The following is a 56,039-nucleotide window of genomic DNA, read 5'->3' as shown; positions in this document are numbered from 1 at the left end:
GGTGCGGTCGCCAGCCCCGCGTTCCCAGAGGAGCCAGTTGTCCAGTTCCACCCGCCGCGACCGGCAGCCGCGCCTGCGGCGCCTCGCGGCCTGCGCCGCCTTCGTCCTGTCCGCGAGCGGCCTCGCCACCGCCCTGCCCGCCGCCGTCCCCGCAGACTCCGGGGGCGCCGCCGCGCACGCGGCCACCACGCTCAAGCCCCGCACCGACGTCGATCGCGACGGGCAGAACGACCTGCTGTTCCGGTACCCGTCGGGCGCCGGGACGATGTGGTCCACCAAGAACCTCTCGGTCATGGACTACACCTACTACGGCTACCCGGCCTCCCAGCCGAAGGACGTCATCGGCCTGGGCAACGTCCGCGGCGACTCCCGGCCCGAGTTCCTCCAGCTGACCGCCGACGGCCGCCTCTCGCTGCACACGGCCACCGCCACCGCCACCCTCGCGCCCAGCTGGACCGGCACCGGCTGGCAGGCGTACGACCGCGTGGTCGCGGCGGACGACCTGAACCGCGACGGCCGCCCCGACCTCATCGCCCGCACCCCCTCCGGCGACGTCTTCCTCTACCGCAGCAACGGCAGCGCCACTGGCAACCCGTTCTCCGCCCGAGCGAAGGTCGCCTCCGGGTGGTGGGGCTACGACCAGGTGATCGGCGCCGGCGACCTGGACCGGGACGGGGTCGGCGACGTGCTGGCCCGGGACCGCTCCGGCATCCTCTGGTACTACAAGGGCACCGGCAGCGCGACCGCCCCGTTCAAGGGCCGCGTCAAGGTCGGCAGCGGCTGGAACACGTTCAGCAAGATCATCGCTCAGGGCGACCAGGACGGGGACGGCCGGGCCGACCTGATGACCCTGAAGCCGAGCGGCGACGTGTACTACTACCTGTCCAAGGGCGGCGGCGCCTTCTGGCCCCGCAGCACCTGGGGCAACGGCTGGTGGTGGATGGCCCGGGCCGTCAACGAGGGCGGCAACCCCGTCTACGGCAAGAACGGCATCACCGGTGTGAACGCCGCCGGCGAGCTGCACTTCCACGAGAACCGCTCCAACGGCCTCTACCCGTCGTACGAGACCAGCGGCACCTTCCCGGCGGGCAGGAAGCTCGTCGTGGCCACCGGCATCGACGGCAGCGGCCAGGCCGCCGTGCTCGCCTTCGGCGGCGGGCAGTTGCTCAATGTGAAGAAGAACGCCCCGGTCTCCGGCGACTTCACCACCACGAACCTGGTCACCGGCCCCGGCGACCTGACCGGCGACGGCCGCGGCGACCTGCTCACCCGGGACTCCGCGGGCACCCTCTGGCTGCGCGCCGGGCAGGGCAACGGCACCGGCTTCGCGGCCCCGGTCCGCGTCGGCACCGGCTGGGGCGCGTACAAGGCGCTCGTCGGCAGCGGCGACGTCAACGGCGACAGCCGGACCGACCTGATCGCCCAGGGCACCGACGGGAACCTGTACGTCTTCCCGGGCAACGGCACCGCCACCACGCCCTTCAAGGCGCGGCAGCTGATCGGCAGCGGCTGGAACACCTACAACGCCATCGCCGGCTCCGGCGACCAGAACGGCGACGGCCGGGCCGACATCATCGCCCGCGACGGCGCGGGGAAGGTGTACGTCTACTACGGCACCGGCGGCTCCGGTACGGCAACGTTCGCCGCGCGCAAGGCCGTGGAGGGCGACGGCCCGGACGGCCAGGTCGGCGCCAACCACAACTGGAACGTCTACCCGCAGATCGGCTGAGGCACGTACAACGCCCGAGGGCGGCACCCCCATGGGGGTGCCGCCCTCGGCGTACTGCTCGGGATCTACCGATCGGCCCTCAGGTCGATCAGAAGTCCATGTCACCGCCCGGCATGCCGCCCGGAGCGGCCGCGGCCTTCTCCGGCTTGTCGGCGATGACGGCCTCGGTGGTCAGGAACAGACCGGCGATGGAGGCGGCGTTCTGCAGCGCGGAACGGGTCACCTTCGCGGGGTCGATGATGCCCTCGGCGATCATGTCGACGTACTCGCCGGAGGCGGCGTTCAGACCGTGGCCGACGGCCAGGTTGCGCACCTTCTCCACCACGACGCCACCCTCGAGGCCGGCGTTGACGGCGATCTGCTTCAGCGGGGCCTCGAGCGCCAGCTTGACGGCGGCGGCGCCGACGGCCTCGTCGCCCTCGAGCTCCAGCTTCTCGAAGACCTGGGAGGCCTGCAGCAGGGCCACGCCACCACCGGCGACGATGCCCTCCTCGACGGCGGCCTTCGCGTTGCGGACGGCGTCCTCGATGCGGTGCTTGCGCTCCTTGAGCTCGACCTCGGTCGCGGCACCGGCCTTGATGACCGCCACGCCACCGGCGAGCTTCGCCAGGCGCTCCTGCAGCTTCTCGCGGTCGTAGTCCGAGTCGGAGTTCTCGATCTCGGCGCGGATCTGGTTGACACGACCCTGGACCTGGTCGCTGTCACCGGCACCGTCGACGATCGTGGTCTCGTCCTTGGTGATGACGACCTTGCGGGCGCGGCCGAGCAGGTCGAGACCGGCGTTCTCGAGCTTGAGGCCGACCTCCTCGGAGATGACCGTGCCACCGGTGAGGATGGCGATGTCGCCCAGCATGGCCTTGCGGCGGTCGCCGAAGCCCGGGGCCTTGACCGCGACGGAGCGGAAGGTGCCGCGGATCTTGTTGACGACCAGGGTCGACAGGGCCTCGCCCTCGACGTCCTCGGCGATGATCAGCAGCGGCTTGCCGGACTGCATGACCTTCTCCAGCAGCGGAAGGAGGTCCTTCACGTTGCTGACCTTGGAGTTGACGATCAGGATGTACGGGTCCTCGAGCGAGGCCTCCATACGCTCCATGTCGGTGGCGAAGTACGCCGAGATGTAGCCCTTGTCGAAGCGCATGCCCTCGGTGAGCTCGAGCTCCAGACCGAAGGTCTGGGACTCCTCGACCGTGATGACGCCTTCCTTGCCGACCTTGTCCATCGCCTCGGCGATGAGCTCGCCGATCTGGGTGTCGGCGGCGGAGATGGAGGCGGTGGAGGCGATCTGCTCCTTCGTCTCGACCTCCTTCGCCTGGTCGAGCAGGGCGCCGGAGACGGCCTCGACGGCCTTCTCGATGCCGCGCTTCAGGCCGATCGGGTTGGCGCCGGCGGCCACGTTGCGCAGGCCCTCGCGGACGAGCGCCTGGGCGAGGACGGTCGCGGTGGTCGTACCGTCACCGGCGACGTCGTCCGTCTTCTTGGCGACTTCCTTGACCAGCTCGGCGCCGATCTTCTCGTACGGGTCCTCGAGCTCGATCTCCTTGGCGATGGAGACACCATCGTTGGTGATCGTGGGGGCACCCCACTTCTTCTCAAGGACGACGTTGCGACCCTTGGGGCCAAGGGTGACCTTGACGGCGTCGGCGAGCTGGTTCATCCCGCGCTCGAGACCGCGCCGGGCCTCCTCGTCGAACGCAATGATCTTGGCCATGTGAAGTGGTCCTCCCGGACTGGGGTGGATTGCTCCGGGACCGCGTCTGGCGCCCGCGACGGACGGCCTGCGTGCCTGGCAGTTCCTTCCCGCCAGGCCTGCGGGCCTCACCGACCCGATCCTCGTCTTTATCACTCTCACCCGGAGAGTGCTAACGCCAATGATTAGCACTCGGCACCCTCGAGTGCAAGCGGCTCTCGCGAAGCGGGCCACCCCTGACGCACCGTCGGCCGCCCCTCCCGCGCCCCGCCGCCGCGCTCCGGCCGCCCCGTCCCGCCGACTCGCCCGCGCGCGCCGCGGGGGCCCGGACGCGCGCGAGGGGCCCGCCTCCCTCACGGGATGCGGGCCCCTCGGCCGTATGCGTCGTGCGGTCGCTCGCGCGCGGCTTAGGCCAGCTTGACCATGTCCGCCTGCGGACCCTTCTGGCCCTGCGAGATCTCGAACTCGACTCGCTGACCTTCTTCAAGGGTGCGGTACCCGTCCATCTGGATCGCGCTGTAGTGGACGAAGACGTCCGCACCACCGTCGACCGCGATGAAGCCGTAGCCCTTCTCCGCGTTGAACCACTTGACGGTGCCCTGAGCCATGCCTAACTCCCCTATTACTGGCCCTTGCGCGGATCCGCACTTCGCGGACCCGGGTCAGACCTTGCGCCGTAACGCGCCGACCGCGGCTGAATGTATCTGCATGGACGCTGTCTGCAACAGGTCATTCCGACGAGAATTCAGGACACCCTGATATCGGCAAATAGCCCCAGGAGTCACGGCATCGGGGGGCAATTCGGGCCGGATGAAACACGCCAACAGCCCATATCGCACACGCAGGTTGACCCGATGTCGACCATCGCGGCGCCCGCTCATATGCGTATGGCATGAACGGCGAGGGGGGCTACCCCAACCCTACCGCGCGCAACCAACCAGAATCGCCCCCTCCGCTTTTTGCGGAGGGGGCGATTCTATGGACTGCACGTGCAGCATTTATCGACTGGCCACGGACATTCGACGGACTTTCGATTAACAGAAGGGTTCGACTTCGAGGGTCTCAGCAGCCGCCGGCGACGGCCGGGATGATCGAGATGCCCGCGCCGTCCGGCGTCGGAGCCTCCAGACCGCCCTCGAAGCGCACGTCGTCGTCGTTCACGTACACGTTCACGAAGCGGCGCAGCTTGCCCTGGTCGTCCAGCACGCGGGCGGCGATGCCCGGGTGGGCCTGCTCCAGGGAGCCGATGACCTCGGCGAGGGTCGCGCCCTCGGCGGGCACCTCGGCCTGGCCGCCGGTGTAGGTGCGGAGGATGGTGGGGATGCGGACGTTGACGCTCATGCGCTTGTCGCCTTCCGGGAGGTACGGGGGTGCAGGGGTGGTCAGGAGGCCAGGCCGGCGGCGCGGAACGCGTCCAGGCTCGGGCGGATGGTCGCGGTCTGGCCGGTGCCGGAGACCGCTTCCAGGGTCTTGAGGCCGTCGCCGGTGTTGAGGACGACCGTGGTCAGGGTCGGGTCCAGTACACCGTTGTCGATCAGCTTCTTCGTGACACCGACGGTCACGCCACCCGCCGTCTCGGCGAAGATGCCCTCCGTCCGGGCGAGCAGCCCGATGGCGTCCACGACCTGCTCGTCGTTCACGTCCTCCACGTAGCCGCCGGTGCGGCGGGCGATGTCGAGCACGTACGGGCCGTCGGCGGGGTTGCCGATCGCGAGGGACTTGGCGATGGTGTTCGGCTTCTGCGGGCGGACCACCTCGTGCCCGGCCTTGAAGGCGGTGGAGACCGGGGAGCAGCCCTCGGCCTGGGCGCCGAAGATCTTGTACGGCTTGTCCTCGACCAGGCCGAGCTTGATGAGCTCCTGCAGACCCTTGTCGATCTTGGTGAGCTGGGAGCCGGAGGCGATCGGGACGACGATCTGGTCGGGCAGCTGCCAGCCGAGCTGCTCGCAGATCTCGTACGCCAGGGTCTTCGAGCCCTCGCCGTAGTACGGGCGCAGGTTGACGTTCACGAAGCCCCAGCCCTCGCCCAGCGGGTCGCCGATGAGCTCGGAGCAGAAGCGGTTGACGTCGTCGTAGTTGCCCTCGATGCCGACCAGGTCGCCGCCGTAGACGGCGGCCATGACGACCTTGCCCTGCTCCAGGTCGTGCGGGATGAACACGCAGGAGCGGAAGCCGGCCCGGGCGGCCGCGGCGCCCACGGCGCCGGCGAGGTTGCCGGTGGAGGAGCAGGACAGGGTGGTGAAGCCGAAGGCGCGGGCGGCCTCGACGGCGATCGCGACGACGCGGTCCTTGAAGGAGTGCGTCGGGTTGCCGGAGTCGTCCTTGACGTACAGCTTGCCGGTGATGCCCAGCGCGGCGGCCAGGTTCTGCGCGTCGACCAGCTTGGTGAAGCCGGGGTTCAGGCTCGGCTTGTCGGCCACGTCGGCGGGGACGGGCAGCAGCGGGGCGTAGCGCCAGATGTTGTTCGGACCGGACTCGATGGCCTTGCGCAGGGTCTCCGGGTCGCCGACGGGCAGCTCGTAGGCCACCTCGAGAGGACCGAAACACTCGACACAGGCGAAAATGGGACCGAGGTCGAAGCGCGTCCCGCATTCGCGACAGGAGAGCGCGGTGGCGGGACCGAGGTCGACCTGGGCGGGGGTAGCAGACTGTGCAGCCATGATGGCGAGGCCCTTTCTCCTCATCTTCCCCATGGCGGACGTCGCCATGAGACGGAATTGGCACCTTCCCTAGCCGGGAGCCTCGCGGCGCGACGGTGCGCACGAGACCGGCTGGAGGGTTGCCGGGGCTTCAACGGGCCGTGTCCCTCTGCCCCTCTGGATGAGCGGTATTCGATTGTCAACGCGGCATTCGACCCCCGACATGCGATGGTCATCCGCGTTGTTCAAGACTGTAACCGAAGGGCCGGGAGGCGGAAGGTTCCGTCCGAACGGCGAGATGGCGATCACCCGACGGGGATCGCCGAAGGCATCGACGAGCGAGGGGATCCGCGTGCTGGAAGAGGTGGAGCGCTGGCTCGCCGGTCGGTCCTGGTCGGCGGCCGACCGCACGCTCGACCAGCTGGTGGCGGCCAAACGGGCGACGGGCAGCACGGTCAGCGTGGTGCTGCCCGCCCTCGACGAGGAGGCCACGGTCGGGGACATCGTCGAGACGATCCGGCGCGAACTGGTCGAGGGCGTGCCGCTCGTGGACGAGCTGGTCGTCGTCGACTCGGGCTCGACCGACCGTACGGCCGAGGTGGCGGCCAAGGCGGGTGCGCGCGTGGTGCACCGGGACGCGATCCTGCCCCGGATACCCGCCCTGCCGGGCAAGGGCGAGGTGCTGTGGCGGTCGCTGCTGGTGACCTCCGGCGACATCGTGTGCTTCGTGGACGCGGACCTGCGCGACTTCTCGGCGGACTTCGTGTCCGGGATCGTCGGGCCGCTGCTGACCGAGCCCGAGGTGCAGTTCGTCAAGGCGATGTACGACCGTCCGCTCGGCAGCGCCGACCTCGACTCGGTCGCCGCGGGCCGGACCGGTCAGGGCGGGCGGGTGACCGAGCTGGTGGCCCGGCCACTGCTCAACCTGCACTGGCCGCAGCTGGCCGGCTTCGTGCAGCCGCTGGGCGGCGAGTACGCGGTGCGCCGCTCGCTGCTGGAGCGGCTGCCGTTCCCGGTGGGGTACGGGGTGGAGCTGGGACTGCTGGTGGACGCGCTGCACACGGTGGGGCTGGACGCGCTGGCCCAGGTGGACGTCGGCGTACGGGTGCACCGGCACCAGGACGGGCAGGCCCTGGGGCGGATGGCGGCGGCGATCTACCGGACCGCGCAGCTGCGGCTCTCCCGCGGGCACCTCGTACGGCCGGTGCTGACGCAGTTCGAGCGGGGCGAGTCCGGCTTCGAGCCGCGGACCTACGCCGTGGACACCGAGGAGCGCCCCCCGATGGTCGAAATCGAGGAGTACACACGTTTGAGCGGGCGCGAGGCGGGCTAGGTTCGCGGCATGGCTTCCGAGGCATCCAAGGACCATTCCGCACCCCCGCGCGTGCTCGTCGCGGCGAACCGCGGCCCCCTCTCGTACGCCCTCGCCGAGGACGGCACGCTCAGTGCCCGCCGCGGCGGGGGCGGCCTGGTCTCCGGCCTGTCGGCCGCGCTCGCCGAGCACCCCGGATCGCTGTGGGTGTGCGCGGCGCTGGGGCCGGGCGACCGGGAGGCGGTGCGGCGCGGGGTGTCCGAGCCCGGGGTCCGGATGCTGGAGATCGACCCGGCCGTCTACGACGACGCGTACAACGGGATCGCGAACTCGGTCCTGTGGTTCACCCACCACGGCCTGTACGACGTCCCGCGCGAGCCCGTCTTCGACGCGGAGTTCCGGCGCCGCTGGGCGTCGTACCGCGAGTACAACCGGGCCTTCGCGGACGTGCTGGCGGCGCGGGCGGCGCCCGGCGCGGCCGTGCTGATCCAGGACTACCACCTCTCCCTGGCCCCGGGCCTGCTCCGGCAGGCCCGCCCCGACCTGCGGATCGGGCACTTCACGCACACCCCGTGGGCCTCGGCCGACCAGCTGGCCATGCTGCCGGACGACGTCCGCGAGGAGCTGGTGTGGGGGATGCTCGGGGCGGACGAGCTGGGGTTCCACACGTGGGCGTGGGCGTCGGCGTTCATGTCCGGCGCCCAGCTCGACGGCCCCGGTGGGGTGGCCGACCCCGTCTGCCCCACCGGTGACCCCTGGCGGGGCGTCGCGCACCGCCGGGGCGGCGGTCCGCGGCGCCGCACGCGCGTGATGGCGCGCCCGCTGGGCGTGGACGGCGACGAGCTGCGGGCGCTGGCGCACCGGCCGGAGGTGGACGGGAAGCTGGCCGCGCTGCGCGCCGAGGTGGGGGACCGGAAGACGATCGTCCGGGTGGACCGCACCGAGCTGTCGAAGAACATCGTGCGCGGCCTGCTGGCCTACCGGGAGCTGCTGCGGAAGCGTCCGGAGTGGCGCGGCCGGGTGGTGCACCTGGCCTCCGCCTACCCCTCCCGCCAGGACCTGGCGGTCTACCGGGAGTACACGGCGGCGGTCGCCACGCTCGCCGCGGACATCAACGACGAGTTCGGCACGGCGGACTGGGTGCCGGTGCTGGTCTCGGTGCAGGACGACTTCCCGCGCTCTCTGGCGGCGTACCGGCTGGCCGACGTCGCCCTGATCAACCCGCTGCGGGACGGCATGAACCTGGTCGCCAAGGAGATCCCGGTGGTCTCGGAGCGCGGCTGCGCGCTGGTGCTGTCGACGGGCGCGGGCGCGTACGGGGAGCTCCGCGAGGACGCGCTGACGGTGAACCCGTACGACGTCTCGGCGACGGCCGCGGCCCTGCACGAGGCGCTGTCGATGGGCGACGCGGAGCGGGCGGACCGTACGAAGCGGCTGGCCGCGGCGGCGGTGGCACTGCCGCCGGCCCGCTGGTTCGCCGACCAGCTGGACGCGCTGCTCACCGACGCGCCCGGGTCCGAGGGCCCGTAGCGCCTCGCAGCCACAGTCGTGGTGTGTGGGGGAGCCTCTTGAGGCGTCGTGGCAGGCTGGTCCGGAGGCAGGCCCGGGCCTGGGGTGGCCGAAGGCCAGGGCCGGAGGCCCCTTGCCCCAGGGGTGGGCCTGCCGCAGGGCCTGCAGGCCACGACGGGTCAAGAGGCGAGGGGCCCCACGCACCACGCCCCCGGACCTACCCGACCGCCGCGGCCAACCCCGCCAGGAACTCGACCACCGCCGCCGGCCCGTCGAGCACCAGGTCCGCCCGCTCGGCGAGCTCGACGACCTCCGCGCTGCCGCTGCACACCAGCAGTCCCGGCCGCCCCTCCGACCGCAGCTTCTCGACGGCCGAGAACGCCGCGAGGTCTCCCAGGTCGTCGCCGGCGTAGAGGACCGACCTGGCTCCGGTCTCGGCCAGGTACTCGGCGAGTGCGACGCCCTTGTCCATGCCCGGCGGGCGCAGCTCCAGCACGGCGCGGCCGGGCTCGACGATGAGGCCGTGCCGGGCGGCCAGCTCGGCCAGCGGCTCGCGCAGGGACTCGAACGCGCGCTGGGGGTCGGCGGCCCGGCGCGTGTGCACCGCCACGGACCGGCCCTTCTCCTCGATCCAGGTGCCGTGCCAGGCCCCGATCCCGTCAAGGAAACCGGGCAGCTCGGCGCGTACGCCGGCCACGCCGGGGTGCGGCGCGGGGGCCTGGACGGTGCCGGAGACGGCGTCCCAGCGTTCGGCGCCGTAGTGACCGAGGACGGTCAGGCGCTCCAGGCCGGGTACGCCCGCGAAGCCGCCGTAGCGGACGGCCACGCCCGCCGGGCGGCCGGTGATCACGGCCACGGAGCCGACGTGCGGGGCGAGGGCGGCGAGGGCGGGCACGGCACCGGGGTGGGCGCGGGCCAGGTCGGGGTCGGGGACGATCTCGGCGAGGGTGCCGTCGAAGTCGAGGGCGACGACGGTTCCGGCCGGGTCTCGCAGCAGCGCGTCGAGCGCGTCGCGGCCGGCGGTCGTGGTGGGCTTCGGCAGGTCGTGCGGTGGGCTCCCCATGGGTCCGACCCTACCGGCGCCGGGCGCCGGGCGGGGCGGTTCCGGCCGCCTCCGTGGTCGCGACGGTGCGGGCCGGGGCCGCGGCGGAGGCGGGCCCGGCGCCGCTGCGTCAGCGGCGGGCCGTGCGGCGGGCGGCGCGGATGCGGCGGAGGCGGTTGACCGTGGCGGGGGCGTGTTCCAGGGCCCTGGGGTCGTCGAGGAGGGCGTTGAGCAGCTGGTAGTAGCGGACCGGCGACATGCCGAGGCCCTCGCGTATCGCGCGCTCCTTGGCACCCGGGCCGGGCCAGCTGCGCCCCTCGTACGCGAGCACGGCGGCCTCCCGCTCCGAGAGCGTGCCGCCCGCCGCGCCGTGGTCCGTCATACCTGCACACTATCGCCGCGCACCGACACCGCCCGGCCGGGGCCGGGCGGTCTCCTCGGGCCGGTCCGGCCGGGCGGCGGGGCCGCCCACCCGGTGGCCGCTAGCGGGTCTGGTCGGCCTGGCGGGCGGCCGAGGCGATGGCCTCCAGCGTCTTGGCCGGGCCCTTGGCGTCGGCCAGGGACTTGCCGACGGTCGTCTTGATGTTCTCGCTGACGCCGGCCCAGGACTTCTTGCCGACGGGGTAGAGCCGGGCGTTCGGCAGCGCGGCCAGGAAGGTCTTCAACCGGGCCTGGGCCGGTGCGGTGCTCGCGCTCATCGCGCGGTAGCCGCTGGTGGTGACGGGCAGCAGGCCGTAGGTGTTCGTGAAGCGGGTCACGTTCTTCGCGTCGTAGACGAAGTCGAGGAACTGGCCGGTCTCCTTGCGGTGGCCGTTCTTGAAGGCCATCACCCAGTCGGCGACGCCCATGGCCGGCTTGTCGCGCCCGTCGGCCGTCGGCAGCGGGACCATGCCGAAGTCGACGCCCTTGTCCGCGGCCTCCTTCATGAGCTTGGGGTGGCCGTTGACCATGCCGACCTCGCCGCGGGCGAAGGCGTCGAAGGCGTCCTGGCGGTTGAGCTTCCACGGCGCGACCGGCCCCGTGAGGCCGGGCTCGTAGAGGTGCTCGCGCAGCCAGTCGAAGGTCTTGACGTTCTCGGCGGAGTCGATCGCGTACGCCTCGTCGCTGTCGGTGTAGCCGCCGCCACCGGCCAGCAGCCACTGCATGGTCTCGGCCTGGGCCTCCTCGCGGCCCAGCGGCAGCGCGAACGGGGTCTTGGCGGTGCCCTTGAGCTTCTTGGCGTCGGCCTCGAGGTCGTCCCAGCTCCTGGGCTCGTCCGCGATGCCGGCCTTCTTGAAGAGCTTCTTGTTGTAGAAGAGCAGGCGCGTGGAGGAGACGAACGGCATGCCGTACTGGACGCGCTTGACCTTGCCCGCGTCCGCGAGGGGTCCGAGGAAGTCGGCCTGGGTGGCCACCGACAGCAGCTCGTCGGCGGTGTAGAGCTTGCCGTCGGCGGCGTAGTCGGCGTACGCGCCGATCTGCGCGACGTCGGGGGCCTCGCCCTTCTCGACCATCTCCGCGACCTTGGCGTCGACCTCCTCCCAGGAGTAGACGCTCACCTCGACCTTGATGCCGGGGTGGTCGGCGGTGAAGGCGGCCGCGAGGTCATTCCAGTACCCGATGGAGGAGTTCGCGTCACCGTCGCCGTAGTCGGCCGCCACGACCTTGAGGGTGACGTCGTTGTCACTGGCGAGGCCCCCGCAGCCGGCGAGCGTCGCGGTAAGGCAGAGAGCGGTGCCGGCGGCCGCCAGGGCCCGGCTCAGGCGCGTCGTCAAGGGAGTCCTCAGTCTCACGAATCCGTCGTTCCACTTGTCCTGTACCCGTAAGGTCTACACCACTCCTCACGCCGCCTTCACACGAGGGCCACCCCAAGGCCCCCTATTTGTATGGCCGGTCAACAATCCCTCCTCAGTGGACTAGACCTTTCCTCTCCCCCACGCGAGACTGTCCCTGTGAAACCCGTGAAACACGTCATCGCCCTCGATGTGGGCGGCACCGGGATGAAGGCCGCCCTCGTCGGGGCGGACGGCACGCTGCTGCACGAGGCACGGCGCGCCACCGGCCGCGAGCGCGGCCCCGAGGCCGTCGTCGAGTCGATCCTGGACTTCGCCGCGGAGCTCGGCGCCCTCGGCCGCCGGCAGTACGGGCGCCCCGCCGAGGCCGCCGGCGTCGCCGTGCCGGGCATCGTCGACGCCGAGCGCGGCGTCGCCGTGTACGCGGCGAACCTCGGCTGGCGCGACGTACCGATGCGGGAGCTGCTCAGCGCCCGCCTCGACGGGATCCCGGTGGCCCTGGGCCACGACGTGCGCACCGGCGGCCTGGCCGAGGGCCGCATCGGTGCCGGCCGCGGTGCGGACCGGTTCCTGTTCGTCCCGCTCGGTACGGGCATCGCGGGCGCCATCGGCATCGCCGGCCGGATCGAGGCCGGCGCCCACGGGTACGCCGGCGAGATCGGCCACGTCGTCGTCCGCCCGGGCGGCCCGCAGTGCGGCTGCGGCCAGCGCGGCTGCCTGGAGACCCTGGCCTCCGCCTCGGCGGTCAGCCGCGCCTGGGCGGCCGCCAGCGGCGACCCGGAGGCGGACGCGGCGGACTGCGCCAAGGCCGTGGCCTCGGGTGACGCGCGGGCCGCGGCCGTCTGGGACGGGGCCGTGGGCGCCCTCGCCGACGGCCTGGTCACCGCCCTCACCCTGCTGGACCCGCGCACGCTCATCATCGGTGGCGGGCTCGCCGAGGCGGGGGAAACCTTGTTCACACCGCTGCGGACGGCCGTGAAGGAACGCGTGACGTTCCAGCGGCTGCCCGACATCGTGCCGGCGGCCCTCGGGGACACCGCCGGCTGCCTGGGCGCGGGTCTGCTCGCCTGGGACCTACTCGCCACGGAGGTATCCGCCTGATGGGCGCAAGCGCAGTCAGCACCGTTCTCTCCGGCGCCAGGGTGGTGCTGCCCACGGGGACCGTCGAGAACGGCCGCGTGATCGTGGCGGGCGACCGCATCGCGGGCAGCGCCCCCCAGGACGCGCCGGTGGTCGACCTGTCCGGCCACTGGGTGGTGCCCGGCTTCGTCGACATGCACAACCACGGCGGCGGCGGCGCCTCCTTCACCTCCGGCACGCCCGAGGAGGTGCTGCGCGGCGTCCGCACGCACCGCGAGCACGGCACCACCACCCTGGTCGCCTCGACCGTCACCGGCGAGCTGGACGAACTGGCCCGACGGGCCGCGCTGCTGGCGGAGCTGGTGCAGCAGGGCGACCTGGCGGGCGTCCACTTCGAGGGGCCGTTCATCTCCCCGTGCCGCAAGGGCGCGCACAAGGAGGACCTGCTGCGCGACCCCGACCCCGCCGAGGTGCGCAAGCTGATCGACGCCGCGCACGGCACGGCGCGGATGGTCACCCTGGCCACCGAGCTGCCCGGCGGCCTGGAGTCGGTACGGCTGCTCGCCGAGCACGGGGTGATCGCCGCGATCGGGCACACCGACGCCTCGTACGAGCAGACGGTCGAGGCCATCGACGCGGGCGCGACCGTGGCCACGCACCTGTTCAACGCCATGCCGACGCTGAACCACCGCACCCCGGGCCCGATCGCGGCCCTGCTGGAGGACGAGCGGATCACCGTCGAGCTGATCAACGACGGCACCCACCTGCACCCCGCCACCGTCGAGCTGGCCTTCCACCACAAGGGGCCCGAGCGGGTCGCACTGATCACCGACGCCATGGACGCGGCCGGCTTCGGCGACGGCACCTACCACCTGGGCCCGTTGGAGGTCGAGGTCAAGGAGGGCGTGGCCCGGCTGGTCGAGGGCGGCTCCATCGCGGGCTCGACCCTGACGCTGGACACCGCCTTCAAGCGGTCCGTCACCATCGACCGGCTGCCGGTGGAGTCCGTGGTCCAGGCGATCTCCGCCAACCCGGCTCGGCTGCTGGGCCTGTACGACCGGGTGGGCTCGCTGGAGCCGGGCAAGTACGCCGACCTCGTCGTGCTCGACGCGGAGTTCGGGCTCAAGGGCGTCATGCGACGCGGCGAGTGGGTGGTGGACCCGCGCGCCTGACGGCCGCACGGCGGACCGGCCGGGCGCGCAGGACCGAACTGCGCAGCCCGGCCGGCCGCTCGGCCAGGCCCGGTGGACCGCTCGGCCGGGCGCGGTACCGGGCCACGGACCTGCGCCGGGGTACTGGGCGCCGGCACCCTCCGTAAGGCATGATCCCGCCCCTGGGGGCTGTCTCTTGGGGGTGCACCGATGATCCTTACCGTCACGCTGAACGCGGCGCTCGACGTCACGTACCACGTTCCGCGGCTGCATCCGCACGCCTCGCACCGGGTCACGGACGTGGCCGAGCGGCCGGGCGGCAAGGGCGTCAACGTGGCCCGGGTGCTGGCCGCGCTCGGCCACGAGGTCACGGCCACCGGCTTCCTGGGCGGACGTACCGGGGCGCTGGTGCGCGAGGGGCTGGCCAGCGGGACGCCGGCCGTCACCGACGCGTTCGTCCCCTGCGCCGGCACCACCCGGCGCACGCTCGCCGTGGTCGACGAAACCACCGGGGACACCACCCAGTTCAACGAGGCCGGGCCGGTGGTCTCGGCCGCCGAGTGGGCCGCCTTCCTCGAGCGCTACGCCGAGCTGGCGGCCACCGCCCGCGCGGTGGCGCTGTGCGGCAGCCTGCCGCCGGGCGTGCCGGTGGGCGCGTACGCGCAGTTGGTGCGGGCCGCCCGGGCGGCCGGGACGCCGGTCCTGCTGGACACCAGCGGGGAGGCCCTGCGGCGCGGGGTGGCGGCCCGCCCGGAGCTCATCAAGCCGAACGCGGCCGAGCTCGCGGAGCTGACCGGGTCCTGCGACCCGCTGCCCGCCACCCGCGACGCCCGCCGCCGGGGCGCCCACGCGGTGGTGACCTCCCTCGGCCCGGCCGGCCTGCTCGCGGTCACCCCGCAGGGCACCTGGCAGGCCGCCCCGCCGTACGCCGTCGCCGGCAACCCCACCGGCGCCGGGGACTCCGCGGTCGCGGGCCTCCTGTCGGCCCTCGCCGAGGACCTCGACTGGCCGAACCGCCTCACGCGCGCCGTCGCCCTCTCCGCCGCCACCGTCCGCTCCCGCACCGCCGGCGAGTTCGACCCGTCGACGTACGAATCCCTGCTCCCCGACGTCAGGGTGACGGTCGGTTAGCAGGGATCCGGGAGGACGGCCCGCCGGGCGGGCCGGGTGCCGCTAGCTGGTGGCGATCCAGAGCTGGTCGATGAGCGCGTCGCAGGAGTTGCCCTGCTCGCAGGAGACCTTGACGGTGTTGGTCCCCTTGTTCAGCTCGATGTTCGAGTAGGTGTTGGTCCAGCCCTTCTCGTAGTCGCCGGCCGGACCCTTCGCCCAGTTCTTCATGTTGATCGCGCGGATCTGGGCCTGGCCGTTGATCGTCAGCGTGGCGTTGGCGTCCGTCCCCGGAACGGCGTACGTCATGTGCAGCACGTACTTGCCGGCCTCCTTGACGTCGACCGTCCACGTCACCGACGCGCCGGTCGCGTTGAAGCCGCCGACGTACTGGCCGTTCTTGCCCTTGGCGCCGGGGACCGTGTTCTGGACGGTGGCGCCGCCCGCGAGGGCGAGGCCCTTGCCGGAGGCGGCGTCGGCCTTCGGCAGCTCGCCGGAGCCCGAGTCGGAGTCGGAGTCCGAGTCGGAGCCGCCGTCCTTGCCGGGGGTCGCCGGGGCCTGGGTGACCTTGTCGCTGGGGGCGTTCGCGTCGGTGCCCTTGTCCTTGTCCTTGTTGCCCGTGATGATCGCCACACTGATGCCGATGACGACGGCGCCGACCACCGCGACGGCGCCGATCAGCAGACCGCGCCGGCTGGAGCCGCCGCCGTGCCCGCCGTGCGGGGCCTGGTGCTGCGGGGGCTGCTGGCCGTACGACTGCTGCGGCGGCACGCCGTAGCCGGACTGGAGCGTCTCCGGGGCCGGGTAGTGGGGCTGGTGCGGCTGCTGCTGCGGCACCGGCCGCTGGCCGCCGTACTGGCGCTCGCCGACCGTGCGGACCTGGTTGTACGAGGTGCGCGGCACGCCGGGCTGCTGGCCGCCCGGGCCGGGGTAGCCGTAACCGCCGCCCTGGGCGGGTGGTGCTGCGCCGTTGGCTTTGCCGTCCGCGTAGAGGTAACCGAACGGGTCGTCGTCATCGGCAGCAGGGGCGCCGTTGTTCGGGCCGTTGTTCGCGGGCGTCATCGCGGGTCCACATCCTTTCGACCCGTGGGAGCCTACCTCGAACAGGCGCTCTCCCGGGCGGCTCCCGGTGTCCCGACCGTCCTTCACGGGCCCGATTCGGGACGGTGGAAGCCTTCGTTCCACCCCGTTGGGACAGACCTGTGACACATGTCAAGCCCCTGCGGGCAGCACGGCCGTCCGATCTGCCCCGCCGTCAGCCCGCCCTGCGGTGGGCCTTGGACCGCGACCTCTTCTCGATGTACATGCGTTGGTCCGCCGAACGCAGCACCTCGTCGGCCGACATCCCGCAGCTGGCCCAGCCGATGCCGAAGCTCGCGCCGACCCGGACCGCCCGCCCGTCCACCCGGATCGGCGGGATGATCGCGTTGCGCAGCCGCACCGCGAGATCGGCCGCGTCCGCCGCGCCCAGCCCGTCGGCGAGGACCACGAACTCGTCACCGCCCAGCCGGGCGACCGTGTCGCCGTCGCGCACGCCCGTGGTCAGGCGGCGGGCCACCTCGATGAGCACCGCGTCACCCGTGTGGTGGCCGAACCGGTCGTTGATCGACTTGAAGCCGTCGAGGTCGCAGAAGAGGACCGCGAGCCCCTTGGTCCCGTCGTCGATGTCGGTGGCCGGGGCCACGGTGTGCACGTGGTGGTCGTACGGGCCCGGGTCGGCGTTGGCGGACAGGTCGAAGGGGTCGGCGTAGGCGTCTCCCTGGAAGCCGTGCTCGCCGGCCCCCGGGAACCCGTGGTCGGCCGCCGGGAAGCCGTGCTCGCCGGTCAGGGCCTCCTCCGGGCGGCCGTCGTAGGCGGCGTCCAGGGCCTCCACCGCGCTCGCCCGCACCGACTGGGGCCGCCGGCACAGCCGGGCCGAGAGCCGGGCCCGCAGCTCGGCGCTGTTGGGCAGGCCGGTCAGGGAGTCGTGGCTGGCCCGGTGGGCGAGCTGGAGCTCGTGCCGCTTGCGCTCCTCGATGTCCTCGACGTGGGTGAGGAGGAAGCGCGGCCCGTCAGCGGCGTCCGCGACCACCGAGTTGCGCAGGCTGACCCACACGTACGTGCCGTCCCGGCGGCCCAGCCGCAGCTCGGCGCGGCCGCCCTCGGCGGAGGTGCGCAGCAGGGTGCCGATGTCCTCGGGGTGGACGAGGTCGGAGAAGGAGTAGCGGCGCAGTACGGAGGCCGGGCGGCCGAGCAGCCGGCACAGGGCGTCGTTGGTGCGCAGCAGCCGGCCGTGCTGGTCGCCGCCCATCTCGGCGATGGCCATGCCGCTGGGGGCGTACTCGAAGGCCTGCCGGAACGACTCCTCGCTGGCCCGCAGCGCCTGCTGTTCGCGCTCCAGCCGGACCAGGGCCCGTTGCATGTTCGCGCGCAGTCGTGCGTTGCTGATCGCAATGCCCGCCTGGAAGGCGTACATCTGCAGTGCCTCGCGGCCCCAGGCGCCGGGGCGGCGGCCGTTGCGCGGTCTGTCCACCGAAATGACACCCAGAAGTTCCCCGCCGGACGCATACATGGGGGCGTAGAGCCGGTCCTCGGGGTGCCACTCGTCCTCGAAGCGCGGATCGGGTCCGTCGGTGTGCCACTGGGGCACGTCGTCCTCGATGAGGACCCAGCCCTCGGTGTGCGGGATGAACCGCAGGCCGTCCCAGGCCTCGCCCATGGACAGGCGGCGCTCCCAGGAGGCGCGGGAGCCGACGCGGCCGGTGATCAGGGCCTCGGCAGAGGCGTCACCCGCGAAGGCGGCGACGACGAGGTCGCCGTCGGGGCGTACGAGATTGACGCAGGCGAGCTCGTAGCCGAGGCCCACGACAATGCCGTCCACGACCGTCTGCAGAGTGTCGGCCAGGCTCCTGGCCGTGTTCAGCTCGGCCACCACCTGGTGCAGCTGCCGCAGGGTCGCAAGACGGACGTACGGCTCCGACTCGGTCTCCATCGCTCGCTCTCCCCGAGACCTCGACAGCAACTCCAGGTTCGTCATCGTCGTTTCGTTGCGGTGTCCCATCCACTGAATCACAGTGAGCTGTTCCGCCGGTACACAGGGTCAACAAATCTTGCCCTCTGTGACTCAAGTCACATGAGATGAAGAGTGCTCCAGGGTAAGGGGCGCCGGAGCGTCGACCGCTCCCCCTCGTTCCCGGCGGCAAACGATACGCCGCCGGACCTAGGACGGACGTCCGGACGCCTCCGACCGGGGCCCGATGTGGCGGGCGGGGGCCGACACTAGCGTCTGTGGCGTGCTGAAGACGAGACCCGAGACCCCCGCCGCCCCGGTCGGCCCGCCGACCCCCGCCACCCCTCATGCTGAAGGGGTGAGCGATGAGGAGTTCCGCGCCGCGATGTCCCGGCTGGCCGCGGGCGTGGTGCTGGTCACGGCCCAGGAGCCGCCGCTGGCGGAGGGCGGTCCGCGCGGCGAGGACGTCGGCATGACCGCCACCGCCTTCATGTCCGTCTCCCTGGACCCGCCGCTGGTCCTGGTGAGCCTGCGCGAGGGCTCACGGATGGACGACCTGCTGGACGAGCAGCCCCTGTGGGGGGTGTCGCTGCTCTCCGAGGCCCAGCGGCACGTGGCCGGGCGGTTCGCGATGAAGGGGCGGATCAGCGACCGGCTGCTGTTCGCCGACCTGCCGTACGCGCGGGGCGAGCTGTGCGGGGCACCGCTGATGGGCGGCGCACTGGCCACGCTCGAGTGCCGTACGGAGTCACGGGTGCCGGCCGGCGACCACACCCTGGTGATCGGCCGGGTGCTGCGGGCGCAGGTGCCCCCCGTCGAGGGCGGCCCGCTGACGTACTTCCGGGGCCGCTACCGGCAGCTGGGGAACTGACGCCCCGCACCGGGCGCGCCCCACCGAGGGGGCGCTACCAATCGCGGCCGCTGCGGCCGCGCTTCGTCTCGGAGCGGGCCTTCTTCTCGCGCAGCCGACGCTCGTTGATGCCGCGGGGGATCTTCGTGGCACGGCGCGGCTTGGGCGGCGGGGCGGTCGCCTCCGCCAGCAGCGAGGCGAGCCGGACCAGGGCCATCTCGCGGTTGCGCCACTGCGAGCGGTGCTCGGAGGCGCGTACGGCGACGACGCCGCCGGTGAGGCGGGAGGCCAGGCGCTCCAGCGCCCGCCGCTTCCAGACCTCCGGCAGCGCCTCGGTGGCGGCGAGGTCGAACAGCACCTCGGCGGCCGAGTCGGAGGTGTTGACGTGCTGGCCGCCGGGCCCGGAGGAGCGCGAGAAACGCCACTGGAGCTCCGCCTCCGGAAGGACGACGGAACCGCGGATGACGTGGGGACCGGACATGGCCCCATCATCCCGTCCCGGCCCGCGGCCCGTCACCCGGTTTTGCCCCGGCCCGTCACCCGGTTCCACCCCCTGGCGTCCGTACGGGCGGGAACACGCGCGGGAACCGGCGCACCCCCTCCCGGCGTTATGCCCATCAGCGGTAGCTTGGCCGACGTCCGGCCACGGCGCCGGTCCACAAGGACGACGAAAGGGACACCCAGATGCCAGTGAGCCTCTCCAAGGGCGGCAACGTCTCGCTTACCAAGGAGGCGCCCGGCCTCAGCGCGGTCACGGTCGGCCTCGGCTGGGACGTCCGCACCACCACCGGCGTGGACTTCGACCTCGACGCGTCCGCCATCGCGGTCAACGCGACCGGCAAGGTCGTCTCCGACGGCCACTTCGTCTTCTTCAACAACCGGTCCACCCCGGACCAGACCATCGTCCACACCGGCGACAACCGCACCGGCGAGGGCGCGGGCGACGACGAGGCCATCAACGTCAACCTCGGGGGCCTGCCCGCCGACGTCGACAAGATCGTCTTCCCGGTCTCCATCTACGACGCCGACTCCCGCGGCCAGAACTTCGGCCAGGTGCGCAACGCGTACATCCGCGTCGTCAACCAGGCCGGCGGCGCCGAGATCGCCCGCTACGACCTCTCCGAGGACGCCGCGACCGAGACCGCCATGGTCTTCGGCGAGCTCTACCGCAACGGCGCCGAGTGGAAGTTCCGCGCCGTCGGCCAGGGCTACGCCTCCGGCCTGGTGGGCATCGCCCAGGACTTCGGCGTCAACGTCTGAGCCGCCCGCGACGCATGAGCCTCGAAGCCCTCTCCGGCCGTCCCCGGAGGGGGCTTCGCGCTACCGTGCGCGGGTGATCCTGGAAACCCTCGCCCCCACCGACGGCGCCCTGCCCGGACCCGTACTCACCGAGGTCACGGCCCTGTACGCCGGCAACCGCGCCTTCTTCGAGCTCAGCGGCGACTTCCCCGACCCCGACCGGATCACCGTCGACCAGGTCGCCCGCGCCCTCGCCGACGAACTCGCCACCGAGGGCGCCGAGATCCTGCTGGCCCGCTCCGAGGGCCGCCTCGTCGGCCTGGCCGCCACCCTCGCCCACCACCCCTCCCCCGACGACCCCGACCCCTGGATCGGGCTGCTCCTCGTCGACGCCGGATCCCACCGCCGGGGCCACGGCCGCCGACTCGCCGCCCTGGTCGAGGACCGCTTCCGCACGGCCGGCCGGACCGGACTGCGCCTGGCCGTCCTGGAGACCAACCCCCGGGCGCTGGCCTTCTGGACCGCCCAGGGCTACGCGCTCCTGCGCCGCGCCCCCGACCGCGAACTCGGCCGCCCCTGCCTGGTCCTGCGCAAGCCGCTCTGAACCCGCTCAGCGGTGGTCGGGCTTGCCGTCGCCCTCCAGCCAGACCCGCCAGATCGCCGACAGGTCCTCGCCGGTGGTGCGGTCGGCGTACGCAGTGAAGTCGGCCGTGCTCGCGTTGCCGTGCCGGCGCGCCGCGGCCCAGCCGCGCAGCAGCGCGAAGAAGGCCTCGTCACCGACCTTCTGACGGATCTTGTGGAGCACCATCGCACCGCGGTAGTAGACCGGGTCGTCCGAGATGTGCTCCGGGCCCGGCGGATCCGCCGGCGGGAAGTCCCAGTAGGAGCCGTCCGCCTCCGGATCGACGTCGGTGTCCTCGTCGTAGAAGGCGTCGAAGCGCTCCTCGGCCGTCACCCCGCCCCGGTCCTCCGCCCACAACCACTCGGCGTACGTGGCGAAGCCCTCGTTGAGCCACATGTCGCGCCAGGACTTCGGGGAGACCGAGTTGCCGAACCACTGGTGGGCCAGCTCGTGCACCATCAGGTCCGCGTCGGGCGCGCCCGAGAACACCGGCCGGGTCTGGGTCTCCAACGCGTACCCGAGCGTCCCGTCGGGCACCACGATGGCACCGACCGAGGAGAACGGGTACGGGCCGAACCGGCGCGAGCCCCAGGCCACCACGTCCGGGATGCGGGCGAGCGCCGGGGCGCTCTTCTTGACGAGCTTGGGGTCCACCGCCGTGTAGACGGGGACGGCCGACGGCGCCGCCCCGGCCGACCCTCCGGTGCCGGCCGCACCCGGCGAGGTCCGCACGTCGTAGCGGCCGATCGCGACGGTCGCCAGGTAGCTGGCCATCGGCTCGGCGGCGTGCCACTGGAAGACCGACCGGCCCGCGCGCTCGGTGCGCGCCTTCAGCACCCCGTTCGAGACCGCCTCGTACCCCTTCGGGACGGTGATCTCCACGTCGTACAGCGCCTTGTCGCTGGGGTGGTGGTTGCCCGGGAACCAGGCCATCGAACCGACCGGCTCGCCGACCGCGACCGCACCGTCCGCGGTCTCGATCCAGCCCTCCTCCGACCCGTCCGGATCCTCGATCGTCCTGGGCACGCCCGAGTAGTGCACGACGGTGCGGAAGGTCCGGCCCTTCACCAGGTCGCCCGCCGGACGGACCGTCAACTCCTGCCCGGCCCGGTTGAACCGCGCGCCCTTGCCGTCGACCTCGACCTCGTCGACCTCCATGCCGTCGAAGTCGAGGTGGAAGCTGCTCAGCGCCTGCTCGGCGGTCGCGGTGATCTCGGCGGTGCCGGTCAGGCGGCCGGTGTCGGGGACGTAGTCGAGCCGGATCCCGTAGTGGTCGACCTGGTAGCCGCCGTTCCCGGCCTTCGGGAAGTACCGGTCGCGCAGGCCCGCCGCACCGGGGCTGCCGTCCACCGGGCCACCGCTGCAGCCCGTGGCCAGTCCGAGGACCAGGAGGACGGCGAGGGCGGGGGCGGTGCGGGGGGCGGTGCGTCGGAGGTCCACACGGACGATCCTAAGCTCCGCCCCCGGCCCGGCTACTTGGTGACGGCGTCCACGCCGGCCTGGGCGAACTTCTCGTCCAGGGTGCCGCTGGGGGCGCCGGCCACGCCGATGCCGGCGATCGGCGCGCCCTTGACCTGCACCGGGGTGCCTCCGGCCAGGAACAGCGTGCCCGGGATGTCCTTCAGGTTCGGCGTCTGCGCCAGACGGCCCGCGAGCACCGAGGTCGGCGCGTTCCACGACACGGCGGTGTACGCCTTGCGCTGCGCGGACTCGTACGACTGCGGGCCCGCACCGTCGCCACGGAGGGTGACGACCGTGTTGCCGTTGCGGTCGACCACGGCCACGGTGACCCGCTGGCCCTCGGCCTCGGCCGCGTCCAGCGCCGCCCGGGCCGCCTCGGTGGCCGCGTCGATCGACAGGTGCGTGCTGGTGACCAGGGCCTGCGGCTGGGCGTCGTCCTTCTTCGCCACGGCGGCCGGGGCCGCGTTGGCGCTCACCGCGCCGACGGTCACGGCAGCGGCCACGGCCGCCAGGCCGACACCGGTGACGATGCGGGTACGGGTCCGGGTGCGGGCGGCACGGGCGGCGGCGGTGGGGGCGGTGGGGCTGGTGGCCACGGTGGCTCCTCGGTTCCTCGGTTCGGATGGCGACGCCGGCGCGTCGGTGGTCGGCCGGGTCGGTCGTCCCGTTCCGGCTTCCCTTCGATCCTGGCCGGGAGGGGGTCCGCCCCCATCGCCGTACCGGCTCGGCCCCGGCGGCCCGCCGGCTGACGCGGGGGTCGACCGATCGGCTGATGCGCCCGGGCCCCGGGCGCGGCACCGTGGCACCTTCCGCCCCGTACGCGCCCCCGCACAGGTGGAGGATGGCGACGGGACCGAAGCCACGAAGGAGTCACAAGGTGCGGAAGGTGTGGTCGACACCGCCGGAGCGGGCCGCGGACCCGGCGGAGGGACCGAGCCGGGCGGCCCTGGCCGTCGTCATGCACGGGGCGTTCTTCGCCCTGCTCGGGGCCTCCCTCGCCCGCTTCCTGCTCCGCCACCCCGCCGACCCCCGCACCCCCTGGGTGATCGCCCTGAGCATCGCCGTGGCCCTGCTGTACGTCCTCGGGCCCGCCCTCGGAGCCGCCCCCACCCCCCGCCGCCTCGGCTGGCTCGCCCTGGTGATCGCGTCCTGGGTGGTCCTCGTCCTGCTGGCACCCAGCTTCGCCTGGTGCGCGGTCCCCCTGTTCTACACGGCACTGCGCACCCTGCCGCCCCGGGCGGCCGTGGTGCTCGTGGCGGCCCTGACCGCGCTCGTGGTCGCCGCCCAGCTGGAGCTGGCGAGCGGCGCCTTCGACCCGACCCTGGTCCTGGCCCCGCCCGCGGTGGCCGCCCTGGCCACAGCCGTCTTCGTCCACATGGAACGGCAGGCCCAACGCCAGCGCGACCTCATCGACGACCTCATCCGCACCCGCCGCGAGCTCGCCGCCACCGAACGGCGCGAGGGCACCCTCGCCGAACGCCAACGGCTCTCCATGGAGATCCACGACACCCTCGCGCAGAACCTCTCCAGCCAGCAGATGCTGCTCCAGGCAGCGGACCGCACCTGGGACACCGACCGCGAGGCCGCCCACCGGCACGTCCGCACCGCCTGCGAGATCGCCGGCCGCGGCCTGGCCGAGGCGCGACGCCTCGTCCACGACCTGGCCCCCTCGGAACTCGCCGGTGGAGCCCCCCTGGCCGACGCCCTGCGGGCCCTGGACGCCGGCCCCGAGGTCACCGTCCGCTTCCACCTCGAGGGCACCCCCGTGGACCTCCCGGAACGCACGAAATCGGCGCTGCTGCGCATCGCGCAGGGTGCGCTGGCGAACGTGCGCGAGCACGCCGACGCCCGTACCGCCGCCCTGACCCTGTCGTTCCTGGGCGACCAGGTGGTCCTGGACATCGCCGACGACGGCCGCGGCATGACCCCACCGGAAGCCGCGGGAACCGCCGCCCCCGGCACCACGCGCGGCCACGGCCTGCCCGCCATGCGGGCCCGCGCCCACCAGCTCGGTGGCACCCTGGCGGTGGAGTCCACCCCCGGCGAAGGCACCGTGCTGTCCGTCTCGATCCCCCTGGAGCCCACCCCATGAGCCCGACGACGATCCTGCTGTGCGACGACCACGTGGTCGTACGGGCCGGCCTGCTGGCCCTGCTCGGCAGCGAACCGGACATCGAGGTGCTCGGCGAGGCCGGCAGCGGCGCCGAAGCGGTGGCCCTGGCCGAGCGGCTGCGCCCGGACGTGGTCCTCATGGACCTCCAGCTCGGCGAGGGCATCGACGGCGTGGAAGCGACCCGCCGGATCACCGCACTGCCCGCCCCCGCCCCCCACGTCCTGGTCCTGACCACGTACGACACGGACGCCGACATCACCCGCGCGATCGGCGCCGGCGCCACCGGCTACCTGCTGAAGGCCGAGCGCCCCGAGGAACTCTTCGCAGCCATCCACGCGGCCGCCCAGGGCCGCACGACGCTCTCGCCCCCGGTCGCCAGCCGGGTCATGGCCCGCATGCGCGGCACCCGCCCGACGCTGACGGAACGCGAACTGGACATCCTCCGACAGCTGGCCCGCGGCCTGGGCAACCGCGAGATCGCCCGCGCCCTCTTCATCAGCGAGGCCACGGTCAAGACCCACCTGGGCCGCATCTACGACAAACTCGGCGTGGACACCCGCTCGGGCGCGGTGGCGGTCGCCAAGGAACAACGCCTCCTCCCGTAGGGCCCACCGGCCGACGGCGAAGGCGTCACCGGCCGACCGGCCTCAGGCACCCCCGTGGCCACCCCCGTCGAAGGGCCACGCCTCGATGTCGCGGTAGCGGATCGGCCCCGGACCCCGACCGAAGTCGCTCCCCACCAGGTGCAGCCGCTCGGCCCGCCAGACCCGCCCGCTGAACGCGGCGAGCCCGGCCGCGGCCGCCACCGCACTGGCGGCGTCGTCGCGGCGGGTCCGGGCCAGCGTCAGGTGGGGCCGCAGCGGCCGGTCCGGGAAGTCGATCCCGCACTCCTTCACCACCGCCCGCACCTCCTCCGTGAGCCGGTGCAGCCCCTCCAGGTCCCCGTCGATCCCGGTCCAGAACACCCGCTCGTCGAAGTGCCCGCCGCCCCGCAGGGCCAGCCGTACGGGCCCGCGCGCCGCCGCCAGCTCCGCCAGCGGCGCCCTCAGCAGCGGCACGGCGGAATGCGGCAGCTCGCCCAGGAACGCCAGGGTGATGTGCCAGTCCTCGATGCGGTTCCACCGCATGCGCGGGTAGGCCTCGTAGGCGGGCCGCAGCTCCCGCGCCAGCTCGTCCTTCGCCTCGTCGGGCGGGGCGAGGGCTATGAACACGCGGGTGGTCGACGACCGGGACTCTTCACTCACGATGCCTTGGTACACCACGCCGTCCCGCACCGGTCCCGCCGGCCCTCCAGCAACCCGGCCCCCCGATCCCCCGATCTCGCGGCCCGCACCAGCTCACCCACACCGGCCGGCCCTCCAGCACACCCGGGCCGCACGTCCTCGGCGGTGGCAGGCGGGTCTCGTGGTGTGTGGGGAAGGCGCTTGACCGCCCATGGCAGGCTGGTCCGGAGGCAGGCCCGGGCCTGGGGTGGCCGAAGGCCAGGGCCGAAGGCCCCGAAGCCCCAGGGGTGGGCCTGCCGCAGGGCCTGCAGGCCATGGGCGGTCAAGCGCCGAGGGGACCCACACACCACGGGACCCGCCCCCGAAGCGAGCCGCCCGAAGCCCCCGCCCCTCCCACGCAGCCACCCCCCTGCCCCTCTCCGCCCACCCACCCGCACGCCCACCCGCACGCACGGCCACCCACCCACCCACCACCCACCCGCATGCCCACCGACATCGGTATCCGGACAGCAAGTAGCACTGGGCGGCCATCTTCACCGCCGCCCCCTGCCGGTAGCCCGCCTTCCGCGGGACGCTCCCCCTCGCGCACGCCCCCCACGGCTCAGCGAAGGAGACCGCGTGTCCTCCCAGTCCCCCGCCTTACGCGCCGGCACGGCCCCCCGCCGCCGGACCCGCGCACTGCTCGCCCCCGCCGCCGCCCTCACCGCGTTCGCGGCCCTCGCGGCCCAGCCGGCCCTGGCCGCCACGAGCGGCCACGCCTCGACCTCGGCCTCGCACTCGGCCTCGACCTCCCCGAGCAGCCGGGCACCCGCCGCGGTCCCCGTCGCGCTCCGCGCCGCGGGCACCGGCCACAGCCAGTACAGCGGCACCGTCGCGCTCGGCACGTTCTTCAACGGCAGCCTGTACGAGCTCCACGACAAGACCCGCGGCGGCCAGAAGACGTACGACATGCGCGGCAGCAGCCCCGGGGCGCCGGTGCTGTTCACCGACCCCGACAACACCTGGGGCGACGGCACCGCCCGCAACCGTCAGACCGCCGCCGTCGACGCCCACTACGGCGCCGCCGTGACCTGGGACTTCTACCGGGCCGCGTTCGGCAGGAGCGGCCCCCGGGGCGACGGCCGGGGCGTGAACTCCCGTGTCCACGCGGGCCTGGGCGGCGGCAACGCGTACTGGTCCGACGCCTGCGGCTGCGTCACCTACGAGGACACCTCCGACGGGCGCCCGTTCATCTCGCTCGACATCGTCGGTCACGAGATCGCCCACGGACTCACGGCCGCCACGGCGAACTTCCTCTACTCGGGAGAGCCCGGCGGCCTGAACGAGGCCACCTCCGACATGCTCGCCACGGCCGGGGAGTTCTTCGCCGACAACCCCGCCGACCCGGGCGACTACCTCATCGGCGAGCAGATCCACGGCAGCGCGCTGCGCAGGATGGACCGCCCCAGCAGCGACGGCCGCTCCCCCGACTACTGGTCCAAGGACCTGGGGGGAATGGACCCCCACTACTCCTCCGGGCCGGCCGTCCACTTCTTCTACCTGCTCGCCGAGGGCAGCGGACCCAAGGTCATCAACGGCGTGGCGTACGACTCCCCGACGTACGACGGCTCGAAGCTGCTGGGGATCGGGCGGGACGCCGCGACCCGGATCTGGTACCACGCCCTGACCACGTACATGACCTCGACGACGAACTACGCCAAGGCCCGCAGCGCGACCCTCGCCGCCGCGGCCGCCCTCTACGGCACCGGTTCGCCGCAGGTCAACGTGGTGGCCGCGACCTGGGCCGCGGTCAACGTGAAGTAGCCCGGAGACCCGGGCCCCCGTCTCACGGGCCGCGCGAGGACGACACCGCGCGGCCCGTGACACCATCGGGTACGTGCTCGACATCGGCTACTCCCTCTCCTCGCGCTTCCCGGACCCGCCGCAGACCGACTACCGGTCCGCCGACATCCGGTCGCTGCGCCACGACCTCTTCTGCGGCGACGTCTACCTCGCCGACACCAAGGAGGACCGCGAGCTGTCCACAGCCTGGGGATGGGTGCCGGTGCTCGACTTCGCGTGGGCGCTGTGCGACATCGTCGAGCAGCTCGACCAGGACCCGCGCGGCAGCCGCGCCGCCCGGAGCCAGTACGCCGAGCTGGACTTCACCGAGTCCGCCGACCGCATGCTCTTCGAGCGCCGCTTCGGCTGGGTGGACGTCGAGGCCGACTGGATGCCGGCCGAGGAGCCCCCGCTGACCTTCGGCCACGCCCTCCTGCGCCGCGAGGCCCGCGACTTCCTGCACGACCTGATCGCGGACCTCACCGACATGCACGAAGGCCTGGCCGACAACCCCCACCTGTGGACGCTCCAGGCCCGCTTCCCCCGGGTCCCCTGAGCGAACCCACCCGAACCAGCCCGACCCACCCGGCCCTACCCCTCCACCCGCACCCCCAGCCGAGCCGCGAAGGCCGGGGCCAGATCCAGCAGCTGCGCCGGGCTGATCACGGCGCCCGCCAGGCCCTCGACGCCCCGGGCGATGCCCAGCTCCGCAGCCTCCCGCAGGTCGACGTCGGCCATCCGCGCACCGGTGAAGTCCGCACCGCGCAGCACGCAGCCGCGGAACCCGACCCGCGTGAGTTCCGCGTTCCCGAAATCCGGCTCCACCAGGACGACGCCCTCGAAGACCACGTCCTTCAGGACGGCCATCCGCAGGTTCAGGTAGTCGATCTTCCCGCCCCGGAAGACCACCCGCTCCAGCGAGGCGCCGTGCAGCTGCGTCCCGCCCAACCGCGCTTCCACGACCTCCACGTCCCGCAGCGAGCCCCGGGACAGGTCGGTGCCCACCCCCCGCACGCCCTCCCACAGCGAGTCGAGCACGCGCGCACGCGCCAGGCCCGCCTCGTCGAGCGCGCAGCCCCGCAGCGCGCAGTCCATGAACCGCGCCCCGACCGCCTCCTGGCCGGCGAAGTCCTCGTCCACGAACTCCAGCCCGTCGTAATCCCCGTCCGGCTCCAGCTCCCCGCCGTCCCACCGGCGCAGCTCGGGCAGGACCAGCTCCGGCCGCCGCGCGGCCGTCACCGCACCACCACCCGCACCACCCGCACCACGCCCACCACCGCGGCCACTGCCCGAACCTCCACGGCCACCGCCCGTACCACCACTTCGCACCATGTCCCCATCGTGGCCCGCCCCACTGACAGCCCGCATGACAGCTCGCCTCCCCAGCCGTGTCACATCCGGGCCCCCGCGGCTGTCTCCTGTGCGCACGCACCACCCGGAGACCGGACCAGTGCCAGGGAGACAGCACATGCAGCAGCTCACCGTCATCGGCGGCGGATTCGCCGGACTCACCGCCGCCGTCAGCGCCGCGGAGGCGGGCGCCCGCGTCACCCTCTACGAGGCCCACCGCACGCTCGGCGGCCGCGCCCGTACCGCCCGGGGCCCCTACCGCGTGAACGAGGGCCCGCACGCCTTCTACCGGTGCGGCCCCCACTGGTCCTGGCTCACCGCCCGCGGCCTGACCGGCCCGCTCGCCCCGGTCCCCCTGCGCGACGCGGCCGCGCTGCGCCTCCACCACGGCGGGCGGCTCCGCACACTGCCCCCGCGCGCCCTGCTGCGGCTGGCGCTCCGCCCGGTCGCCGACGCACCGGTCGACCGCGACTTCCACTCCTGGGCCGCCGGCCTGGTCGGCGCCGACGGGGCCCGGGCCGTCGCGAACCTCCTCGCCGTGGCCCTCTTCCACCACGACGTCGGCTCGCTCTCCGCCGCCTTCGTGCAGGAGCGGCTGCGCCGGGTGGCGAAGCTCCCGCCCGAGGCCGTCTTCCCGCGGGGCGGCTGGCAGTCGGTCACCGACCGGATGGCGGACCGCGCCCGCTCGCTCGGCGTCCGCATCGAGACCGGCGCACGCATCGACGCGCTGCCCGCGGGCGGCGGCCCGGTGGTGGTCGCCACGTCGCTGGCCGCGGCCCGGACCCTGCTCGGGGATCCGGCGCTGACCTGGCAGAGCGGCCGTACGGTCCTGCTCGACCTCGCGCTGCGCGAGCGCCGCGGGGACCCGTACGCGATCTCCGACCTCGACGCGCCGGGGTGGTTCGAGCGGTTCACCGCCCAGGACCGCTCCCTCGCCCCCGCCGGTCAGTCACTGGTGCAGGCGCAGCTGCCGATCGCCCCGGGGCAGCACCGGGCCGTGGCCGTCGCCCGCGCCGAGCGGGTGCTCGACCTCGGCTTCCCGGGCTGGCGGGACCGGTCGGTGTGGCGGCGCGAGGCCGTCGCGGACGGCCGGACCGGCGCACTGGACCTGCCCGGCACCACCTGGCGGGACCGGCCCGCCATCGACCGGGGCGACGGCGTCTACCTCGCGGGCGACCAGGTGTCGGCACCCGGCGTGCTCAGCGAGGTGTCGTTCAACAGCGCGATCGAGGCCGTCGCCCTCGCGATGCGCGCCACCGCACGACCGCACGCACGGACCCGCACGACCGGAACCACCGGAACCACCGGAACCGCAGGAACCACCATCACCAAGACCACCGGCGCTTGACCTCAAGCGCAGTTGAGGCTGTTGGCTCGTCACCGCACCGCCCACCCAAGCCCACCCACCACCCGCCCACGCCCACGCCCACCCACCCCCCACCACTCACCAACAGCCGCCCCACCAGCACCAGGAGCACCCCATGCAAGCCATCCGCCTCCACGCCTTCGGCCCAGCCGAGAACCTCACCTACGAAAAGGCCGACGACCCGGTCCCCGGCCCCGGCCAGGTCCGCATCGCCGTCGCCGCCGCCGGCGTGCACCTGCTCGACACCGCGCTGCGCGAGGGCTTCCAGGGCCCGCTCCCCGCCCTCCCCGAACTCCCCACCATCCCCGGCCGCGAGGTGGCCGGCACCGTCGAGGCGCTCGGCGAGGGCACCGACCCGGACTGGCTGGGCAAGCGGGTCGTCGTCCATCTCGGCACGGTCCCCGGCGGCTACGCCGAACTCGCCGTCACCGACGCCGCCCGGCTGCACGCGATACCGGAGGGCCTGGACCCCTCGGCGGCCGTCGCCATGATCGGCACCGGCCGGACCACCATGGGGATCCTGCAGTTCACCGCCCTCGGCCCGGAGTCGGTCGTGCTCGTCCCGGCCGCCGCCGGCGGCATCGGCACCCTCCTGGTGCAGTACGCCCGCCACGCCGGCGCCACCGTCGTCGGCCTGGCCGGCGGCCCCGTGAAGGCGGCCGCCGTGGCGGCGAACGGCGCCGACCTCGCCGTCGACTACGACGCCCCCGACTGGCCCGATCGGGTACGGGAGTTCCTCGGCGACCGGCGCGCCACCGTGGTCTTCGACTCGGTCGGCGGCGAGCCCGGCCGCGCCGCCGTGGACCTGCTCGGCCCCGGCGGACAGCACCTCGTCTTCGGCTGGTCCAGTGGGGGCGTGCACGAAGGCGGCCCGCTGACCTTCACCGAGCAGGAGCTGGCCGAACGGGGCATCACCTCCGAGTCCGTCCTCGGCCCGGCGATGCTCGGGAAGGCGGGCGGCGACAACCCCGTACGGGTGCTCGAGACCCGCGCCCTCGCCGAGGCCGCCGCGGGCCGCCTCGTACCGGCCGTACAGCGCTTCCCCCTCGCCGAGGCCGCCGCGGCCCACCGCGCGCTGGAGGGCCGGGCCACCATGGGCAAGGTGGTGCTGGAGCCGTGAAGGACGTCTCACGCAACGGGATCCGGCGCCACCGCGCGCCGACGGCTCCCTACCCTGGCCCCATGATCCGTACCGCCACCCCGGCCGACGTCCCCGTCATCCACGCCATGGTCCGCGAGCTCGCGGACTACGAGAAGGCCCTCCACGAGGCGCGGGCCACCGAAGAGCAGCTGCACACGGCGCTGTTCGGCGAGCACCCGGCCGCCTTCGCCCACATCGCCGAGACCGCCGACGGCGAGGCCGCCGGCTTCGCGCTGTGGTTCCTCAACTTCTCGACCTGGGTCGGCGTCCACGGCATCTACCTGGAGGACCTGTACGTACGTCCCGAGCACCGCGGCGGCGGCCACGGCAAGGCCCTCCTCACCGAGCTCGCCCGCATCTGCGTCGACCGCGGCTACGGGCGCCTGGAGTGGTCGGTGCTCGACTGGAACGAGCCGTCCATCAAGTTCTACGAGTCGCTGGGCGCCCGCCCCCAGGACGAATGGACGGTCTACCGCCTCACCGACGGGGCCCTCACCGCCCTCGGCTCCGCACCCGACCGGACCTGACCGGACCGCCCGGACACACGGACCGCTTTCCGCCCCGCTTTCCCGACAGCCTGCCCGTTGGCACCACACGCGCCACCGGGGTACCAACACCCCATGAGCGCGACGAGCCCCAGCCCCACACCGCAGCCGGTCAACGGCGGGATCTCCTTCTGGTACGCCCAGGACGGCACGCCCCCGCCCCGCGAACCCCTCCCCGGCGACGCGACGGCCGACGTCTGCGTCGTCGGGGGCGGCTACACGGGCCTGTGGACGGCGTACTACCTCAAACGAGCCGCCCCCGACCTCCGCGTCACCGTCCTGGAGCAGAAGTTCTGCGGCTACGGCGCCTCCGGCCGCAACGGCGGCTGGCTCTACAACGGCATCGCCGGCCGCGACCGGTACGCCCGCCTGCACGGCCACGAGGCAGCCGTCCGCCTCCAGCGGGCCATGAACGACACCGTCACCGAGGTCGTCGAAACCGCCGCCAAGGAGGCGATCGACGCCGACGTCCACCGCGGCGGCGTCCTCGAAGTCGCCTACACCCCCGCCCAGCTCGCCCGCCTCAAGGCCTTCCACGCCACCGAACTCTCGTACGGCGAATCCGACCGGGAGCTCTACGGCGCCCGCGAGACCGCCGCCCGCATCCGCGTCACCGGCGCCGTCGGCTCCTCGTGGACCCCGCACGGCGCCCGCATCCAGCCCGCCCGGCTCGTCCGGGGCCTCGCCGACGCCTGCGAGCGCCTCGGCGTCGTCATCCACGAGTCCACCCCGGTCACCGACATCGCCCGCGGCCGCGCCACCACCCCGTACGGCACCGTCCGCGCCCCCTACGTACTGCGCTGCACCGAGGGCTTCACGGCCAGCCTCAAGGGCCACAAGCGGGCCTGGCTCCCGATGAACTCCTCCATGATCGTCACCGACCCCGTCCCGACCGCCCTCTGGGACACCATCGGCTGGTCCGGCCGCGAAGCGCTCGGCGACATGGCCCACGCCTACATGTACGCGCAGCGCACCGCCGACGACCGCATCGCGATCGGCGGACGCGGGGTCCCCTACCGCTACGGCTCCCGCACCGACAACGACGGCCGCACCCAGCCCGCCACCGTCGACGCCCTGCGCGAGATCCTCGTCCGCTTCTTCCCGCAGCTCGCCGGCACCGGCATCGCGCACGCCTGGTCGGGCGTCCTCGGCGTCCCGCGCGACTGGTGCGCCACCGTCACCCTCGACCGCGCCACCGGCCTGGGCTGGGCCGGCGGCTACGTCGGCTCCGGCGTCGCCACCGCCAACCTCGCCGGCCGCACCCTGCGCGACCTCGTCCTCCAGGACGCCGGCCGGGGCGGCCCCACCGAGCTCACCGACCTGCCCTGGGTGGGGCACGCCGTGCGGGGCTGGGAGCCGGAGCCCTTCCGCTGGCTCGGCGTCCACGCCCTCTACGCCGCCTACCGCGCCGCGGACCGCCGGGAGGCCGCCACCCACAGTGCGGTGACGACCCCCCTGGCCCGCGTGGCGGACCGCATCAGCGGCCGCCACTGAGGCCCTCCGGCACGAGAACCCGGGCGATCAGAACACCAGGTCGCCCTTCGCCCAACCCGAGTCGATCTTCACCCGGGCCGCGAAGGGCGCCCCGGTCCGCCCGGTCCCCTTCATCAGCCACACCGCACCGGTCCCGTCCACGGCCACCGCGTCCGGACGCCCGTCCGAGGTCAGGTCCCCCGGCACCACGAGTGCCCCGTACGCCGACCAGCCCGTCGCCGCCTTGACCCGGGGCGCGAACGGCGCCGCCGCCCTGCCCGTCCCCTTCAACAGCCACACCGCACCGGACGCGTCCCGCGCCAGCAGGTCCGCCCTGCCGTCGCCGGTCAGGTCCGAGCCGCCGACCAGGGCGTCGTAGCCCTTCCAGGAACCGGCCAGCTTCGCCCGCGGCTCGAACGGCGCCTTCGGCACCCCCGTCCCCCGGTACAGCCACAGCACGCCGGCCTTGTCGCGGGCGACGAGGTCGGCCTTGCCGTCCCCGGTCAGGTCACCGGCACCGGCCAGCAGGTCGTACGCGTTCCAACCGCCACCGACCTTCTTCGGGTCCCAGAAACCACCCCCGTGCTCGGGATCGGAGAAGTCGAAGTTCCACAGCACGCCCGCGGCGTCCCGGGCCACCACCGGACCCCCCGTGCCCTGCACGGTCAGCGGCGCCAGCTTCGCGAGGGCCGTGTACTTGCCCCACTCGTCGCCCATCTCGTCCGCCCGCTCGAAGGGGTGCGCGGCCCGTCCGGTGCCGATGTGCGCCTTGAGCTTCCCGGCCGTGTCACGCCGCAGCAGCTGGTACCGCTCGTGCACCGGGGTCCCCCCGCGCACGCCGAACGTGCCGTTGCTGCCGGCGTCACCCCAACCCGAGGTGTAGACGTTGTAGTTCGTGACGGCATCGATCTTCCAGGCCGGGCTCTTCGCGTTCGCCGTCAGCCGGTACGTGATCTTCACGTCACCCGGCCGGACGTTGCAGACGAAGCCCTCCCACGTCAACTCGCCCCGATGGACCACGCAGTCGGTCGCACCGGCACCGGCACGCACCGAGACCAGCTCCACCTTCAACTCGTCCGGGTCCCACGGCCGGAAGCCGGTGTGCGGACCGAAACCGAGCGACAGCACGCCCTTGTCGATCGCGTGCACCGACACCGTGTGCGTCACCGAACCGCCCGCCGGCACGTCCGGCAGCGTCAGCGTGGTCTTGTTCTTCTTGACGTGCTCGGCGGTCAGCACGGTCACGCTGTGCGCCTCGACCGTCCCCTTCACCGGCGAACGACCCGACACCTGCGCCGCCTTGACGGCCTTCGCGATGCTCGATCCGCGCGGCGCGTACGCCACGCCGAAGTGCAGCCTGGTCATGTCCTTCACGGACTCGGCCGCCGCGATCGCGGGCCCCACGTAACCGTTGTCCTCACTCACCGGACACAGGTAGACGCCCTTGACCGACGGCGACGCGGTGCACCCGTCGCCCGTCTTGACGGCCATGCCGGCCGGAACACCGCCCTTCGCCCAGGACGCGTCGGTCAGCGGCGCCTTCGACAGGGCGTACACGAGCGTGCCGTCCGGCGTACCCCGAAGCAGGTCGGGCTTCAGGACCGCCACCGAACCCTCACCGGGCGGGATGACGTGGTCGAGATAGGTGAACGAGTAGGCCTCGTCGGCCCGGACCCCGCCCGCCGCCGCGGCCGGCACCGCACCGACCACCCCGGCGGCCACGAGCGCCGCACAGCTGACGAGAACTCCCCCGACGACGCCGGGACGCCGTGCGCCCCGGCCTTCCGTGCGATCGCCGCGGTCCGTGCGACCCGTGCGATCGGTGCTGCCGATGCCGTTGATGTCTTCGCGCAATTCGCGCTCCACACATGAAGGCGACAGTGTGCCTGCCGCGGCAACGTCATGTTCCCCGCATGACGTGCGCGGACCGTACAACACCGGCTTCTGTTACAAAGTTTCAGCCCCCCGCCCACCGGTCGGGACCGGCGGACGGGGGGCCGGAGCAACGGGACCGGCGCGGGCGAAGCCCTAGAAGAGCAGATCGAAGCCGGCGGCGCCCGCGCCGAGCACCTTCGAGGGCTCGAACAGGTCGCCCGTGCGCTGCGTGCCCGCCTTCAGGACGAGCGTGTGCCGCGACGTACCGGTCTTGGTCACCAGGTCCATCCGGCCGTCGCCGTTCACGTCGCCGACGCCCACGACCGCGGCGTACGACTTCCAACCCCCGTCCACCCTCACGCGCTTGAGGAACGGCGCCGCCGCCTTGCCCGTGCCCGGGTAGAGCCACAGCACCCCGGCCCCGTCCCGCGCCACCAGGTCGGCCTTCCCGTCACCGGTCAGGTCGTTGCCGCGGATGATCGAGGCGTACGCGTTCCAACCGCCGCCGACCTTCACCTTCCCGACGAACGGACGGCTCGACGAGCCGGTGGCCTCGTACAGCCACAGCACCCCGGACCGGTCCCGGGCCACCAGGTCGGCCCGGCCGTCCCCCGTCACGTCGTTCGCGCCGCTGATCCGGTCGTACGCCTTCCAGCCGCCGCCGACCGGGGGGGCAGGGCGAACCCTCCGCCGGTGCCGTCGTAGCGCTCCAGCGTGCCGTCCGCGGCGTTCCGGGCCAGGAGCACGTACCGCTCGCCGTGCGGGCCGGGCGGAGCACGGTGACGGTGCCGGACGTGCCGCGGGGCGGGAAGGTCAGGCACACCGTGGCCGTGCACGCCGGGCGGAAGGGCCGGCTCGTGGTCGACTTCGGGCCGGCGGAGCCGCGGCGCTCCTACGCCTCGAAGTCGTACTCCAGCACGTACGAAGCGGAGTCCAGGATCATCTCGTTCACCTCGACCACCCGCCCCTCGACCGTGATCGCGCTGCGCACGATCAGCACGACGGGCGTCCCCATCGACAGCGCCAGCCGCTCCGCCTCGCCCGCCGACGGCATCCGGCACCGGATCTCCTCCCGGAACCGCACCGGCGCGTACCCCAGCTCCGCCAGCCGCGCGTACACCCCGCCGGGACCCGTGTCCTGCTCGGTGACCGCCGAGCCCTCGACGATCTCGTACGGCAGGTACGACACGGCCAGCAGCACCGGCTTGCCGTCCAGCACGAACCGCCGACCGCGCACGCACACCGGCGTACCGGGCTCGACGCCCAGCGCCCCGGCGATGCGCTCGTCCGCCTCGCCCCGCCGGACCTCCACCCCGTCCACGACGAGTTCCCGGTCCTCGACCTCGGCGGCCCACACCGACCGACCGCCACCCCACTCGTCCCGGGCCAGCCGCTGGATGCCCCGCCGCCGCAGCGGCCGGAACTCCCGCACGAACACGCCGGCCCCCTTGCGGGCCTCCGCGATCCCCTCGCTCTGCAGCACCCCGAGCGCCTGGCGCGCCGTCATCCGCGCCACGCCGTGGGCGGCCATCAGGTCGTTCTCCCCGGGCAGCCGGTCGCCGGGCCCGTACTCGCCGGCCCGGATCGCGGCCTTCAGCTCGTCCGCGATCCGCTGGTACTTCGGCCGACGCCCACCGTCCCGCTCACCCATGCGCCCCTGCTCCCTTCTTCTCTAGACACCCTACGGGCGCCCGCCCCCAGCTGCCCCAGACACCCACCCGCGAACAACATCTCTAGAGATGTATTGACGACACCACTCGCCATCCGCTTGAATCTCTACATCTCTAGAGAAGTGGAGTCTCCTCCATGGACCACAGCCCCGCGCTTCGGCGTCGTGAGCCACAGGCGGTACCCGGGTGCGATGTATGCGAGGCCCTGCTGCAGGAACGGCGACGCGCCCGGCGCGAGCACGACCACTCGCGCGTGACGGACTGCAACGTCGAGCTGCGCAACCACGACCACGGCCGCCGACCGAGCCCGCAAGAGCTCCTGGGCGACGCCTTCCCCGCCGTCCGCAACACGCTTCTGGCCGCACATCCCGGCATGTCGCTCGGCCGAGCGGAGATGATCACGGCGGAGGCCGTCAAGTTCGTCGTCGCCAGCGCGCAGAACCCCGGCGTGCCGCTCGCGCCGTCGCGGGCCGTCGACACCGGCTGGCACGCGCTGCTGCTGCACACCGCCGCGTACGCCGAACTCTGCGGCCGGTACGGGACCTTCGTGCACCACCTCCCGGGTTGCGACCCGAGGCCCGGCGACCCGGACTCCCTGCGCCGCGCGCGCCGGGCGGTGGAGGGTGCCGGGTTCGAGGCCGTCGAAGGGCTCTGGAGGGCATGACGAAGGCCCCCGGCCGGAGGGGCCGGGGGCCTTCGGAAGGAGCCCCCTGTCGGATTCGAACCGACGACCTATGTATTACAAGTACATCGCTCTGGGCCGGACTGAGCTAAGGGGGCAGCACCCCGCGAACGACGCACGGAGCCGCCCTCACTGTACACATCGCCCAGGACTCGCAGCGAAGGACTTCACCTTGGCAGACATGCAGTCCCGACAGTCCGATCGTCGGGGAGGAGCTGTGGCGGACGCCGCAGAAGGGCAAGCGGTACGGGTCGTGGGGGCGGAAGCCGAGCGCGTGAAGCGGGAGGTCGTGGGGATCCCCGAACGGCACAAGCACAAGGAGCGGGCCGCGGTGCCGCTCAGCGGCCGGGCGAAGGAGGCCGGGACGCGATCGCGCGTCTACCGGTACCGCTTCTATCCGACCGAGGAGCAGGCCGAGCAGCTTGTCCGGACCTTCGGGGCGTGCCGGTGGGTCTACAACGAGGGCCTGAGGCTGCGGTCGGGCGCCTGGCGCAAGCACCGTGTGCCGGTGGGCTTCGCGGAGACCTGCCGAGCGTTGACGGGCTGGCGGCGGGCGGCGGAGACGTGCTGGCTGACCGAGGTCTCGTCCACGGTGCTGCAGCAGTCGCTGCGGCACCTGGACGCGGCGTTCGGCAGGTTCTTCCGAGGTGTGGCGAAGCACCCGAAGCCGAAGCGGAAGCACCGCTCGCGGGATGCGGCGGTGTACGTGCGGACCGGCTTCCGGTGGGTGGAGGATCCGACGCGGCCGGGCACGGGCGATCTGGCCCTGGCCAAGCAGGCGGGGCCGCTGGACGTGCGGTGGTCGCGTCCGCTGCCGGCGGGGGCGGAGCCTGTGCGGTTGATCGTCACACGGGACCGGGCCGGGCGGTTCTTCGTATCCGTGCTGGTGGAGGAGCGGATCGCCCCACTCAGCGCCGTCTTCGAGGCGCACAGCCGGGCGCCGAGGGCCGTCGGCCTCGACCTGGGCCTTACGGCACTGGTGACGCTGGACGACGGCACCGCGGTGGCCCCTCCGCGGCTGATGAGGAGGTACGCGAAGAAGCTTGCGCGGCTCCAGAAGGAGCTGCACCGGAAGCGGAAGGGGTCGCAGAACCGCGACAAGGTGCGGCAGCGGATCGCGCGGTCGTACGCGCGGATCGGTGACGTGCGCAAGGACCTGCTCGACCAGCTCACCACCCGCCTCGTGCGCGAGAACCAAGTGCTCGTGGTGGAGGACCTGTCGATCGCGACGCTGGTGCGGGCGGCGAAGGGGCCCGGGCGACGGCGCAAAGCACGGCTGAACGAATCGATCCGGGACGCCTGCTGGGGCGAGCTGCTGCGGCAGCTGACCTACAAGTGCGAGTGGTACGGGCGGACGCTGGTGGTCGTGGACCGGTTCTTCCCGTCGACGCGGCGCTGCTCGGCCTGCCACACCAAGGGTGGGCGACTGGACCTGTCCGTGCGGAAGTGGACCTGCGCCGAGTGCGGGGCGGTCCACGAGCGGGACGTGAACGCGGCGGTGAACCTGCGCGACGAGGGGTTGCGGCTGTACCGGCTCGTGGCGGCCTCGCTGCCGCCGGGGCGGCCCGTGCCGGCTGTGATTCGCCTCTCGGAGCTTCCGGAGTACGCGGCGGAGTAGAGGACGCCCACGAGGGTTTCGGGCCGACGGGCCGTCGGTCGTCATGCCTGTGGAGTCCGTGTAAGTCCGTTCCGCCGTGGCCGCTTCAGGCCGCCGGCAGGGCGGCGACGGGCGGTGAAGCAGGAAACGCCGTTCGCGAGGCCGGCGTGGGGTTGAAGATCGGCGCTCTGCCCTACAGGCCAAAAGTCAAGTGCTCTGCCCCACCAGCGGGCCGAAAGTGCACCGCCCTGCCTGCTGACAGATGCCACGTCGCCAGGTAGCGTCACCGGGAGTCCAGCAATGGACTAGACAAACCATCCTTCCTTTACTCGGATCGTCCGGCACGTTCCTGCCGGTGAAGGGACGCATCACCATGGCTTCTGTCACGTTCGACAAGGCGACCCGGCTCTACCCCGGCTCCGACAAGCCCGCGGTCGACCAGCTGGAGCTGGAGATCGAGCACGGCGAGTTCCTCGTGCTCGTCGGCCCCTCCGGCTGCGGCAAGTCCACCTCCCTGCGCATGCTCGCGGGCCTGGAGGACGTCAACGGCGGAGCGATCCGCATCGGCGACAAGGACGTCACGCACCTGCCGCCGAAGGACCGCGACATCGCGATGGTCTTCCAGAACTACGCGCTGTACCCCCACATGACCGTCGCCGACAACATGGGCTTCGCGCTCAAGATCGCCGGCGTGGACAAGGGCACGATCCGCAAGAAGGTCGAGGAGGCCGCGAAGATCCTCGACCTGGAGCCGTACCTGGACCGCAAGCCGAAGGCCCTCTCCGGCGGCCAGCGCCAGCGCGTCGCCATGGGCCGCGCCATCGTGCGCCAGCCGCAGGTCTTCCTCATGGACGAGCCGCTGTCGAACCTCGACGCCAAGCTCCGCGTGTCCACCCGCACCCAGATCGCGGGCCTGCAGCGCCGCCTCGGCATCACCACCGTGTACGTCACCCACGACCAGGTCGAGGCCATGACCATGGGCGACCGCGTGGCGGTCCTCAAGGACGGTCTGCTCCAGCAGGTCGACACCCCGCGGAACATGTACGACCGCCCCGCGAACCTCTTCGTCGCCGGCTTCATCGGCTCCCCCGCCATGAACCTCGTCGAGGTGCCGATCACCGACGGCGGCGTGAAGTTCGGCGACAGCGTCGTGCCGGTCTCCCGCGAGGCGCTGTCCGCCGCCGCGGACAAGGGCGACAAGACCGTCACGGTCGGCATCCGCCCGGAGCACCTCGACGTCGTCGAGGAGGGCGGCCTGGCCGTCACCGTGAACGTCGTCGAGGAGCTGGGCGCCGACGGCTACGTGTACGGCACCGCGCGGATCGGTGGCGGCGAGAAGGACCTCGTGGTCCGCGTGGGCGGCCGCCAGGTGCCGGAGAAGGGCTCCACGGTGCACGTGGTCCCGCGCGGCGGCGAGTCGCACGTGTTCTCCACCTCGACCGGTGAGCGCCTCTCCGACTGAGGCCCCGTGACGCGGTGTTGGACGGGGGCGGCCGGTGCGGCCGCCCCCGTCCGGCGTTCCCGGCCCCGGTGCGCGGACGGGTCCCGCCCCGGCGGGTGGGACGGATAACCCACCACACCGGGAAGTTTCGAACCCCGCCGTCAACTCCCCATTCGAAAAGCCACGTCGAACCATCCCCCGACAGGGTGACTAAATGTCTCCAAATCTTCACCGAGCGCTACTCTCGCCCTCGTGACCCACTCTGCCCGCCGTATCGGCCGATCCCTCGCCCTGGTCCTGCCCGTCGTCCTGGTCCTGTCCGGGACCCTCGCGGTCACCATGGTCCCCTGGGCCGACAACACCCCGTCCCAGATCCTCACGGCCTCCGCCGAGGACGTCTCCACCCGCGCCAAGCCCAGCGCTCCGCAGGACGTGCTGCGCGACAAGCTCCTCGGAGAGCTCCAGGAGACGAAGGACCCGGGAGTCGTGCTCACGCACCTCCAGCAGGAGGTCAACAAGCGCCCCTCGCTCTTCGACTACTGCGGTGTGATCGCGCACGCGATCGGCGAGGCCGCGGCACGCCTCCAGGGACCGACCATGGCGCAGAAGGCCGCCCGGCCCGTGTGCGACACGTCGTACGCCGCCGGCGTGGCCTCCTTCCGCTGAGCAGACAGACCGAGAGACCCTCCGGGGCCGGACCGCTCCGAGCACGGTCCGGCCCCGCCGTACGTCGCCGTCCCTCTGAGCCGTACGTCGCGGACCCCCCGCCGTACGTCGCGGACCCCCCGCCGTACGTCGCGGACCCCCCGCCGTACCTCGCCGTCCCCCCGCCGTACGCGCCAGTACGGTCCCGCATAGGCTGCGGGGCATGACGGCAGACCCCTCAGCCACCGCAGCAGCCCCGACGGCCGCGCTCGCCGCCGCCCCGACCCAGGCGGTCGTCCTGGCCGGCGGCCAGGGCTCGCGGCTGCGCCCGTACACCGACGACCGCCCCAAGCCGATGGTCGAGATCCCGGGCACCGGCGTGCCGATCATCGGCCACCAGCTGGCCTGGCTGGCCGCCGAGGGCGTCACGGACGCCGTGGTCTCGTGCGGGCACCTCGCCGAGGTCCTCCAGGACTGGCTCGCCAAGGCCGATCTGCCGCTGCGCGTGACGACCGTCGTCGAGACCGAGCCCCTGGGGCGCGGCGGCGGCCTGAAGTACGCGGCCGCGCACCTGCCGCACCCGGACCGGCCCTGGTACGCGACGAACGGCGACATCTGGACGCGGTTCTCGCTGCGCGAGATGGCGGCCTTCCACGAGGAGCGGGCGGCGACGGCCACGCTGGCGCTGGCGCGGCCGCGGATCCCGTGGGGTGCGGTGGAGACCAACGAGTTCGGGCACGTGCTGGACTTCATCGAGTCCCCGCCGTCGCCGTTCCTGATCAATGCCGGCGTGTACGTGTTCTCCGCCGAGTTCGCGGGCCTGTTGCCCGACCGGGGCGACCACGAGCGCACCACGTTCCCGCGGCTGGCCCGCGAACGGCGGCTGGCGGGCTTCCCGTTGCCGCAGGGGGCCTACTGGCGGGCGATCGACACCGCGAAGGACCTGACCGAGGCGGCGAAGGAACTGGCGGCCCAGCGGGGCGCGTAGGGGCTGTCCGGCCGGGACCGGCCGGACGGGCACGTACGAAGGGGCCCGGCACGTGTGACACGTGCCGGGCCCCTTCGTGCGTGCGGCGGGGGGTCAGCCGAGGAGGCCGCCCACCAGTCCGCCGCCGCCGCTGCCGCCGCCGGGCTTCTCGGGCTCCGTCGAGCCGCCGCCCCCGGAGGAGGAGCCGCCGGTGCTCGAACCGCCGGAGGCGCTCGGGCCGCCCGAGCCCGCCGGGGTGTGCGGGGCGCTGGTGCGCGGCGCCTTGGTGCGGTGCCGTCCGGTGCCCGCCGTGGCGGTCGGGGACTCGGCGCCGACCGTGGCGGTCTCGCGCGCGGCCGGGGTGGTGCGGTGGTGCTCGGGCGTCTTGGACGGCTCGGCCGAGGGGGATCCGGAGGCCTTCGGTCGGACCCGCTTGCGCGGCTTGGCGCCGGGTTCCGTGGGCAGCGGTGAACCGGGCAGGTAGTTGCTCGGGGCGTCGCCGGGGCCGGGCACGGTCACGACGGTGGCGGAGCGGACGGCTCCGCCGAGGACCGAGCCGATGAGCAGGGTGAGGCCCACGACCACGGTGGCGACGAGGGTGCCGCGGCGCAGCACCCGGCGGCGCAGTTCCCAGAGGGTCGAGCGGGGTCCGAGGGTGCGCCAGGCCTCGCCGGTGAGGCGGCCGTCGATGGAGTAGATGGGGGCGCCGGCGATGAGCAGGGGGCTCCAGGCGGCGAGGTAGATGATGTCCGGGGCGTCGTAGGCGGGGACGGTCTTCCAGCTGACGGTCATGAGCAGGGCCGCCGAGAGCAGGGCTCCGATGCCGGCGGCGAACCGCTGCCAGAGTCCGAAGACGGTCAGGACGCCGACGATGACCTGGAGGAAGGCCACGCTGAGGCCGGCCCCGACGGGGTGGGCCAGGGCGAAGTCGCGCAGGGGTTCGGCGAGGGCCCAGGGGTGGAGGGTGTGCAGCCAGGTCACCATGGAGCCGCGTTCGCCGCCGTCGAAGTAGACGGGGTCGCAGAGTTTGCCCATGCCGGCGTAGATGGAGATGAAGCCGAGGAAGACCCGTAGCGGGAGGAGGACGACGCCGAGGTTCATGCGGCGGTCCGGGTAGTACCCGTGGCGGACGGACGGTTCGGAGCTCTGGCGGCGGGCGGCCGCGAGTTCGGCGGCGATCTCCTCGTCCGTGTAGGCCGTCCCGTCGCCGTGGGGCGCGGCCCGGTAGCCGGAGTCGTAGCCGTCGTACGTGCCGCCGCCGTAGGGTCCCGGGCCGGTGGGGCGGGGGGGCGTGTCGCGTACGGGGGCGAGGAGCTGGGTGTCGTCGTCACGGTGGCCGCGCTGCTGGCCGATGACGGCGGGGGTCGGCATGGTGTCCTGGAAGAGGTCCACGCGGGGGATGACCTGGGTGGCTCCGGCGTCCTCGCGCAGGGCGCGGGCCTGGTCGGCCTCGCGGACGGCCTGGAGGAGGCCGCCGGTGGCCGCGGCGCCGCCCGGTCCGGCCTTGCCGCTCCACACCACGGGGGTTCGCCGGCGCGTGCCCGCGGCGGCGCCGGTGGTGCCGAGGACGGGCGTCCTGGGCGCCGTGGCGCTCTTCGGCCGCGGCGCGGGGGCGAGCCGCACGCGGAAGCTGGCGTGGTTGACGATGACCTGCGCGGGGTCGCACGGCACCTTGACCATGCTCAGCGATGGCTGGTCGTCGAACCTCGGCGTTCTGGTGTCCACACTCATCTAACCGAGTGATCAGTGTTTAGGACACTGCCTTGACAGCACCGATGTGTCCATGCCCCGTCAAGATCCGGCCACCTTCCCCAAGCCAGAACTCGCGTTCGTCAATGTGTCGCCAACAGGTGTGAGAATCGTGCAAGTTGGTGGACCGACCACGTCATCTTCCTGGGGGGCCGACGATGACCAGTTCTACCGAGAATCCGCCGCGGCGGCACAACGAGCTCCACTTCTCCGACCTGACCGACTACCCGGTGATGGCCCAGGCCCTGGACAACCAGTGGCTGCCCGCCGATCTCGCCGCGACCCGCCAGCGTCCGGAGGCGTCGGCCGGGCCGTCGCCCGAGGCGGTCGCCACGGCGGCGGCCGAGCTGCGCCGCGCGCTGGTCAACAGCGGCACCCTGATCGTGAACCGGGCCTTCTTCCTGAACAACGAGGCCCTGTACGCCAACTACCTGCCCGACGCGGATCCGGCCGAGCGGGGCGCGTTCATCCGGCTGCTGGACGACCGCGTGCTGGTTCCGTACCTGTTCACGGAGCGCGAGCCCGCCGGGGAGTTCAGCTGGGGGTACGACCGGAACGTGCACCGGGCGTGGTCCCGGCTCGTGACGGACGACGCCGACCCGGGCCTGGTCCGGTTCGACTGGGACGACGAGGCCAACCGCGGGGTGGCGGAGAACGTGGGCGGGTTCTTCTCGAAGGAGATCGCGGCCCTGAAGCACCTGCGCGAGGACCAGCTCGCGCAGGACCTCGGCATCCGCCTCGAACAGGCCAAGGCGATGCGGGAGGGCATCCTCAAGGACATCGCCGTGTGGGCCGCCCCGCTGGATCGGGGGGAGATCACCCGCCACAGCGTCTACTCCGCGTTCCTGACCCGGCCGGGCACGGACCCGTACCAGAACCTGCTCCGCGAGGGCCCGCACGTGGTGGCCACCAAGCAGCTCGTGGACCTGGTCTACAACCTCGGCGTGCCCGTGGTGGGCGGCGTCGTCCCGCTCACCCCGCCCAGTTCCCCGCCCCGGTCCACGCTCCAGGAGCTGCGCGAGGACGCCCGGCCGCGCGCGGAGGACCCGGAGGCGGTCGGGCGGCTGCTGCGGGACGTGTTCGCGGACGCGCTGCACCGCGCGGTGGACGGGCCCAACTCGTACGCGGACCTGTCCCTGGCCGACATCGTCCGGCTGCGGCGGGAGGAGGAGTGGCGGGGGTACGTCGACTCGCTCGACTCGTTCGTGCGCGGCGGGTTCCGGGGCGGACGGCTGCCCTCGCCCGAGGAGTTCGCGGCCGGCACGTCGGAGGTGGCGCGCCGGCACGCCCGCATGCTGCGGGCGGCCCGCAAGACCAGTGGTCGGGGTACGGGCTTCACCCGCGAGCTCTCCTCCGTGCTGGTGCTGGAGTCGGCGGGCATCTCCCTGCAGGTCGCGGGCGGCGAGGACATGTCGCTCCTGACCGGCTCGGTCCAGCTGCTGACCGCGGCGGCCGGGGTGCTGAGCATGCGGCTGGAGTTCCGCGAGAAGGGTGCGAGCGGGCCGCTGCTGCGACGCCGCGGAGGCCTGGGGCACAGCCTGACATTGCCGACCATGCGGCTGGGCAGCCTGAAGCGGGACTGGGAGGCCATCCTGCGCACGTACCGGGCCGTGGGCGGGCGGATCGCCGAGCGCCGCCCCGGGCCCGTCGAGCAGCGGCAGGCCGACCAGCAGCCCGACGGGACGGCGTGAGGCAGAGGAGGAAGGGAAGCGCATGAGCAGGGGCGTCGAACGGTACGAGCGGCTGCGGGCGGAGCGGCCGGAGCTGTTCCGCAACCAGCCGGGGGGCATCGAGATCCTCACCGGTCCGGCCGCCGTGGCCGCGGCCGGCGGGGTGCTCTGGGAGGACCAGTACCTGCTGCTGGTACGGGATCCCGTGCGCTTCCCGGACGGCCGGGAGGGGACGTACCTGCGCGGCATCGGAGCGACCGGCGAGCCGGGCTGCGTGGTGCTGCCGATGCTGCCCGGCGGCCGGGTGGTGCTGATCGAGCACTTCCGGCACGCCACCCGGTCGTGGCACTGGGAGGTGCCCCGCGGCATGGGCACCGCCGGGCTGGGCGACCGGGCCAACGCGGCAAAGGAGCTGGGCGAGGAGATCGGCGCCAAGGTGCTCTCCCTGACCCCGCTGGGCGACGTGCACCCGGACAGCGGCATGACGGCGGACCGGGTGCGGCTGTTCGCGGCGCTGGTCGACGGGGTCGGGGAGCTGGAGACCGGCGAGGGCATCCGCGCGGCCCGGACGATGACCTTCGCGGAGGCCGAGGCGCTGGTCGCGTCGGGCGAGTTGTCCGACGGCTTCACCCTGGCGGCGCTGTACCGGGCCCGGCTGGCGGGCCTGGCGGACGGGGACGGGGGCGGGGCGGCGTAACGAGCGTACGCACCCACGGGACGCAGGTAACCCAAGCGCCCGCACGCAGCACACCGGCCCCCGCACGCGGACGCGTGCGGGGGCCGGTGTGTCGGAGCGTGCGGCGTGCGGGATCAGGCCCGGCGGCGGGCCGCCTCGTAGAGGACGACACCGGCGGCGACGCCGGCGTTCAGGGACTCGGCCCCGCCCGGCATCGGGATGCGGACGAGGAAGTCGCAGGTCTCGCCGACGAGCCGGCCCAGGCCCTTGCCCTCGGAGCCGACGACGATGACGACCGGGCCTTCGAGCGCCTCCAGCTCGTGCAGCTCGTGCTCGCCCTCGGCGGCCAGGCCGACGACCGCGATGCCGGCCTTCTTGTACTCCTGGAGGGCCCGGGTCAGGTTGGTGACCTTGGCGACCGGCGTCCGCGCGGCGGTGCCCGCGGAGGTCTTCCAGGCGCCGGCGGTCATGCCGGCCGCGCGGCGCTCGGGGATGACCACGCCGTGGCCGCCGAAGGCGTTGACGGAGCGGACGATGGCGCCGAGGTTGCGCGGGTCGGTGACGCCGTCGAGGGCGACGATCAGCGGGTCCTCGCCGTTCTCGAACGCCTCGGCGGTGAGGTCCTCCGGGTGGGCGTACTCGTACGGCGGGACCTGGAGGACCAGGCCCTGGTGGTTGAGCCCGTTGGTCATCCGGTCGAGCTCGGGGCGCGGGGCTTCCATCAGGTTGATGTTGCCGCGGGCCTGGGCGAGGGCGAGGGCCTCGCGGACGCGCTCGTCGTTGTCGATGAACTGCTGCACGTACAGGGTGGTCGCGGGCACGCCGTCGCGCAGCGCCTCGAACACGGGGTTGCGGCCGACGACCATCTCGCTCTGGCCCTTGGGTCCGCCGCGGCGCGGCGCGGGGCGGCGCTTGGCGGCCTGGCGCGCCATGGCGTTGGAGACGCGGAAGGCCTTGTGGCCCTTGCGGTCCTCGGCCTTGGGCGTGGGGCCCTTGCCCTCCAGGCCACGGCGACGCTGGCCACCGCTGCCGACCGTGGCGCCCTTCTTGTTGGACGTGCGGCGGTTCCTGCGCTGGCTGTTCCCGGCCATGACCTACCTGTTTCGTTTCTGCGGCGTACGTACGTCTGTAATGAAGTGTGCCGCCCGGGGGCCCGGGCGGCACATCACGGGCCCGCGGATCAGCGCGGGCCGAGGGTCCAGCGGGGACCGGAGGGGCTGTCCTCGATCACCAGGCCGGACTGGCCGAGCTGGTCGCGGATGGCGTCGGCGGTGGCCCAGTCCTTGCGGGCGCGGGCGGACTCGCGCTGTTCCAGGACGAGGCGGACGAGCGAGTCGACGACCCCGTGGAGGTCCTCGCCGCGGTCGCCCTCGCCGGCCCACTGCGGGTCGAGCGGGTCGAGGCCGAGGACGCCGAGCATCGCGCGGACCTCGGCGAGGCGGGCGACCGCGCCCTCCTTGTCGTCGGCGGCCAGGGCGCTGTTGCCCTGACGGACCGTGGTGTGGATGATCGCCAGCGCCTGCGGGACGCCCATGTCGTCGTCCATGGCGTCGGCGAAGGCCGGCGGCACCTCGCCGGCGGGCTCGACGGTCCCGCCCGCCATCTCGGTCACGCGCTGGCAGAAGCCCTCGATGCGCGCGAAGGCGGACTCGGCCTCGCGCAGGGCCTCCTCGCTGTACTCGATCATCGAGCGGTAGTGCGGGGTGCCCAGGTAGTAGCGCAGCACGACGGGCCGCCACTGCTTGGTCATCTCGGAGACGAGCACCGAGTTGCCCAGCGACTTGGACATCTTCTCGCCGGAGAGGGTGACCCAGGCGTTGTGCAGCCAGAAGTTCGCGAAGTCGTCGCCGTAGGCCTTGGCCTGGGCGATCTCGTTCTCGTGGTGCGGGAAGATCAGGTCCAGGCCGCCGCCGTGGATGTCGAAGGCGGTGCCGAGGTACTTGTGGGCCATGGCGGAGCACTCGAGGTGCCAGCCGGGGCGGCCGCGGCCCCAGGGCGTCTCCCAGGAGGGCTCGCCGGGCTTGGTGGCCTTCCACATGGCGAAGTCGCGGGGGTCGCGCTTGCCGGTGATGCCCTCCTCCGACGGCTGCTGGAGGTTGTCGAGCTCCTGGTTGGAGAGCCTGAGGTAGTCGGGGTACGAGCGGACGTCGAAGTAGACGCTGCCGTCGGCCTCGTAGGCGTGGCCGCGCTCGATGAGGCCGCGCATCATCTCGATCATCTCGGTGACGTGGCCGGTGGCGCGGGGCTCGTAGGTGGGCGGCAGGCAACCGAGGGCGTCGTAGCCCTCGTTGAAGGCGCGCTCGTTGTCGTAGCCGATGGACCACCACGGGCGGCCCTGGTCGGCCCCCTTCGCGATGATCTTGTCGTCGATGTCGGTGACGTTGCGGATGAACGTCACGTCGTAGCCGCGGTACGCGAACCAGCGACGCATGATGTCGAAGTTGAGCCCGGACCGGATGTGCCCGATGTGCGGGGCGGCCTGCACGGTCGCACCACACAGGTAGATCGAGACGCAGCCCGGCACGAGCGGGGTGAAGTCGCGGATCTGCCGGGCGCTGGTGTCGTACAGGCGAATAGTCACGGCACCAAGGGTAGTGGGCCCCGGGCAGTGCCCGGAGACCCCGGCGCGGCCCGGGACGGGTTTGTTGCCGAGTTGCCGCCCCCGTTCCCGGCGGGGCGGCGGCCGTTCCGGGCCGCCCCGGGAGACCGGGCCGCCGCCCCGGCGGGCGGCGGGCGTCGCGGAGGCTCAGGCTCCGGTCGTTGCGGCCCGGGCTCCGGTCGTGGCGGCCCGGGCTCCGGTGGTGGCGGCTCAGGCTCCGGTCGTACGGAAGACCAGGGCGGTGGCGATCGCGGCGAGGCCCTCGGCGCGGCCGGTCAGGCCCAGGCCGTCGGTGGTGGTGCCGGAGACCGAGACGGGGGCGCCGACGGCGGCGGAGAGCGCCTTCTGCGCCTCCTCGCGCCGCTTGCCGACCTTGGGGCGCACGCCGATGACCTGGACGGCGACGTTGCCGATGGCGAAGCCCTCGGCGCGGACGATCCGGGCGGCCTCGGCGAGCAGGGTGACGCCGGAGGCGCCGGCCCACTCGGGGCGGGAGGTGCCGAAGTGGGCACCGAGGTCGCCCAGTCCGGCGGCGGAGAAGAGGGCGTCGCAGGCGGCGTGGGCGGCGACGTCGCCGTCGGAGTGGCCGGCCAGGCCGAACGACTCGTCCTCCCACAGCAGGCCCGCGCACCACAGCTCGCGGCCCTCCTCGAAGGCGTGCACGTCGGTGCCGATGCCGACCTGCGGCAGCGGGGGCAGGGCGGGCGCGGCGGCGTCGGACGCGGCGGACTCAGTAGGCATCGGCGGCCCTCCTGCGGGCGAGTACGGCCTCGGCGAGCACGAGGTCCAGGGGGCGGGTGACCTTGAAGGCCTCCTCGTGGCCGGGCACGAGGAGGACGGTGACGCCGAGCTTCTCCACCATTCCGGCGTCGTCCGTGGCGCCCTCGCCGTTGACGGCGGTCTTCTCGTGGGCGCGCAGCAGGGTGTCCAGGTCGAAGCCCTGCGGGGTCTGCACGGCGCGCAGCCGGGACCGCTCGGGGGTGGCGACGACGGGCTCGGGCTCGCCGGCGGGCCGGGGCTCGACCTCCTTGACGGTGTCCGCCAGGGGCAGGGCCGGCACGACGGCGGGGGCGCCCTCGCGCAGCGCCTCGACGACCGCGTCGACGGTGTCGACGGGGACGAGCGGGCGGGCGGCGTCGTGGACGAGGACCGAGGTGTAGCCGGCCGGCAGGGCGTCGAGGCCGACGCGTACGGACTCCTGGCGGGTCTCCCCGCCGGGCACGACGAGGACGTCGGTCCGCTCGGGCAGGGCGTGCTCGGCGAGGAGGTTGCGCACCTCGGCGGCGCCGTCGGAGGGGGCGACGACCACGACCAGGGAGACGGCCCGGGAGCGGGCCATGGCGCGGACGGCGTGGATCAGCATGGGGGTGCCGCCGAGGGTGCGCAGCGCCTTCGGGGCGCCGGGCCCCAGGCGGACGCCCCGGCCGGCGGCCGGGATGACGGCGGCGGTCCTGCCGTGGCCGTCACCGGGGGCGCCCGCGGCGCGCGCGGCGCCTTCGGGGCGCGTTTCGTCAGACATCAGGTGCTCCGGGCTGTGACGACGGGTGCTGTGACAACGAGTGGGCCAGGTTTGTGCCCTCGGCCGACGTGGGTATGGCCTGAAGGTGCCGGGCGCGAAGCCCTGACCGGGGCCCTTTCCGTGACGACCGGTCGGGTGAACTGCCCGGGCCCGGCATGCCAGGTGGGCGCTCGGCCGTGCCGTGCTCGGCGGCGAAGGCGGGGGGTCGTGTTCCCCGGACGGGCCGGTGGACGGGCCCGTCCCCGGACGGGCCGGTGGACGGCCTGTGGGGCGGGTGTGTCGTGCGGCGTGTCGCGCGGCAGAAGGCGGTCCGTACAGACAGACATGCCGCAGCGCCCGGCGACAGGGGTTCTGTCATCGGGCACCGCGGCACAACTGCTGCGTCAGGACGTGCGTCAGGACGCGAGGACCTCGTCGAGGAGAGCCTCGGCCTTGTCCTCGTTGGTGTTCTCGGCGAGCGCGAGCTCGCTCACCAGGATCTGGCGGGCCTTGGCGAGCATGCGCTTCTCACCCGCCGACAGTCCGCGCTCACGCTCGCGACGCCACAGGTCGCGCACCACTTCGGCGACCTTGATGACATCGCCGGAGGCGAGCTTCTCCAGGTTCGCCTTGTAGCGACGGGACCAGTTCGTCGGCTCTTCGGCGTACGGCGCGCGCAGCACCTCGAAGACCCGGTCCAGCCCGTCCTGGCCGACCACATCGCGAACGCCGACGAACTCCGCATTGTCCGCAGGCACACGAACCGTCAGGTCGCCCTGGGCGACCTTGAGCACCAAGTAGGTCTTGTCCACGCCTTTGATCTGGCGAGTTTCGATGGCCTCGATCAGCGCGGCCCCGTGATGGGGATAGACCACGGTGTCGCCAACCTTGAACGTCATGTGACAGGTACCCCTTCCGTGGCTATCAAGAGTAACACGAGAATGAGCTGTTCTGAATGGCGTTTCCGCAGGTCAGGGCGTATCTCGGGGCTTGACAACAGCAACCGGAACGTGCTGGGAAGGGGCCCGGGAGGGGGGTATTCGCAGGTGGGAGCCGCTGCGCGCGCGGGCCGAAACGACCACGTTACACCTCCCGGGGGACCCCCCTGGAGTGACGTACGTCCCGTTTTGCCGGTTTCGAAGCCGCGATACCGAACTACTCCGTTCGATGCCCGACCACCCGTCCGGAGCCAATCCCGAATTGATCACGGCGCGCGATCACGCGCACTGATCGCGAACGGCTCCGCGGTACTCCGCCGCTTTTCCGGGGACGGCCCGCGAAATTGATCACGGCCGAAATGTGTGGCGAATGTGAAGCACCCTCGGGCCGACGTGGGGGAATGCGCCCCGGAGGTGGTCGCCGCGTCCCGGCGGGGGCTTCCGGGCCGCCGACCGGGCCGCCGGGTGCAGGAGGCCGGGGCCGCCGGGCGCAGGAGCGCGGGCGGCTGGGCGGAGGAGGCCGCGCGGCCGCGCGGAGGGTCGGGTGCGGGGGCGGGGCGGCGGCTCGGTAACCTAAGCCCGCTGACACACCCTTAGGGCGGCTTTACCTGTCCAGGCAGAGCCCCCGTTCCGCCTCCGACCGTCCTTACGTCCAAGGAGTTGCCGCCGCCGTGAGCCGCAGCCTTCGACGCGGCGCCCTTGCCGCCGCCGCCACCGTTCTCTCGATCGGATCGCTCGCCGCCTGCGGCGCGGGCAGCAATGCGCAGACTCTGGAGATCAAGCCGGACAACGCGGCGGTCACCAAGGGCGAGATCCAGGTGCAGAACGCCCTGGTCATCACCCAGCCCGAGCACGACGCCAAGGGCCCGGCGGCCGTCTCCGCGACCCTGTTCAACAACGGCGTGCTGCCGCAGACCCTGGACGCCGTCAGCGTCCCGGGCGGCGGCGGCGAAGTGAAGCTCAAGGCCGCCGACGGCTCCGGCAAGATCGTCGTGCCTGCCGGCGGCTCCGTCGTCCTGGGCGGCAAGGGCAACCCCTCCGCCATCGTCGAGACCCCCCGCGGTTCCCTGAAGGACGGCGCCGCGCAGAAGGTCGTCTTCCGCTTCAGCCGGACCGGTTACGTCCAGCTGGGCGCGTTCGTCGTCCCGGCCAAGAGCTACTTCAGCGACTACGGCCCGAGCGAGCTCCCGGAGCTCCCGGCCGGCGGTGCCTCCGCCTCGCCGGCCGCCTCCGGCACGCCGTCGGGCAAGCCGTCCGGCTCCCCCTCGGGCAAGGCCTCCGGCACCCCCGAGGGCCACGGCAGCGGCACCCCGTCGGGCTCGGCCTCGCACGGCGCGGGTCACTGACGCCACGGGCCTCCCGGCCCCGCGGGCGGACGCCCGTGACCCCGTACGCACACGAAGGCGCCCCGCCCGGTTCGACCGGGCGGGGCGCCTTCGTCACGCGTGTCGGCCGCGGCGGCGGCCGTCGCGGCCTACGGCTCGAACTTGTAGCCGAGGCCGCGGACCGTGACCAGGTAGCGCGGGGCGCCCGGGTCCGGCTCGATCTTGGCGCGCAGGCGCTTGACGTGCACGTCGAGGGTCTTGGTGTCGCCGACGTAGTCCGCGCCCCAGACCCGGTCGATCAGCTGCATGCGGGTCAGCACGCGGCCCGCGTTGCGCAGCAGCATCTCGAGGAGGTCGAACTCCTTGAGCGGCAGGTCCACCTTGGCGCCGGCGACCGTGACCACGTGCCGGTCGACGTCCATCCGTACCGGGCCGGCCTCCAGCGCGGCCGGGGTGACCTCCTCCGGCTCTCCGCGGCGGCGCAGCACCGCGCGGATGCGGGCGACCAGCTCCCGCGAGGAGAAGGGCTTGGTGACGTAGTCGTCCGCTCCTATCTCCAGCCCGACGACCTTGTCGATCTCGCTGTCCTTGGCGGTCACCATGATCACGGGTACGTTCGAACGGCCGCGCAGCTGACGGCAGACCTCGGTGCCGGGCAGGCCCGGCAGCATCAGGTCCAGGAGGACGAGGTCGGCGCCGTTGCGCTCGAACTCGTCCAGGCCGTCGGGGCCGGTCGCGGCGATGGCGACCTCGAAGCCCTCCTTGCGGAGCATGTAGGAAAGGGCGTCGCTGAAGGATTCCTCATCCTCGACGACGAGCACTCGGGTCACGGAAGGACCTCCGGGGCAGGGATGGCTGTTTCTTGGTCGGTCTGGGTCCGGGTCGCGGTGACCGGTCCGGAGCCGGGCCGCTTCTTCGTCTCGGCGGCGGCTTCCGGAAGTCGCAGGGTGAAGGTCGAGCCCTGGCCCTCGGCGCTCCACACCGTGACCTCGCCGCCGTGCGAGGCGGCGACGTGCTTGACGATGGCGAGTCCGAGGCCGGTGCCGCCGGTGGCGCGGGAGCGGGCCGGGTCGACGCGGTAGAAGCGTTCGAAGATGCGCTCGCGGTCCTTCTCCGGGATGCCGACGCCCTGGTCGGTGACCGCGATCTCGATCAGGTCCCCTCCGGGTGCGGCGACCCGGCGGCCGGCTATGCCGACGCGGGTGCGGGCCGGGGAGTAGTTGACGGCGTTCTCCACCAGGTTGCCGAGGGCCGCCGCGAGCTGGCCGCGGTGACCCCAGACCCGCAGGTCGGCGGTGCCGCCGGCGGCCATGGTGATCTGCTTGGCGCTGGCCGTCTGGCGGCAGCGGTCGATGGCCTCGGCGACGAGCGTGTCCACGCGGACCGGCTCGGCGTCCTCCAGCCGCTCGTCGTTCTGGACCCGGGAGAGGTCGATGAGCTCCTGCACGAGGTTGGTCAGGCGGGTGGCCTCGATCTGCATGCGGCCGGCGAAGCGGGTGACCGCCTCGGGGTCGTCGGAGGCGTCCATGACGGCCTCCGAGAGCAGCGAGAGCGCGCCCACGGGAGTCTTCAGCTCGTGCGACACGTTCGCGACGAAGTCGCGGCGGACCGCCTCGATGCGCCGGGCCTCGGTGAGGTCCTCGACGAGGAGGAGGACCAGCCGCGAGCCGAGCGGCGCCACGCGGGCGGAGACCGCCAGGGCCTCGCCGCGGCCGGTGCCGCGCCGGGGCAGGTCCAGTTCGACCTGCCGTATCTCGCCGTCCCGACGCGTGTCCCGGGCCATGTGCAGCATCGGCTCGACGGCCAGCTTGCCGCCGCGGACCAGGCCGAGGGCGTACGCCGCCGAACTGGCCTTGACGACGCTGTCCGCCTCGTCCAGGACCACCGCGGAGGAGCGCAGCACGGAGAGGACGGTGTCCACACCGGGCGGCAGCACCGCGTTGATGTCGGGGCGCATGGCGCTCCGGGTGGGGCGGGCCTGGTCGCGCTCGCTCCAGCGGAACGCCAGCATGGCGATGACGCCGGTGCACAACCCGGCGATCGCTGCAGCTGCGGCGACCGCCGCGTTCACGTCCATGTGTCCAGGTTAAGCAGGCGCGACGACAGTTCCACAGCCGTTCGGGTGGCACCTCGAACAGTCGTCGCCCAGAGTTCACCATGGCGACCGTGTTGATTCACTTGTGGTGCCGGAGTCCGACGCGTGCGCGGCCCACCGTGGGAGCGTGGGGTCAGACACCCCGGACCCCCGGCAGTACAGGAGAGAGGGACACCATGCGCGACGCGTACCACGAGGAACTGGACTCGATCGGGGACGGCCTGGTCGAGATGGCCCGGCTCGTCGGGTCCGCGATCGGGCGGGCCACCACGGCCATGCTCGACGCCGACCTGAAGCTCGCGGAGAGCGTGATCGCGGCCGACCAGAAGGTCGACGACCTCCAGCACGACCTGGAGGCCCGTGCCATCGCGCTGCTGGCGCGCCAGCAGCCGGTCGCCACCGACCTGCGCATCGTCGTCACCTCGCTGCGGATGAGCGCCGACCTGGAGCGCTCGGGCGACCTGGCCCAGCACGTGGCCAAGCTGGCGCGACTGCGCTTCCCGGAGACGGCGGTGCCGCGCGACCTGCACGCGACGATCCTCGAGATGGGCCAGCTGGCGCAGCGGCTGATGGCGAAGGCCGCCGAGGTGATCATCACCAAGGACGTCGACCTGGCGCTCCAGCTGGAGACGGACGACGACGAGATGGACCAGCTGCACCGCACGCTCTTCCAGCACCTGATGGACGACCGCTGGAAGCACGGCATCGAGACCGCCGTCGACGTCACCCTGCTGGGCCGCTACTACGAGCGCTTCGCCGACCACGCGGTCTCGGTCGCCAAGCGCGTCGTCTACCTCGTCACGGGCGAGCACGCGGACGAGCTCCAGGCCCCGATCGAGGCCTGAGGCGCCGGGCGCTCCTCTGCGCCGTTGACGCGCCCCCGGGGCTGGGCATGAATGAGGCGAGGCGGTACGCGCGTGCGCTTTCCAGGGACGTGTACGCCTTCCTAGGAGGAACCATGTCCGATTCCCCCGTACCCATCACCCCGGAACAAGAGCAGCAGCCCGCCGCGGAGCCGCTCCGCCTGCCGCTGCTGGCCGCCTGCGGCTGCGGCTCCGGCTGCGGCTGCGGCTGCCAGTCCGGCGCCCCGTGCCAGTGCGGCGGCTGAGGCCGTCCGCGCGTGGAGGGCCCCGTCCGGCCGACGGGGCCCTCTGACGTCCTACCTTGGATCCCGCAGGACTCCGGTCCGGGTCGGGCCTCGGCCTGCGGGCCGTCCTCGATCAGCCGCCGCTCTTCGCCGCGTCCCGTTCCGCGGGCGTGACGCACTGCGTGTCACCGTCGAAACTGTCGCGCCACACGTATCCGGGCTTGCACTGGTTGCTCCCCGGCTGCCGGTTCGGGTTCTGCGCGTGCGCCGTGTCCCGCTCGGCGGGCGTCACACACGTGCCGTC

52 protein-coding genes, 1 tRNA gene and 1 riboswitch are annotated in these 56,039 nt (G+C 73.1%); of the genes, 27 read left to right on the top strand and 26 right to left on the bottom strand.

The annotated features are described in order from the left end of the window. Positions 1-37: 37 nt before the first annotated feature. The gene (locus ACIQCH_RS20130; RefSeq protein ID WP_402582589.1) at positions 38-1,729 is read left to right on the top strand and encodes an FG-GAP repeat domain-containing protein; all 1,692 of its coding nucleotides are present in this window, start codon (positions 38-40) and stop codon (positions 1,727-1,729) included. Between the two features lie 88 nt (positions 1,730-1,817). Here ACIQCH_RS20130 and groL read toward each other — a convergent pair whose 3' ends face one another. The 4 genes from groL to thrC form a co-directional block, all read right to left on the bottom strand. Continuing rightward, complete coding sequence (gene groL, locus ACIQCH_RS20125; RefSeq protein WP_402582587.1) at positions 1,818-3,437, bottom strand: chaperonin GroEL; 1,620 nt, start codon at positions 3,435-3,437, stop codon at positions 1,818-1,820. 386 nt (positions 3,438-3,823) lie between these two features. Then, positions 3,824-4,024, bottom strand: coding sequence for a cold-shock protein (locus tag ACIQCH_RS20120; RefSeq protein ID WP_030209932.1), 201 nt, complete (start codon positions 4,022-4,024; stop codon positions 3,824-3,826). Positions 4,025-4,478: 454 nt separating this feature from the next. Next, positions 4,479-4,757 (bottom strand): MoaD/ThiS family protein, encoded by a 279-nt coding sequence (locus ACIQCH_RS20115; RefSeq protein WP_402582585.1) that lies wholly within the window; start codon positions 4,755-4,757, stop codon positions 4,479-4,481. 41 nt (positions 4,758-4,798) lie between these two features. Next, complete coding sequence (gene thrC, locus ACIQCH_RS20110; RefSeq protein WP_402582635.1) at positions 4,799-6,100, bottom strand: threonine synthase; 1,302 nt, start codon at positions 6,098-6,100, stop codon at positions 4,799-4,801. Beyond that, positions 6,094-6,243, bottom strand: a riboswitch (SAM riboswitch). (Overlaps the previous gene by 7 nt.) A gap of 164 nt (positions 6,244-6,407) precedes the next feature. On the opposite strand from thrC, the gene ACIQCH_RS20105 reads away from it, so the two are divergent. Next, the gene (locus tag ACIQCH_RS20105) at positions 6,408-7,388 is read left to right on the top strand and encodes a glucosyl-3-phosphoglycerate synthase (RefSeq protein ID WP_402582583.1); all 981 of its coding nucleotides are present in this window, start codon (positions 6,408-6,410) and stop codon (positions 7,386-7,388) included. Between the two features lie 9 nt (positions 7,389-7,397). Further along, positions 7,398-8,897, top strand: coding sequence for a trehalose-6-phosphate synthase (locus tag ACIQCH_RS20100; protein ID WP_402582581.1), 1,500 nt, complete (start codon positions 7,398-7,400; stop codon positions 8,895-8,897). Between the two features lie 196 nt (positions 8,898-9,093). Here ACIQCH_RS20100 and otsB read toward each other — a convergent pair whose 3' ends face one another. From otsB to ACIQCH_RS20085, 3 genes are all read right to left on the bottom strand, one after another. Further along, on the bottom strand, positions 9,094-9,939 hold the full coding sequence (gene otsB / locus ACIQCH_RS20095; protein ID WP_402582579.1) for a trehalose-phosphatase: 846 nt from the start codon (positions 9,937-9,939) through the stop codon (positions 9,094-9,096). 109 nt (positions 9,940-10,048) lie between these two features. Further along, complete coding sequence (locus ACIQCH_RS20090) at positions 10,049-10,300, bottom strand: DUF3263 domain-containing protein (protein ID WP_030210144.1); 252 nt, start codon at positions 10,298-10,300, stop codon at positions 10,049-10,051. 100 nt (positions 10,301-10,400) lie between these two features. Continuing rightward, complete coding sequence (locus ACIQCH_RS20085) at positions 10,401-11,672, bottom strand: ABC transporter substrate-binding protein (RefSeq protein ID WP_402582577.1); 1,272 nt, start codon at positions 11,670-11,672, stop codon at positions 10,401-10,403. A gap of 186 nt (positions 11,673-11,858) precedes the next feature. Between ACIQCH_RS20085 and ACIQCH_RS20080 the strand changes: the two genes are divergently transcribed. The 3 genes from ACIQCH_RS20080 to ACIQCH_RS20070 all read left to right on the top strand — a co-directional run bounded on the left by ACIQCH_RS20080 (position 11,859) and on the right by ACIQCH_RS20070 (position 15,052). Continuing rightward, complete coding sequence (locus ACIQCH_RS20080) at positions 11,859-12,791, top strand: ROK family protein (protein ID WP_402582633.1); 933 nt, start codon at positions 11,859-11,861, stop codon at positions 12,789-12,791. After that, positions 12,791-13,942, top strand: a complete 1,152-nt coding sequence (gene nagA, locus ACIQCH_RS20075) for an N-acetylglucosamine-6-phosphate deacetylase (RefSeq protein ID WP_402582575.1) — start codon at positions 12,791-12,793, stop codon at positions 13,940-13,942. The genes ACIQCH_RS20080 and nagA overlap by 1 nt, the downstream gene beginning before the upstream one ends. A 189-nt stretch (positions 13,943-14,131) precedes the next feature. Beyond that, complete coding sequence (locus tag ACIQCH_RS20070) at positions 14,132-15,052, top strand: 1-phosphofructokinase family hexose kinase (protein ID WP_402582573.1); 921 nt, start codon at positions 14,132-14,134, stop codon at positions 15,050-15,052. Positions 15,053-15,094: 42 nt separating this feature from the next. Here ACIQCH_RS20070 and ACIQCH_RS20065 read toward each other — a convergent pair whose 3' ends face one another. After that, on the bottom strand, positions 15,095-16,090 hold the full coding sequence (locus ACIQCH_RS20065) for a CBM35 domain-containing protein (protein ID WP_402582571.1): 996 nt from the start codon (positions 16,088-16,090) through the stop codon (positions 15,095-15,097). Between the two features lie 193 nt (positions 16,091-16,283). Then, positions 16,284-17,999, bottom strand: a complete 1,716-nt coding sequence (gene cdgB, locus ACIQCH_RS20060; protein ID WP_402582569.1) for a diguanylate cyclase CdgB — start codon at positions 17,997-17,999, stop codon at positions 16,284-16,286. Positions 18,000-18,375: 376 nt separating this feature from the next. Here cdgB and ACIQCH_RS20055 point away from each other — a divergent pair, with 376 nt between their 5' ends. Next, complete coding sequence (locus ACIQCH_RS20055) at positions 18,376-18,888, top strand: flavin reductase family protein (RefSeq protein ID WP_402582632.1); 513 nt, start codon at positions 18,376-18,378, stop codon at positions 18,886-18,888. A 34-nt stretch (positions 18,889-18,922) separates the two neighbouring features. Here ACIQCH_RS20055 and arfB read toward each other — a convergent pair whose 3' ends face one another. Next, on the bottom strand, positions 18,923-19,348 hold the full coding sequence (gene arfB / locus ACIQCH_RS20050; protein ID WP_402582567.1) for an alternative ribosome rescue aminoacyl-tRNA hydrolase ArfB: 426 nt from the start codon (positions 19,346-19,348) through the stop codon (positions 18,923-18,925). Between the two features lie 203 nt (positions 19,349-19,551). Here arfB and ACIQCH_RS20045 point away from each other — a divergent pair, with 203 nt between their 5' ends. Then, on the top strand, positions 19,552-20,127 hold the full coding sequence (locus ACIQCH_RS20045) for a TerD family protein (protein WP_402582565.1): 576 nt from the start codon (positions 19,552-19,554) through the stop codon (positions 20,125-20,127). 73 nt (positions 20,128-20,200) lie between these two features. Then, positions 20,201-20,710 (top strand): GNAT family N-acetyltransferase, encoded by a 510-nt coding sequence (locus ACIQCH_RS20040; protein WP_402582563.1) that lies wholly within the window; start codon positions 20,201-20,203, stop codon positions 20,708-20,710. 6 nt (positions 20,711-20,716) lie between these two features. Here the strand turns inward: ACIQCH_RS20040 and ACIQCH_RS20035 are convergent, their stop codons facing one another. Both ACIQCH_RS20035 and ACIQCH_RS20030 read right to left on the bottom strand, forming a co-directional pair. After that, positions 20,717-22,168: a M1 family metallopeptidase gene (locus ACIQCH_RS20035; RefSeq protein WP_402582561.1), complete on the bottom strand. Its 1,452-nt coding sequence runs from the start codon at positions 22,166-22,168 to the stop codon at positions 20,717-20,719. Between the two features lie 32 nt (positions 22,169-22,200). After that, positions 22,201-22,785: a heme-binding protein gene (locus ACIQCH_RS20030; protein ID WP_402582559.1), complete on the bottom strand. Its 585-nt coding sequence runs from the start codon at positions 22,783-22,785 to the stop codon at positions 22,201-22,203. A gap of 362 nt (positions 22,786-23,147) precedes the next feature. Here ACIQCH_RS20030 and ACIQCH_RS20025 point away from each other — a divergent pair, with 362 nt between their 5' ends. Next, positions 23,148-24,281, top strand: coding sequence for a sensor histidine kinase (locus tag ACIQCH_RS20025; protein WP_402582630.1), 1,134 nt, complete (start codon positions 23,148-23,150; stop codon positions 24,279-24,281). Further along, complete coding sequence (locus ACIQCH_RS20020; protein ID WP_402582558.1) at positions 24,278-24,907, top strand: response regulator; 630 nt, start codon at positions 24,278-24,280, stop codon at positions 24,905-24,907. Before ACIQCH_RS20025 ends, ACIQCH_RS20020 begins: the two co-directional genes overlap by 4 nt. A gap of 42 nt (positions 24,908-24,949) precedes the next feature. Here ACIQCH_RS20020 and thpR read toward each other — a convergent pair whose 3' ends face one another. Further along, entirely contained in the window at positions 24,950-25,546 is a 597-nt protein-coding gene (thpR, locus tag ACIQCH_RS20015) for an RNA 2',3'-cyclic phosphodiesterase (protein ID WP_402582556.1), read from the bottom strand. A gap of 597 nt (positions 25,547-26,143) precedes the next feature. Here thpR and ACIQCH_RS20010 point away from each other — a divergent pair. Continuing rightward, the gene (locus tag ACIQCH_RS20010) at positions 26,144-27,328 is read left to right on the top strand and encodes a M4 family metallopeptidase (protein WP_402582554.1); all 1,185 of its coding nucleotides are present in this window, start codon (positions 26,144-26,146) and stop codon (positions 27,326-27,328) included. 73 nt (positions 27,329-27,401) lie between these two features. Beyond that, positions 27,402-27,902, top strand: a complete 501-nt coding sequence (locus tag ACIQCH_RS20005; RefSeq protein ID WP_402582552.1) for a hypothetical protein — start codon at positions 27,402-27,404, stop codon at positions 27,900-27,902. A gap of 35 nt (positions 27,903-27,937) precedes the next feature. On the opposite strand, the gene ACIQCH_RS20000 is transcribed toward ACIQCH_RS20005, so the two are convergent. After that, positions 27,938-28,678 carry a pentapeptide repeat-containing protein gene (locus ACIQCH_RS20000; protein WP_402582550.1) on the bottom strand — a complete coding sequence of 247 codons (741 nt, stop codon included), beginning with the start codon at positions 28,676-28,678 and terminating at the stop codon, positions 27,938-27,940. A 136-nt stretch (positions 28,679-28,814) separates the two neighbouring features. On the opposite strand from ACIQCH_RS20000, the gene ACIQCH_RS19995 reads away from it, so the two are divergent. The 4 genes from ACIQCH_RS19995 (at position 28,815) to ACIQCH_RS19980 (ending at position 33,242) form a co-directional block, all read left to right on the top strand. Next, positions 28,815-30,044, top strand: coding sequence for an NAD(P)-binding protein (locus ACIQCH_RS19995; RefSeq protein WP_402582548.1), 1,230 nt, complete (start codon positions 28,815-28,817; stop codon positions 30,042-30,044). A gap of 133 nt (positions 30,045-30,177) precedes the next feature. Beyond that, on the top strand, positions 30,178-31,182 hold the full coding sequence (locus tag ACIQCH_RS19990) for a zinc-binding dehydrogenase (protein ID WP_402582546.1): 1,005 nt from the start codon (positions 30,178-30,180) through the stop codon (positions 31,180-31,182). Between the two features lie 62 nt (positions 31,183-31,244). Beyond that, positions 31,245-31,730, top strand: coding sequence for a GNAT family N-acetyltransferase (locus ACIQCH_RS19985; protein ID WP_402582544.1), 486 nt, complete (start codon positions 31,245-31,247; stop codon positions 31,728-31,730). Between the two features lie 93 nt (positions 31,731-31,823). Then, positions 31,824-33,242, top strand: a complete 1,419-nt coding sequence (locus ACIQCH_RS19980; protein ID WP_402582542.1) for an NAD(P)/FAD-dependent oxidoreductase — start codon at positions 31,824-31,826, stop codon at positions 33,240-33,242. 27 nt (positions 33,243-33,269) lie between these two features. On the opposite strand, the gene ACIQCH_RS19975 is transcribed toward ACIQCH_RS19980, so the two are convergent. From ACIQCH_RS19975 to ACIQCH_RS19965, 3 genes are all read right to left on the bottom strand, one after another. Further along, the gene (locus ACIQCH_RS19975) at positions 33,270-35,075 is read right to left on the bottom strand and encodes an FG-GAP repeat domain-containing protein (RefSeq protein WP_402582541.1); all 1,806 of its coding nucleotides are present in this window, start codon (positions 35,073-35,075) and stop codon (positions 33,270-33,272) included. A gap of 174 nt (positions 35,076-35,249) precedes the next feature. Then, positions 35,250-35,714, bottom strand: a complete 465-nt coding sequence (locus ACIQCH_RS19970; RefSeq protein WP_402582539.1) for an FG-GAP repeat domain-containing protein — start codon at positions 35,712-35,714, stop codon at positions 35,250-35,252. Between the two features lie 274 nt (positions 35,715-35,988). Beyond that, entirely contained in the window at positions 35,989-36,747 is a 759-nt protein-coding gene (locus tag ACIQCH_RS19965; RefSeq protein ID WP_402582537.1) for a GntR family transcriptional regulator, read from the bottom strand. Between the two features lie 272 nt (positions 36,748-37,019). On the opposite strand from ACIQCH_RS19965, the gene ACIQCH_RS19960 reads away from it, so the two are divergent. Beyond that, the gene (locus tag ACIQCH_RS19960) at positions 37,020-37,430 is read left to right on the top strand and encodes a glycine-rich domain-containing protein (protein WP_402582535.1); all 411 of its coding nucleotides are present in this window, start codon (positions 37,020-37,022) and stop codon (positions 37,428-37,430) included. A gap of 40 nt (positions 37,431-37,470) precedes the next feature. Here the strand turns inward: ACIQCH_RS19960 and ACIQCH_RS19955 are convergent. Further along, positions 37,471-37,546: transfer RNA gene (locus tag ACIQCH_RS19955), tRNA-Thr, on the bottom strand. Positions 37,547-37,665: 119 nt separating this feature from the next. On the opposite strand from ACIQCH_RS19955, the gene ACIQCH_RS19950 reads away from it, so the two are divergent. The 4 genes from ACIQCH_RS19950 to ACIQCH_RS19935 all read left to right on the top strand — a co-directional run bounded on the left by ACIQCH_RS19950 (position 37,666) and on the right by ACIQCH_RS19935 (position 42,119). After that, positions 37,666-39,066 (top strand): RNA-guided endonuclease InsQ/TnpB family protein, encoded by a 1,401-nt coding sequence (locus tag ACIQCH_RS19950; RefSeq protein ID WP_402582533.1) that lies wholly within the window; start codon positions 37,666-37,668, stop codon positions 39,064-39,066. 352 nt (positions 39,067-39,418) lie between these two features. After that, positions 39,419-40,507 (top strand): ABC transporter ATP-binding protein, encoded by a 1,089-nt coding sequence (locus ACIQCH_RS19945; protein ID WP_402582531.1) that lies wholly within the window; start codon positions 39,419-39,421, stop codon positions 40,505-40,507. Between the two features lie 231 nt (positions 40,508-40,738). Continuing rightward, complete coding sequence (locus ACIQCH_RS19940; protein ID WP_402582529.1) at positions 40,739-41,152, top strand: hypothetical protein; 414 nt, start codon at positions 40,739-40,741, stop codon at positions 41,150-41,152. Between the two features lie 202 nt (positions 41,153-41,354). After that, complete coding sequence (locus tag ACIQCH_RS19935; RefSeq protein WP_402582527.1) at positions 41,355-42,119, top strand: NDP-sugar synthase; 765 nt, start codon at positions 41,355-41,357, stop codon at positions 42,117-42,119. Positions 42,120-42,212: 93 nt separating this feature from the next. On the opposite strand, the gene ACIQCH_RS19930 is transcribed toward ACIQCH_RS19935, so the two are convergent. Continuing rightward, positions 42,213-43,829 carry a DoxX family protein gene (locus ACIQCH_RS19930; protein ID WP_402582525.1) on the bottom strand — a complete coding sequence of 539 codons (1,617 nt, stop codon included), beginning with the start codon at positions 43,827-43,829 and terminating at the stop codon, positions 42,213-42,215. Between the two features lie 176 nt (positions 43,830-44,005). Between ACIQCH_RS19930 and ACIQCH_RS19925 the strand changes: the two genes are divergently transcribed. Both ACIQCH_RS19925 and ACIQCH_RS19920 read left to right on the top strand, forming a co-directional pair. Further along, positions 44,006-45,538 carry a hypothetical protein gene (locus ACIQCH_RS19925; RefSeq protein ID WP_402582523.1) on the top strand — a complete coding sequence of 511 codons (1,533 nt, stop codon included), beginning with the start codon at positions 44,006-44,008 and terminating at the stop codon, positions 45,536-45,538. Between the two features lie 22 nt (positions 45,539-45,560). Beyond that, positions 45,561-46,214 carry an NUDIX hydrolase gene (locus tag ACIQCH_RS19920; protein WP_402582521.1) on the top strand — a complete coding sequence of 218 codons (654 nt, stop codon included), beginning with the start codon at positions 45,561-45,563 and terminating at the stop codon, positions 46,212-46,214. A gap of 113 nt (positions 46,215-46,327) precedes the next feature. On the opposite strand, the gene rlmB is transcribed toward ACIQCH_RS19920, so the two are convergent. The 5 genes from rlmB to ACIQCH_RS19895 all read right to left on the bottom strand — a co-directional run bounded on the left by rlmB (position 46,328) and on the right by ACIQCH_RS19895 (position 51,189). Beyond that, positions 46,328-47,284: a 23S rRNA (guanosine(2251)-2'-O)-methyltransferase RlmB gene (rlmB, locus tag ACIQCH_RS19915; RefSeq protein ID WP_402582519.1), complete on the bottom strand. Its 957-nt coding sequence runs from the start codon at positions 47,282-47,284 to the stop codon at positions 46,328-46,330. A gap of 89 nt (positions 47,285-47,373) precedes the next feature. Continuing rightward, positions 47,374-48,774, bottom strand: a complete 1,401-nt coding sequence (cysS, locus tag ACIQCH_RS19910; protein ID WP_402582517.1) for a cysteine--tRNA ligase — start codon at positions 48,772-48,774, stop codon at positions 47,374-47,376. 228 nt (positions 48,775-49,002) lie between these two features. After that, the gene (gene ispF / locus ACIQCH_RS19905; protein WP_402582516.1) at positions 49,003-49,533 is read right to left on the bottom strand and encodes a 2-C-methyl-D-erythritol 2,4-cyclodiphosphate synthase; all 531 of its coding nucleotides are present in this window, start codon (positions 49,531-49,533) and stop codon (positions 49,003-49,005) included. Continuing rightward, positions 49,523-50,311 carry a 2-C-methyl-D-erythritol 4-phosphate cytidylyltransferase gene (gene ispD / locus ACIQCH_RS19900; protein WP_402582514.1) on the bottom strand — a complete coding sequence of 263 codons (789 nt, stop codon included), beginning with the start codon at positions 50,309-50,311 and terminating at the stop codon, positions 49,523-49,525. The genes ispF and ispD overlap by 11 nt, the downstream gene beginning before the upstream one ends. A gap of 395 nt (positions 50,312-50,706) precedes the next feature. After that, a complete protein-coding gene (locus ACIQCH_RS19895) occupies positions 50,707-51,189 on the bottom strand; it encodes a CarD family transcriptional regulator (RefSeq protein ID WP_003953493.1) in 483 nt (160 codons plus the stop codon). 710 nt (positions 51,190-51,899) lie between these two features. Here ACIQCH_RS19895 and ACIQCH_RS19890 point away from each other — a divergent pair. Next, positions 51,900-52,574: a DUF461 domain-containing protein gene (locus ACIQCH_RS19890; protein ID WP_402582512.1), complete on the top strand. Its 675-nt coding sequence runs from the start codon at positions 51,900-51,902 to the stop codon at positions 52,572-52,574. A 128-nt stretch (positions 52,575-52,702) separates the two neighbouring features. Here ACIQCH_RS19890 and ACIQCH_RS19885 read toward each other — a convergent pair whose 3' ends face one another. Continuing rightward, a complete protein-coding gene (locus ACIQCH_RS19885; protein WP_007265514.1) occupies positions 52,703-53,383 on the bottom strand; it encodes a response regulator transcription factor in 681 nt (226 codons plus the stop codon). Further along, positions 53,380-54,630 carry a sensor histidine kinase gene (locus ACIQCH_RS19880; RefSeq protein WP_402582510.1) on the bottom strand — a complete coding sequence of 417 codons (1,251 nt, stop codon included), beginning with the start codon at positions 54,628-54,630 and terminating at the stop codon, positions 53,380-53,382. The genes ACIQCH_RS19885 and ACIQCH_RS19880 overlap by 4 nt, the downstream gene beginning before the upstream one ends. A gap of 194 nt (positions 54,631-54,824) precedes the next feature. On the opposite strand from ACIQCH_RS19880, the gene phoU reads away from it, so the two are divergent. Together phoU and ACIQCH_RS19870 are read left to right on the top strand one after the other, a co-directional pair. After that, entirely contained in the window at positions 54,825-55,493 is a 669-nt protein-coding gene (gene phoU / locus ACIQCH_RS19875) for a phosphate signaling complex protein PhoU (RefSeq protein ID WP_402582508.1), read from the top strand. 113 nt (positions 55,494-55,606) lie between these two features. Further along, positions 55,607-55,756 carry a hypothetical protein gene (locus tag ACIQCH_RS19870; protein ID WP_199922773.1) on the top strand — a complete coding sequence of 50 codons (150 nt, stop codon included), beginning with the start codon at positions 55,607-55,609 and terminating at the stop codon, positions 55,754-55,756. The last annotated feature ends 283 nt before the right edge of the window (positions 55,757-56,039 follow it).

The sequence above is a fragment of the Streptomyces sp. NPDC093225 genome (assembly GCF_044753805.1).
Taxonomy (GTDB): Bacteria; Actinomycetota; Actinomycetes; order Streptomycetales; family Streptomycetaceae; genus Streptomyces.
Note: the sequence above shows the minus strand (reverse complement) of the source record. Positions and strands in the feature narration are given on the sequence as shown.

Coding starts and splice junctions, on each gene's coding strand:
- cdgB (WP_402582569.1), bottom strand. CDS start 17,999: ATGGAGACCGAGTCGGAGCCGTACGTCCGTCTTGCGACCCTGCGGCAG.
- ACIQCH_RS19935 (WP_402582527.1), top strand. CDS start 41,355: ATGACGGCAGACCCCTCAGCCACCGCAGCAGCCCCGACGGCCGCGCTC.
- ACIQCH_RS19930 (WP_402582525.1), bottom strand. CDS start 43,829: ATGAGTGTGGACACCAGAACGCCGAGGTTCGACGACCAGCCATCGCTG.
- phoU (WP_402582508.1), top strand. CDS start 54,825: ATGCGCGACGCGTACCACGAGGAACTGGACTCGATCGGGGACGGCCTG.
- ACIQCH_RS20100 (WP_402582581.1), top strand. CDS start 7,398: ATGGCTTCCGAGGCATCCAAGGACCATTCCGCACCCCCGCGCGTGCTC.
- ACIQCH_RS20045 (WP_402582565.1), top strand. CDS start 19,552: ATGCCAGTGAGCCTCTCCAAGGGCGGCAACGTCTCGCTTACCAAGGAG.
- ACIQCH_RS19985 (WP_402582544.1), top strand. CDS start 31,245: ATGATCCGTACCGCCACCCCGGCCGACGTCCCCGTCATCCACGCCATG.
- ACIQCH_RS20020 (WP_402582558.1), top strand. CDS start 24,278: ATGAGCCCGACGACGATCCTGCTGTGCGACGACCACGTGGTCGTACGG.
- ACIQCH_RS19920 (WP_402582521.1), top strand. CDS start 45,561: ATGAGCAGGGGCGTCGAACGGTACGAGCGGCTGCGGGCGGAGCGGCCG.
- ispD (WP_402582514.1), bottom strand. CDS start 50,311: ATGTCTGACGAAACGCGCCCCGAAGGCGCCGCGCGCGCCGCGGGCGCC.
- nagA (WP_402582575.1), top strand. CDS start 12,791: ATGGGCGCAAGCGCAGTCAGCACCGTTCTCTCCGGCGCCAGGGTGGTG.
- ACIQCH_RS19945 (WP_402582531.1), top strand. CDS start 39,419: ATGGCTTCTGTCACGTTCGACAAGGCGACCCGGCTCTACCCCGGCTCC.
- otsB (WP_402582579.1), bottom strand. CDS start 9,939: ATGGGGAGCCCACCGCACGACCTGCCGAAGCCCACCACGACCGCCGGC.
- ACIQCH_RS20025 (WP_402582630.1), top strand. CDS start 23,148: ATGCACGGGGCGTTCTTCGCCCTGCTCGGGGCCTCCCTCGCCCGCTTC.
- ACIQCH_RS19870 (WP_199922773.1), top strand. CDS start 55,607: ATGTCCGATTCCCCCGTACCCATCACCCCGGAACAAGAGCAGCAGCCC.
- ACIQCH_RS20090 (WP_030210144.1), bottom strand. CDS start 10,300: ATGACGGACCACGGCGCGGCGGGCGGCACGCTCTCGGAGCGGGAGGCC.
- ACIQCH_RS19880 (WP_402582510.1), bottom strand. CDS start 54,630: ATGGACGTGAACGCGGCGGTCGCCGCAGCTGCAGCGATCGCCGGGTTG.
- ACIQCH_RS20120 (WP_030209932.1), bottom strand. CDS start 4,024: ATGGCTCAGGGCACCGTCAAGTGGTTCAACGCGGAGAAGGGCTACGGC.
- ACIQCH_RS19990 (WP_402582546.1), top strand. CDS start 30,178: ATGCAAGCCATCCGCCTCCACGCCTTCGGCCCAGCCGAGAACCTCACC.
- ACIQCH_RS20065 (WP_402582571.1), bottom strand. CDS start 16,090: ATGACGCCCGCGAACAACGGCCCGAACAACGGCGCCCCTGCTGCCGAT.
- ACIQCH_RS19995 (WP_402582548.1), top strand. CDS start 28,815: ATGCAGCAGCTCACCGTCATCGGCGGCGGATTCGCCGGACTCACCGCC.
- ACIQCH_RS19925 (WP_402582523.1), top strand. CDS start 44,006: ATGACCAGTTCTACCGAGAATCCGCCGCGGCGGCACAACGAGCTCCAC.
- arfB (WP_402582567.1), bottom strand. CDS start 19,348: ATGTCCGGTCCCCACGTCATCCGCGGTTCCGTCGTCCTTCCGGAGGCG.
- ACIQCH_RS20000 (WP_402582550.1), bottom strand. CDS start 28,678: ATGGTGCGAAGTGGTGGTACGGGCGGTGGCCGTGGAGGTTCGGGCAGT.
- ACIQCH_RS20115 (WP_402582585.1), bottom strand. CDS start 4,757: ATGAGCGTCAACGTCCGCATCCCCACCATCCTCCGCACCTACACCGGC.
- ACIQCH_RS19895 (WP_003953493.1), bottom strand. CDS start 51,189: ATGACGTTCAAGGTTGGCGACACCGTGGTCTATCCCCATCACGGGGCC.
- groL (WP_402582587.1), bottom strand. CDS start 3,437: ATGGCCAAGATCATTGCGTTCGACGAGGAGGCCCGGCGCGGTCTCGAG.
- ACIQCH_RS19965 (WP_402582537.1), bottom strand. CDS start 36,747: ATGGGTGAGCGGGACGGTGGGCGTCGGCCGAAGTACCAGCGGATCGCG.
- thrC (WP_402582635.1), bottom strand. CDS start 6,100: ATGAGGAGAAAGGGCCTCGCCATCATGGCTGCACAGTCTGCTACCCCC.
- ACIQCH_RS20070 (WP_402582573.1), top strand. CDS start 14,132: ATGATCCTTACCGTCACGCTGAACGCGGCGCTCGACGTCACGTACCAC.
- ACIQCH_RS19980 (WP_402582542.1), top strand. CDS start 31,824: ATGAGCGCGACGAGCCCCAGCCCCACACCGCAGCCGGTCAACGGCGGG.
- ispF (WP_402582516.1), bottom strand. CDS start 49,533: ATGCCTACTGAGTCCGCCGCGTCCGACGCCGCCGCGCCCGCCCTGCCC.
- rlmB (WP_402582519.1), bottom strand. CDS start 47,284: ATGGCCGGGAACAGCCAGCGCAGGAACCGCCGCACGTCCAACAAGAAG.